We start from the raw sequence: 57,671 nt of genomic DNA on the forward strand, positions 1-57,671 counted from the left end.
GCAGCGCCACCGTGAGCACATCGGAAGGCTGGGCGGCCATGGAAATGATATAGGTGCCGAGCGCCTCGGACTGCTCGCTGGCAATGACCAGGAAGGTATCGAGGACCTCACGAGTCTCGGCCGAGCACTCCCAGCGCCGCGGAATCAACGGCCGGCGCGACTCGAGCTCGGCGAGCAGGAAAGCCTGGCGCTGCTCCTCGCTCCAGTCGCGATAGTGACCGAGCTCCAGCGCCTGGGTCAGCTCCTCCATGACCATGGCATGACGGCTCGCCTCCTGGCGGATGTCGAGCTTGGTCAGGGTCACGCCGAACACCGCCACTCGGCGCAGGGTATCGAGCAAGGCCCCGTTGGCGATGGTGTCGAGACCGACATCGCACAGCGAGCGATAGCAGGTGAGCAGCGGCGCGTAGAGCTGATCGCTGTTCTCGATGACCGGACCACCTTCGTAGCTGCGTCCGTCGAGCTGGGCCTTGGCCCAGTCGCGGGTGGCTTCGACCCGCTGCAGCAGACGCTTGAGCAGCTCACGATAGGGTTCGGCTACGTTGCCGACCTCGGCCCGAAGCGCACTGTTGCACTTCCACATGGAGAGCTCGGCCTTGAGCTGCTCGAGGTCGCGCAGGTAGAGATCCGCCGCCATCCAACGCCCCAGCAGCAAGACCTCACGCGTGACGCGGGAGGTGACGTTGGGGTTGCCGTCGCGATCGCCGCCCATCCACGAGGCGAACACGATCGGCGCGGCATCCAGCGGCAGGCGCTCGCCGGCGGATTCAAGCAGCAGGCTGTCGAGGTCGCGATGGAACGCCGGCACTGCCTGCCACAGCGAGTTCTCGATAACGGCGAAGCCCCACTTTGCCTCATCCACCGGGGTGGGGCGCTCGTGGCGAATCTCGTCGGTATGCCAGGCCTGGCTGATGAGTTCTTCCAGGCGCCCGCGGGCACGGCTGGCCCGCTCGGGATAGTCCAGGGACGATTCGATGACGGTGAGGCACTCGTCGATGGCATCGTACTTCTGGATCAGAGTGCGGCGAATGACCTCGGTGGGATGGGCGGTCAGCACCAGCTCGACACGCATGTTGGCGAGACTCTCGACCAGCTTGCGCGGCGCATGCCCGGCATGGCGAGCCCGCTCGAGCAGTTCGGATAGCACCGGCTGTGAGCCGGGCTTGTAATCCTCGACGCGACGGAAGCGTGCCCGGTAGTGCTGCTCGGCAATGTTGGCCAGGTTGAGAAACTGGTTGAAGGCGCGCGTCACTGGCAGCAGGTCGCGGTCGGGCAACTTGCGCAGATACTCGATCAGCTCGCGGCTGCTCTGGACATCCCCCTGTCGGCCACTCTTGGCCAGGCCGCGGATGGTCTCGATGCGGTCGACGAAACCCTTGCCCAGGTCATCGGCGATGGTGCGACCCAGACTGTCGCCGAGTATGCGTACGTTGTCGCGTAGGGATTCGTGCAGATCGCCGCTCATGGCCGATCTCCTCCTGAAGTCGATTCGGAATGTTCCGCTGGCGTATTGGACGCTTCGGCCTCGAGCCGCTTGGCCTGCTGCCAATAGCCTTCCATGGCCTCGAGACCGACGTCGCGGGTGGTCATGCCACGCTCGGCCAGGGCCGCCTCGACGTGACGAAAGCGGCGCTCGAACTTGGCGTTGGTCTCGCGCAGGCACTGCTCGGGGTCGGCCTTGAGGCTACGCGCCAGGTTGGTAACGGCGAACAGTAGATCGCCCACTTCCTGAGCCGCATGGCGCTGATCGCCCTCGACCAGGGCCTGCTCGACCTCGTCGAGCTCTTCACGGATCTTGGCAATCACCCCAGCGGTGTCGGGCCAGTCGAAGCCCACCCGCGCCGCGCGCTTGGAGAGCTTGGCGGCACGCGACAGCGCCGGCAACGTGCGCGGCACGTCGTCGAGCACCGAAACGCTAGTCTCGGCCTCTGCGCGCTCGACCCGCTCCGCGGCCTTGAGCGACTCCCAGCGACTGTTGACTTGCCGGGCTTCCACCTGCTCGGCGCTGACACCGGGAGGACGACGCGACGCCAGGGTGCCGTCGGGAAAGACGTGCGGATGGCGGCGCACCATCTTGGCGGTGAGGGTATGCACCACGTCGTGGAAGTCGAAGCGCCCCTCCTCACGCGCGAACTGGCTGTAGTAGACCACCTGGAACAGCAGGTCGCCAAGCTCACCCGGCAGTTCGTCGAAGACGCGACGCTCGATGACGTCGGCCACCTCGTAGGCCTCTTCCAAGGTGTGTGGCACGATGCTGTCCCAGTCCTGCTTGAGATCCCACGGGCAACCCTGTTCGGGATCGCGTAGCACGGCCATCAGCATCAGCAGGTCGTCGATGCCGTGTCGGGTCTCGCTCATGTGCCACTCCCCTTGCGTTTCATCCCTTTGGCTCCGGTGCGCAGGCGCTGGACCTCGATCACGTTGGACAGCTGCTGAATGCGCGAGAAAAGCCTGCCCAGCGTCTCCAGCCCGTCGACTTCCACGGTGATGCGCATCCGCGCGATACCGTCGCTGGTGTCGGTCAGGGTATTCACCGAAAGCACGTTGACCTTTTCATTGCCAAGGATGCCCGTGACGTCACGCAGCAGCCCGGAGCGGTCCCAGGCCTGAATCTCGATGTCCACGGGGTATTGGGTGCGGGCACGCTGTCCCCACTCCACCTCGATGACCCGCTGCGGCTCGTCGATGCGCAGCTGCAGTATGTTGGGGCAATCCTGGCGATGCACGGTAACGCCTCGCCCTTGGGTGATGAATCCGACGATCGGCTCGCCGGGCACCGGATGACAGCAGTTGGCCATGCTGGTCTTGAGATTGCCGACGCCCAACACGGTGATGTCGCTGGTCGTGCCTTTTCCCTGGTCGCGCCTCGGCTTGGCCAGCAGGCGGTCGAGCTGCTCCTGGTCGTCGGTCTCGCCGAACAGCTGCTGGGCCTGATGCAGCACCTGGCCGATGCGCAGGTCGCCCGCTCCCAGCGCGGCATACATGTCCTCGGGGGACTGGTAGTTGACCTTGTGCGCCAGGGTGTCGAGGTCCATGTCCTCCACGTCGAGGCGGCGCATCTCGCGCTCGAACAGTGCTTTGCCCTCCTCCACGTTCTGCTCGCGGGCCTGATGCTTGAACCACGACTGAATCTTGGCCCGTGCCCGAGAGGTGCGAACGTAGCCGAGGCTGGGATTGAGCCAGTCGCGGCTGGGGCCCCCCTTGCTGGCAGTAAGAATCTCGACCTGCTGGCCGGTCTTGAGCTTATAGGTGAGCGGTACGATGCGACCGTCGATCTTGGCCCCACGACAGCGATGGCCGACCTCGGTGTGCACGCGATAGGCGAAGTCGATGGGCGTGGCGATTCGCGGCAGGTCGATGACGTGACCGTCGGGGGTGAACACATAGATGCGATCCGGCGCCACATCGCTGGAGAGCCCTTCGCGCAGATCGCTGAAATCGCCGACCTCGTCCTGCCACTCCAGCACTTGGCGCAGCCAGGCGATCTTCTCTTCGTAGCTGGAACTCTTGCCGCTGGTGTCGTGGCCTTTGTAGCGCCAGTGGGCGCAGACACCGAGTTCGGCTTCGTCGTGCATGGCGAAGGTGCGGATCTGGATCTCGAGCACCTTGTTCTCCGGCCCCAGCACAGCAGTGTGCAGCGACTGGTAGCCGTTCTTCTTGGGGTTGGCGATGTAGTCGTCGAACTCGTTGGGCACGTGATGCCAGCGCGAATGGACCAACCCCAGCACGGTGTAGCAGTCGGTCACCTCCGGCACCAGAATGCGGACGGCGCGCACGTCGTTGACCTGGGCAAAGTCGATGCGCTTGCGCTTCATCTTGCGCCAGATCGAGTAGATGTGCTTGGCGCGTCCGTTGACGTCGTAGCGAGTGATGCCCTGCGCTTCGAGCATCTCCTTGAGCACATCCACGACATCGTGGATGTAGCGATCGCGATCGAGACGCTTCTCGGCCAGCTGTCGGGCAATCGTCTTGTAGTCATCCTCGTGCAGGTAGCGAAACGAGAGATCCTCGAGCTCCCACTTGACCTGACCGATACCCAGGCGATGGGCCAGCGGTGCGTAGATGTCGAAGACCTCACGCGCCACCTGCAGGCGCTTCTCGCGCGGTGCATCCTTGACCTGTCGCAGCGCGCAGGTACGCTCGGCGATCTTGATCAGTGCCACGCGCACGTCGTCGATCATGGTGACCAGCATCTTGCGCAGGTTGTCCTGCTGGTCGTGCTGTACCAACCCCTGACTGGGAACCTGGGCGTTGCTGATGGCCGCCATCTGCAGCACGCCCTCGATCAGATGCGCGACCTCCTTACCGAAACGCCGGGCCACGGCGTCGACCGAGATCAGGCCCTCACGCACGGCACGATAGAGGACCGCGGCTTCGAGTGCCGGCTGGTCGAGCTTGAGCAGGGCCAGGATATCGGCCATCTCCAAGCCCATGCGATAGGTCGTGTCGCGGGGCAGCCAGGCCTTGTGCGGGCGGTCGACTTCCTGGGAAAGCCGCTTGGCGAGTTCACACGCCTCGCGCAGTTCCGCGGGGTCGCGTAGCTTGACGTCTTCCTGGAGGCGCTCCAGCCAGTGGCCGATGTCGACGTCACCATCGTCCGTCAGTGGCTGATCGTCGCGAACTTTCACCATCGTTCTAGGCTCCTTGCGATGACGGCTGCGTTGCACCGTGCTCGAGCAACAACAGGGACTCCAGGTGCGAGGTATGCACGAACATGTCGGCCACCGACACCCGGAGGATGCGATAACCGCCATGCACGAGTCGTGCCGCATCGCGCGCCAGCGTGGCTGGGTCACAGGCAATGTAGACCAGCCGCGGCACGGGGCGTTCGATCAGCGCACGGCATACCGCATCGGCACCGTCCCGGGGCGGGTCCAGAACCACCGCCTCGGGCGAAAGGCGTGCAAGAAGTGCCGCCACGGCCGCCTGATCGTTGAGGTCGAGCTGCAAGGCTTCGATGTCGAGCCCGTTGCGGCCCGCATTGTGCTGTAGCCTGGCGACCATGTCAGGGTTGCCCTCCGCCGCCGTGACCGTGGCACCTTCGACTGCCAGCGGCAAGCCGAAATTGCCGATCCCGGCGAACAGATCCAGTACGCGCCGACTGGCAACCGGCGCCAGCCAATGCCGCACCGTGGCCACCAACTCACGATTGACCTGCTCATTGACCTGCACGAAATCGCCCGGCGCGAAGCCAAGTTCGAGCTCACCCTCGCTCCCCGGCAAGCGATAGCCGAGTGCCGGCGTTTTCCCCAGCCATTCGAGGCTGGGTTCCTCGCGCCCCAGCAGGCATGCGAGAGCCACGCCGTGCTCCTCGCCGAACGCACGCCAGCGTTGCAGGTCGGCGCCGTTGTCGCGCAACTGTCGCACCACCACCACCCGGGCCGAGTCGGCAGTGATCAACTCCAGGTGACCCACCAGGCGTGGCGCCTCGAGTTCTGTCAGCAGTTTCCGCAGCGGCCCGATCAGTGCTGCCAGCTCGGGGACCAGCACCTCGCAACCCTGTATATCGACCAGACGGCTGGTGTGGCGAGCGCGAAAGCCGAGATGCACGTTGCCCTCGGCATCCACCTTGACACCCAGCCGGGCACGGCGACGGTAGCCGAGCGGCGCACCCGCCAGCAACCCTGGCGGCTCGGGCAGTTCGATGCCCTCTCGCCGAAGCAGCTCGACGAGTACTGCTCGCTTGTGCTCGCGCTGGGCCTCGACGACGAGATGCTGCAGGTCGCAGCCGCCGCACTGGCCATAGTAGACGCAGGGCGGCACGGTCCGTTCTGCCGCCGGCTCGAACAGCTCGCGGACATGGGCCTCGTCGTAGCGCTTGCGCGTGCGATGCACGGCCACGTCGACGCGCTCACCGGGCAGCGCCCCCTCGACGAACAGGGTCTTGCCGCTGGCGGCATGTGCCACGCCCCGCCCGTCGTGGGCGAGCCGCTCGATGACTACCGACGATTCTACGGCCGGTGTCGCGGCAGCAGGAGCCTCGTTCGCGCGTCGCTGCAGCCCCGAGACACCGGTACGCTGCCGCGCCGGCCGTCGCTTACCAAGCATTGCCACCTCAAGCCTCCGGAGCGAACAACCCAGTCGAGAGATAGCGATCGCCACGGTCGCAGACGATAAAGACGATCACCGCGTTCTCGACTGTCTCGGCAATGCGCAACGCACCTGCCAGGGCACCCCCGGACGAGACACCCGCCAGGATGCCCTCCTCCCGTGCCAGACGACGCATGTGCTCCTCGGCTTCGTGCTGGCCGATGTCGAGCACTTGGTCGACCCGTGTGGCATCGAAGATGCTCGGCAGGTACTCCTTGGGCCAGCGCCGAATGCCGGCAATGCTGGCACCGTCCTCCGGCTGCAGGCCCACGATCTGAATAGCGGGGTTGCGTTCCTTGAGATATGCCGACACGCCCATGATCGTTCCCGTGGTGCCCATGGAACTGACGAAGTGCGTGATCGTGCCTCCGGTCTGCTCCCACAGCTCCGGGCCGGTACCACGATAGTGCGCCAGCGGATTGTCGGGGTTGGCGAACTGATTGAGCGGCTTGCCCTCGCCGCGCGCAATCATGGCTTCGGCCAGGTCGCGCGCTTCTTCCATGCCCCCCTCCTTGCTGACCGTGATCAGCCTGGCGCCATAGGCCGCCATGGCCTGCTTGCGCTCGCTCGAGGCGCTCTCAGGCATGATCAGGATCATGCGGTATCCCTTGATCGTCGCGGCCATGGCCAGCGCGATCCCGGTATTGCCCGAAGTGGCTTCGATCAACGTATCGCCAGGCGAGATGTCATCCCGGGCCTCGGCCTGTTCCAGCATCGACAGCGCCGGACGATCCTTGACCGAGCCGGCGGGATTGTTGCCTTCGAGCTTGGCCAGCAGCGTGTTGTTGCGCCCTGCCGCAATGCGCTTGAGCCGAATCAATGGCGTATGCCCAACGATATCCTCGATGGTAGGGAACTGCATGTAAGCATCCTTAGGGTAAGGTCTTTTCGCTAGTATATCCGTGCCATCAGGCGCTGGACAGGCATGCCTCGACAATGTGGCATACTGGGAAGAAAGGTCGTCACCAAGGAATAACAATGTCGCTCGGAAATCGCCTGACACTCTGGATATTGTGCCTCCCGTTGCTGGTGCTGCTGCTCGTGGCGGCTTTTGTTCTGCACCTGGATACCGAATGGCGCAAGTCGGCCCTCCGCGACCGAGTCATCACCGTCGTCGAACAGCAAGCACCGGAAATGGCCCGTGCCGTCTTCGAGGCCGATCAGTCGCGACTGGAAGGTATGGCCATGCGCCTGCTGAACATCGATGAGGCGCGCGGCGTAGGCATCTATACCGACAGCAACATGGCCCAACTGGAGCTGGGCCGAAACCGCGCTCAGGTGGCGACTGCACCGCCAAGCGAGAGGCAACTCGATACCAGCAGTGATCTTTGGCGCCTGATGGTGCCGCTCGACCCCGCCGAGCGGGAAGGCAGCCAAAGCGGTCGGGCCTGGCTCGAACTCGACATCGACAGCCGCCCGCTCACCCTCGACTACTACCGACGCTTGGCCACTACCGGGCTGGGCCTGTTGATCCTCGGCCTGCTGCTGTTCGTGATCGCCTCGGCCCTTGGCCGCCGCGTCGACACCAGCCTCGATGATGCCGCCGAGGCACTGAGACGACTGCGCAGCGGTGACTTCGAGGCGCAGCTACCTGAGACCGGCGCCCCCGAACTGCGTCGCCTGGCCCGCCATGTTAATGCGCTAGGCGACGAACTGAAGCAGTCCCATGAGAACATCCAGCGCCAGATCGAGCAGACCACTACCGACCTTGAAGAGTCGATGGAGACCATCGAAATCAAGAACATCGAACTCGATCTGGCCCACCGCAGGGCACTCGAGGCCAACCGGATCAAGTCCGAGTTCCTGGCCAGCATGAGCCACGAAATCCGCACGCCGCTCAACGGCATCGTCGGCTTTTGCCGCCTGCTGGGGCGTTCGCGCCTGGAGCCACGTCAGCGCGAATGGCTCGACCAGGTACAGATCGCCTGCGACAACCTGCTTGCCCTGGTCAACGACGTGCTCGATTTCTCGCGCATGGAAGCCGGCCGCCTCGAGCTGGAACGTGCCGAGCTGGACATGGTTTCGCTGGTCGACGAGGCGCTAGGCCAACAGGCCCCTCTGGCCCACCAGAAGGGATTGCATCTGCTGGGTCTGGTCTACGACGACGTACCCTCTGTGCTGCGTGGCGATCCGCTACGCATTCGCCAGGTGCTGACCAACCTGATCCACAACGCACTCAAGTTCACCGAACAGGGCGAAGTCATCGTCCGGGTGATGCTCGAGGAGCAAAATGCCCAAGGGCGCGCACTGCTGCGTGTCAGCATCAGCGACACCGGAATCGGCCTCACGCCGCAGGAGCAGCACAGCCTGTTCCAAGCGTTTCGCCAGGCCGCCGCCAGCCATTCCCGCCATTACGGCGGCTCCGGCCTGGGCCTCGCCATCAGCCGCCAACTGGTCGAGCAGATGGGGGGACAGATCACGGTGGAAAGCGAACCGTCACGCGGCTCGACTTTCTCCTTTACACTGCCGCTGGACGTCATCGACCAGGCGGAGTTTACTCCCGACGCCATTCTCGACAATGAGCGGGTCGCCCTCTACGAGCCCCACTCTCCGACACGCCACGCGCTGAGCCACCTGCTGACGCTCTGGGGAGGCCAGGTGGAGGAGCTTCGCCAGCCGGAACTGACGCCTCCCTACCCTTCGCTGCTGGTCGCGGCGCTGCCGCCCGACATGAATGAAACGCTGCTCGGCGAGTGGCGGACCAGGCTCCAGGCCAGCCCCTGTCCGGTCCTGCTGTTGATCAACGCACCGCCACTCGAAATGCCGGACCTGCATCTCCCCAGCGGCTGCGAGATCCTCAGCAAGCCGGCATCACGCCAGGCCTTGGCGGACGCCCTGCGTCGATGCAGCAAGGCGAAACGCTGCCCCGACACTGGCGAAGAGCGCCAGACACACGTGCTGATCGTCGATGACAATGCCATCAATCGCCGCCTGCTGCGCGAGCTGTTGCAGCGTCCCGGCCTGGAACTGGTCGAAGCCAGCAGCGGCGAGGAGGCGCTGGCACTGGCTGAAGGAACGTCTTTCCAACTGGTCCTGATGGACATACGCATGCCGGGGCTGGACGGTATCGAAACCACCCAGGCGTTACGCCGCCTGGGTGGGCAATGGGCGTCATGCCCGGTCATCGCGGTGACCGCCCATGCCCATGATAGCGAACGCGACCGCCTCAAGGCCGCAGGCATGCAGGAAGTGTTGACCAAACCGGTGGATTCCAACCGACTGGAAGCCGTCCTGCATCGTCATGTCGGCCTGACGGCGTTACCGCCCACACCGGCCCTGCCGGCTGCCCAGGAGTCCGAACCTGCCAGCGAGCTAGACGTGGTCGACATGCAGCTCGGCACGCGTCTCGCCAACGGCAACGAAAGCCTGGCACGCGAACTGCTCGAGGAACTCGTCGCGTCGCTGCCGAAAACCGAGGGGGAGTTGCAAGGCGCTCTCGCCACCGGCGACCCCGAGACGCTGTTGGATGTCGTGCATGCGCTCAACGGCGCCTGCCGCTATTGCGGTGCGCCCGAGCTCGCACTGGTGGCGGAGACCCTGGAGACCCGGCTGCGCTCACGCGGCATGGCTGATATCGAGCCGCTGATCGAGGATTTGTTCCAGGCAATCGAACGCCTGCGGGAGTGGCACGCCACGCATCAGGAGGCATCCAGCAAGGTTACCGCCAGCTCAACCTCATCGTACAAGGATAGATGAAGGATAGCGGCCGTAGCGCGCCATCCCAGGTCAAGACGATGATGCCAATGCTCAGTGGTCGTGTCCGGCGTGGTCGTGATCGTGCTCTTCCAGCGAGGCGATGAACCCCGCCTCCTGTCCGGCGATCATTAGCCGCTTCATCTCGGCCACGGCCTCCTTGAGCCCGACGAACAGTGCTCGAGCGATGATGGCGTGGCCGATATTGAGTTCATGCAACCCCGGTATGGCCGCAATCGCCTCGACGTTGTGATAGTTCAGGCCGTGCCCGGCATTGACCGTGAGGCCCAGCTCGAGCGCCATTTCCGTGGCGGCCGTCAGCCGCGCATGCTCCTCGCGCGCTGTCTGGCCGTTGCACTCGGCATAGGCTCCGGTGTGCAGCTCGATCACCGGCGCACCGGCGCGCTTGGCCGCCTCGATCTGGCTGGGTTCGGGATCGATGAACAGCGACACCTCGCAGCCTGCCGCTGCCAGACGCCGACAGGCCGCAGCAATGGCATCGAAACCGCCAGCCACGTCGAGGCCGCCCTCGGTGGTCAATTCTTCGCGCTTCTCCGGCACCAGGCACACGTGCGCCGGGCGTATCTCCTCGGCCAGCGCCAGCATCTCTTCGGTGACGGCCATCTCCAGGTTCATGCGCGTGTTGAGAACTTCGGCGAGAAGCCGCACATCGCGCTCCTGGATATGCCGCCGATCTTCGCGCAGATGTACGGTGATGCCGTCGGCACCGGCTTCCTCGGCCAGCAGTGCGGCCTGGACCGGATCGGGATAGCGCGTGCCGCGCGCCTGACGCAGAGTGGCAATATGGTCGATGTTGACACCAAGCAGAATACGCGGGGGATGCATGCTGGTCTCCAGCTTCAGATCAAGGACGGGAAGGTCAGTGTGATGGGGAACGGCGCCGCTCGGCAAGCTGGCGCATCAGCTCACGGGAGCGCAGCGGACGCGCACCGAGCAAGGGGGCAAGCGCTGCCCGGGCCACCACCTTGGCCGGACCGGCCAGCCCGGGTGACGCCCAGTCACCTCCCGCCATCAAACGCAGAGTACGACCGTCGAGGCCCGGCTCACCGGGAACGAAGGCACGCGTGACGGAATCGTAGCGGTAGCGTCCCTGGGGGTCGAGCTCGCTGCCATCAGGCGTGGTGTAGCGTGGTGCGGCGTCCAGCGCATCGAGCAAGGCGAATTCAAGACGGCGCAGCGCCACGGCCCGCCCCTCAGGGAGCGGCAACGCTTGCAGCAGGGCCGTATAAAAGGCGAACACCTCGCCAACGGGGAATTCCACCGGCAGCGTTCGCGTCAGCAATTCGTTGGCGTAGAGCCCACAGAGCAGGCCTTCGCCGACCAGCAACGCCGCAGCGCCACGACTCTCCATTAGCCGCAGGCGCTTGAGCTCCCCTTCACCCACCCAGGTGACGTGCAGCGGCGCGAAGGGCTGCAACCGCCCGCGCGAGCGCGACCCCGGACGCTGAACGCCCTGGGCCACCGCGCGCACGCGACCGTGATCGAAGCTGAGCAGTTCGACCAGGGCGCTGGTTTCGCGATAGGGGCGCTTATGAAGGAGAAAGGCCGGCTGCGGCTGCATGATTGGTCGCCTGAACGAAGTAAGGACAAGCGCAGACAAGTTCGGACAAGATCAGTCCAGGTCGTACCCGAGACTCTTCAAGGCTCTCTCATCGTCCGACCAGCCGCGTTTCACCTTGACCCAGAGATTGAGCATTACCTTCGCATCCAGGGCCCGCTCCATGTCGAGCCGTGCCTCGCGGCCAATGCTCTTGATCCGCTCGCCCTTGTCGCCGATGAGGATCTTCTTCTGTCCGGCACGCTCCACCAGGATCAGGGCACTGATGTGCACCACCCTGCCCTCGTCGCGAAACTCCTCGATCTCCACCGTGACCTGATAGGGCAGCTCGTCACCGAGCTGGCGCATGATCTTCTCGCGCACCAGTTCCGCCGCCAGGAAACGCTGACTGCGGTCGGTGATCTGGTCGTCGGGGAAGTGGTGGAGCCCCTCCGGCAGGTGCTTGGCCACTTCCTCTTCCAGCTCCGGTACGTTGGTGCCGTGCTTGGCGGAGATGGGAATGATGGCGGCGAATTCACGCCGCGCTCCGACCTCGGCAAGCCAAGGCAGCAGCGTGCTCTTGTCCTCGAGTCGGTCGACCTTGTTCACGGCCAGGATCACCGGCGCTTCGACGTGCTCGAGACGCGTGAGTACCACCTGGTCCTCTTCGGTCCAACGCGTGCGGTCGACGATGAACACCACACAGTCCACGTCGCGCAGGGCCTGGGTAGCTGCCTGGTTCATGAAGCGGTTGATCGCCTTGTTGCGGTCGCGCCCCAGGATGTGTATGCCCGGCGTATCGACGTAGATGAACTGCGCTTCACCTTCGGTCTTGATGCCCATGACCTGGTGACGCGTCGTCTGGGGGCGTCGCGAGGTGATCGAGACCTTCTGCCCGAGTATGCGGTTCATCAACGTCGATTTGCCGACGTTGGGGCGGCCAACGATGGCCACGAAGCCACAGGTCTCGCTCATGCTTTTTGTCCCCTGCGTTGCTCCAACTGGAGCAGTGCGAGTTCGGCGGCTTGCTGCTCGGCATGACGGCGACTCGAGCCGGTGCCCAGGGTGTGCGAGTCGAGGAGTTCGACATGGCACTCCACGGTGAAGGTCTGGTCGTGGGCCTCGCCCTCCACCGAGACCACCTCGTAGCGAGGCAGCGGCGACTGGCGCGACTGCAAAAACTCTTGCAGCCGGGTCTTGGGATCCTTCTGGGTATCCTGCAGGTCGATCGCCTCCAGGCGCTCGGCATACCAAGCCAGCACCCGGGCACGGGCCACATCCATGCCGGCATCGAGATAGATCGCCCCCAGCACGGCCTCGACCGCATCGGCCAGGATCGAATCGCGACGATGCCCGCCGCTTTTCATCTCGCCGGACCCCAGGCGCAGGCACTCGCCGAAAGCCATCTCGCGCGCCAGCTCAGCCAGAGTCTGGCCACGCACCAGACGTGCGCGGAGACGGGAAAGCTGCCCTTCACGGGCCTGCGGGAAACGCTCGTACAAGGCCTCGGCGATGACGAAGTTGACGATGGAGTCACCCAGAAACTCCAATCGCTCGTTGTTCTGGCCTCCGAAGCTGCGGTGGGTCACGGCCAGCTCCAGCAGCGAGTCATCGCGAAAGCTGTAGCCGATGCGGCGGCTGAAGGCGGTAAGGGATCTACTCACGAAATTCCTGTTATTTCTGTTCCATCAATGGATGCGACGAACCTGGGTGAAGCTCGGCAGGCCGCCGTCCCAGTGCATCCATACGGCGAATGCCCGACCCACGACGTTCTCCTCGGGGACGAAGCCCCAATAGCGGCTGTCGTTGGAGTGGTCACGGTTGTCACCCATGGTGAAATAGTGTCCGTCGGGCACGACGATCTCGCGCACACGAGGCCCCGGGTCACGTGGGTTATTGTAGATACGATGGCTGACCTCGCCCAGTTGCTCCTCGAGGAGCCACTCACCAGGCGCGGCGGAAGGCGCTTGGTCCAGCAAGTGTTTGGGTACGGGCTCACCATTGATGTAGAGCTGCTTGTCCTCGTAGCGCACGATGTCGCCCGGCAGCGCCACAACCCGCTTGATGAAATTCACCGAGGGTTCGCTGGGAAAGCGGAACACCATCACGTCGCCGCGCTCGGGCTCACCCAGTTCGAGGATACGGGTATGCGTAACTGGCAGGCGCAGGCCGTAGGCGTACTTGTTTACGAGGATGAAATCCCCCACCTCGAGGGTCGGACGCATCGACCCGGAAGGAATCTGGAAGGGCTCCACCAGGAAGCTGCGCAGCAGCAGTACCACCAGCAACACCGGAAAGAAGGAGCGGGCATAGTCGATCGGCCAAGGCTCCTTCATTGCCCGCTCACGGGAGGTCTCGTCGAGCCCCTCCGTGGTACCCGCCTCGACGGCGGCCAGCTTCTGGCGCCTTGCGGGACGCAACCAAACGATGTCGAGCAACCAGATCACGCCAGTGATGGCCACGGCCACCACCAACAGAAGTGAAAAATCCATAGTGTCGCCGTTCCTAGTCGTTCACCTTGAGCACGGCCAGGAAGGCGTCCTGGGGAATTTCCACCCGACCGACCTGTTTCATGCGTTTCTTGCCCGCTTTCTGTTTCTCGAGCAGCTTCTTCTTGCGCGTCACGTCACCGCCGTAGCACTTCGCGGTCACGTTCTTGCGCAGCGCCTTGACCGTGGAGCGCGCCACCACCTGGCCGCCGATGGCGGCCTGAATCGCCACGTCGAACATCTGGCGTGGAATCAGCTCCTTCATCTTCTCGACCAGCACGCGACCACGCGAATGCGCGTGGTCGCGGTGAATGATCACCGCCAGCGCGTCGACCCGATCGCCATTGATCAAGACGTCCAGGCGCACCAGCTTGGCCGCTTCGAAGCGCTCGAAGTTGTAGTCCAGCGAGGCATAGCCCTTGGAGATGGACTTGAGACGATCGAAGAAGTCCATCACCACTTCGCTCATGGGCAGCTCATAGGTGAGCTGGATCTGGCTGCCGAGAAACTGCATGTCGAGCTGGTTGCCGCGACGGTTCTCGCACTCCATGATCACGTTGCCGACGAACTCCTGCGGCACCAGGATACTGGCACGCACGATCGGCTCGCGCATCTCCTCCACGTCGGCCATGTCGGGCAGCTTGGAGGGGTTGGAAACGTATTTGATGTCGCCGTTTTTCATGGCCAGCTCATAGACCACGGTGGGCGCCGTGGTGAGCAGGTCCAGGTCGTACTCGCGCTCGAGCCGCTCCTGGATGATTTCCATGTGCAGCGTGCCGAGGAAGCCGACGCGGAAGCCGAAGCCGAGGGCGTCGGAATTCTCGGGTTCGTACTCCAGCGAGGCATCGTTGAGCGCCAGCTTCTCCAGCGCGTCGCGGAAATCCTCGTAATCGTCGGCGCTGACCGGGAACATGCCGGCGTAGACCTGCGGCTTGACCTTCTGAAAACCGGGCAGGCGCGCCACGTCCGGCGTCTTGGCGTGGGTGATGGTATCGCCCACCGGGGCACCATGGATGTCCTTGATCCCGGCCACCACGAACCCCACTTCGCCGGCACGCAGAATATTGGTTTCCTTGCGCAGCGGCGTGAAGATGCCCACTTCGTTGGCCTGCCAGTCGCGGCCCGTGGACTTGATCCGGATCTTCTCGCCCTTCTTCAGGGTGCCATCGAAGAGTCGCACCAGCGACACCACGCCGAGGTAGTTGTCGAACCAGGAGTCGATGATCAGGGCCTGCAACGGCGCCTGTGGATCACCCTTGGGCGGCGGGATGTCGCGTACCAGGCGTTCTAGCAGTGCATCGATGCCCATGCCGCTCTTGGCGGAGACCTGACAGGCGTCGGTGGCGTCGAGGCCGATGATCTCCTCGATCTCGTGCGAGACTTTGTCGGGATCGGCCTGCGGCAGGTCCATCTTGTTGAGGACCGGCAGTACCTCCAACCCCTGCTCGATGGCGGTGTAGCAGTTGGCCACCGACTGCGCCTCGACGCCCTGGGCCGCATCCACCACCAGCAGCGCCCCTTCGCAGGCATAAAGGGAACGCGATACCTCGTAGGAGAAGTCTACGTGGCCGGGCGTGTCGATGAAGTTGAGCTGGTAGGTGTTGCCGTCCTGGGCATGATAGTCCAGCGTGACCGACTGGGCCTTGATGGTGATGCCGCGCTCGCGCTCGAGGTCCATCGAGTCGAGCACCTGCTCCTTCAGCTCGCGCTCGGTCAGACCGCCGCAGCTTTGGATCAGACGATCTGCCAGGGTCGACTTGCCGTGGTCGATATGGGCAATTATCGAGAAATTCCGAATGTGCTTCAGTTTATCGTTGCTTGCTTCGTTGCTCATCTAGCCCAGTCCGGTGTTCGACACGAGCGCGGCAGCGGCAGAGTCATCGGCGCCCGCTAACGTCATGAGAATTCGATGGCCGGTATTGTACCGGCATGACCCAAGGTTGGACAGCACAGCGGCACCGGGCAGTAAAAACACGAACACCTCCCGGCATGGCGGGAGGTGTTCTGCGACTCGTCCGACGCCGGGTCGACTCAGTCGCGACCCAGGCGCAGCGCCACGAACAGGGAGCCGCGCCCTTCGCGATACAACCGCACAGGCACGGGGCGGTCAGTGGGCAGGTCGGCAGCCAGGTCACGCAGCTGCTCGGCGCTCTCCACGGCATGATGATCGAGACTGACGATCACGTCGCCCGGCATGATCTTGGCTTCGGCCGCTGCCCCGCGAGGATCGACATCACGCACCAGCACGCCGCCATCGATACCCAGGCGCTTACGTTCGGCCTCATCGAGTTCGGCCACGGCGATGCCCAGGCGCGCCTGAGCGTCCGAGCCAGCGGCACTCGCCTGTCGAGCCTGCTCGCTCTCCGGCCAGTCACCGATGGTCACTGCGATATCCTGTCGCTCTCCGTCACGCAAAATAGTCAGCTCGGCCTCGTTGCCCGGCGTCACCCGGCCGATCAGGCGCGGCAGGTTACGTGAGCGCTCGACCTCCTCCCCGTCGACTTCCAGCACGATGTCGCCCGCCTGCAGGCCCGCCTGGGCCGCCGGTCCCTCGGGGTCGAGATCGGCAATCAAGGCGCCGCTGGGGCTGTCCATGCCGAACGATTCGGCCAGGTCGCGAGACACCGGCTGGATCATCACGCCGAGCCACCCGCGCTGAACACGTCCGTCGTCGCGGATCTGGCTGGCCACGTCCATGGCCACGTTGATGGGAATGGCGAAAGACAGCCCCATGAAGCCACCGCTGCGGGTGAAGATCTGTGAGTTGATCCCCACCACTTCGCCGTCCAGATTGAACAGCGGGCCACCCGAGTTGCCGGGGTTGATCGCCACATCGGTCTGAATGAAGGGCACGTAGGCGTCACGCGGCAGCGTGCGATTGATCGCGCTGACGATACCGGCAGTCACCGAGTGGTCGAAGCCGAAAGGAGAACCGATGGCGGCTACCCATTCCCCCACACGCAGTTCGTCGGAGTCGCCCATGTTCAGCGTCGGCAGGTCCGAGGCGTCCACCTTGAGCAGGGCCACGTCGGTCTGCGTGTCGGCCCCCACCAGCTCGGCTTGCAGCTCACGGCGGTCGTTGAGACGCACGAGAATCTCGTCGGCCCCCTCGACCACGTGAGCATTGGTCAGGATATAGCCATCTTCACTGATCACGAAGCCGGACCCCAGCGATTGCCGCTCGCCGCCCCGCCCGGGCCCACCGCCTCCTGGCGGCATCGGGAAGCGATCGCCGAAAAAGTGGCGAAATATCTCAGGGATCTCCTGGCCACCGAACCCCTCGAAGCCCTGCGAACGCTCCGGTATGACCCGGGTAGTGGAAATATTGACCACCCCGGGAGCAGCATCCTCGACCAGTTCGGTGAAGTCGGGCAACTCGCGGGCAAAGGCCGACTGCCATGACAGCAGCACGACCAACAGCAGCGCCCAAAAAGAGAACTGTCGCGTCAATGGCATCATAAAAGCTCCTGCATCAGCTTAACGTCGTCTCAGCGGTAACTAGGAAACACATTGTTTTTCAACATGGCGCCGGTTTGCCGCAACGGGACCCGGCACGTGTCGCGTGATCGAGCGATCACTCCGGCACCTCACGCCAAGCCAGGCTCTCGGCCACTTGCACGAGCACCCGCGGAGGCAACTCGCCCATGACAATGACCTGATGGGGTCGATTGTCAGCCACGACATGGCGAACCACGGCGAGAGAGATGCCCAGGCGATGCAACCCGGGAATGAGGCGTTCGCGCCCTTCTTCGATCGGTTCGACGAACAGACTGAGCGTCGAGAGACCATCACTATAGATGCGATGGATCACTCTCCGTTCGCCCCCCTGCTGCTCCGACTCGTCGTCGAGAGGCTGATCGACGAAACCGTCAGGCAGCCAGGCAGGGAACCAAGACGGCCGCGGCGGCTCACGGTAGCGGTCCAGTATCACGCCGCCCTCATGCAAGCGTGGCGACTGGAGCTCGGTGAACTGGAACGTCTCCACGACGCGCCCACGATCATCGATGAGCTCCCGCTTCAGCGGCAATGAGGTCTCGGAATCGAGCCACAGACGCTGGCCAAAGCGCATCCCATCGAGAGGCTCGATGTCCAGTCGCACTGCACTGCGGTTGGCAATGCGCTCGTCGTGCCCCATGGTCAGTCGATAATAACGGTCAACATGCTGTGCGATTCCTGTCGGCGATACCGGCGCCTCCGAATCGGTACCGGACCCACTCATGCGGTTCATGTGACCGCTACGCTCGAAGAGAACCGGCGGCCCATCGAGGAAACGGGCGACTTCACGCTCAACGCCGTCCTGAATGTCTCGTGATAGCGCCAGTGTACGCACTCCGTCGATACCGATGCGTACCGCGCGAGCCTGGAACTCGAGACAATGGTTGGCCCACAGGCTGCGCTCAAACCACTCAAGCGGCGTCTCGGGCTCCGCCCAATCGGCCAGTTGGCGACAGTCGAATCGCTCGGCATCGGGCCGTTCCGCTATGGGTTCGGCCAAGGCAACCGGCATAGGGGCCAGAAGCGCAGCGCTGCTGAGTAGGGCCAGGCGCCTTGCGATACGCCCGCCTACCATCAGCGTTGCCCCAGTGTCTCGTTACCTGAACCACGCAACAGGGGCATCCATACATCACCACTCCGATGGGTCGCGCCTTCGGCATGGCGGTCGAGATAGGATTGCAGCAGCCGCGCCTGCTCCTGGTCGATGCGTTGGGACTGTCGGGGATTGGGCGTCATGAACAAGGGGGAGTCAAAGCTCGCCCCTACCGGCATCAGGCCCGATTGCCCGCTCGCGGCCGACGGCGAAAAGAGCGGCATGCCGACGGGGGTCGCCTGAGCACCGCTGCCCGCCTGAGCGGCAAGGCTTGGCTGTGACTGGGTGGAAGAACGACTCTCCCCGCCGGCCAACTGAGCATTACCGCCCGCACGGGTGAAGTCGTTACCTTGGTAGAACTGAACGCCAGTGATGACCATCAGGGTAACGGCGGCGGCGATGCCCGCACTGCGGGCAAAGGGGTAGGAGCGGCGCGGTGCGATAGGCGGCGCTTCCACGGCCGGAGCCGGTTCGGCTTCCAGTCGTGCCATGATACCGGCCGACAGGTCCGTGCTGACATCGATGTCATGATCCCGCCGCAGCAGGCTGCGCATCAGGTGATAGCGTCGCCATGCCTCCGCCGCATCTGGCTCGCTTTCGAGCGTCTTGAGTACTCGGCGCAGCTCGAGATCATCACCTTCGCTGTCCATCAGGGCAGAAAGCGATTCCCGTGCATTCTGACTCATTCCTTACACCCCCACATCGACAAGGCACCCTGCCTCGCTATCAATGATTCCCGGCATTCCTGACCGCACCCAACCGGAATGCCGACAGCCCATGTTGCCGCTGACATACGGCAGTCAATGCTTCAGACGTCATCGACGCGAGACAGTTCAGCGTCGAAGCGAAAACATTGTCGAAAACTTCACTCCGTTATCGATTCCCGCGTGCGCGACGTGGTCACCAGCGGCTGAATGTGCTGATCCACGGCCTCGCGGGCACGAAAGATACGTGAACGCACCGTGCCCACCGGACACTGCATGATATTGGCGATATCTTCGTAGGAGAGCCCATCGAGTTCACGCAAGGTGATAGCCGTGCGCAGGTCGTCGGGCAGATTCTCGATGGCCTCGAACACGGCCGTCTCGAGCTGGTCCCGGGCCAGCGACGACTCCGGCGTCTCGATGTCAGACAGACGTCCGGTGTGATCGAGGATCTCGGCATCGACGATATCGAGGTCACTACCGGGAGGACGCCTCCCCTTAGATACCAGGTGGTTCTTCGCCGTGTTGATGGCAATACGATACATCCAGGTATAGAAGGCGCTCTCGGCGCGAAACTTGCCGAGCGCCCGATAAGCCTTGATAAAGGCCTCCTGGGCCACATCCTGCACCTCTGCGTGGTCCTGTATATAGCGTCCAATCAGCCCGATGATCTTGTGTTGGTATTTCTTTACCAGCAGATCGAAAGCGCGTGTGTCGCCTTTCTGCGCACGCTCGACGAGCTGCTGATCGGTTTCCCGGTTACCCATTCACGCTCTCCCCGGCAGGGAGATACCCCGAAGCGGGATGAGCGACGAATGCGTCGTTAGGTAGTCTGCATGCATGGTATCAACCTGGACCCCGTTGGCCGCTGTATGTCCCTGGACGTCATCGTCCGATTCGACAAGTGTTCCTTTTTCTTGGCCGCGCATCAAGCCGGCCGCCATGCCGCCGGCGCTGTGACAATCCCGGTGCCGCCGGGTTCCGCTACGATTGCTGATTTCTTTCTCGGCGGGTGTATAGTAGTTCATCCTCTCGCCATCAACGCACCACGACACAGGTAGCAACATGTCAGATCAGCAGGTCAGCAACCTCAACGTCTTGTCGCAGGACGTACTGATCACTCCCGAAGCCCTCAAGAACGAGATCCCCCTCGGCGAAGTCGCCGAGAGAACGGTGATCGAGGGACGCCGAACCATTCAGAACATTCTCGACGGCAGCGACCCACGACTGCTGGTGGTCATCGGCCCTTGCTCGATCCACGACGTCGATGCCGCCCTGGACTACGCGCGCCGCCTTCGACGCCTGGCCGATGAAGTGAAGGACAGTCTGTATGTCGTGATGCGCGTCTACTTCGAGAAGCCCCGCACCACGGTGGGCTGGAAAGGGCTGATCAACGACCCTCACCTCAATGGCTCCTTCGAGATCGAAGAGGGCCTGCACATTGCCCGCAAGTTGCTGGTCGACCTTTCCGAGCTCGGCCTGCCGCTCGCCACCGAGGCGCTGGACCCGATTTCGCCCCAGTATCTGCAGGACTGCATTAGCTGGTCGGCGATCGGCGCCCGCACCACCGAGTCCCAGACCCACCGTGAGATGTCCTCCGGCCTCTCGAGCCCAGTAGGTTTCAAGAACGGTACCGACGGCAGCCTCGACGTGGCGATCAATGCGCTGCAGTCAGTGTCGCATCCGCACAACTTCCTCGGCATCAACCAGAGCGGCCAGGTAGCGATCATTCGCACCCGTGGCAACGCCTACGCTCACGTGGTGCTGCGTGGCGGCAACGGCAAGCCCAACTACGATAGCGTCAGCGTGGCCTTGGCCGAGCAGGAACTGAACAAGGCGGGTATCAAGCCCAATATCATGATCGACTGTTCCCACGCCAACTCCAACAAGGATCCGGCACTGCAGCCGCTGGTACTGGACAACGTCACCAATCAGATCCTGGAAGGCAACACTTCCATCATGGGATTGATGGTCGAATCCAACATCGGCTGGGGCAGCCAGAAGATCCTCGACGACCACAGCCAGATGCAGTATGGCGTCTCCATTACCGATGCCTGCATCGACTGGGCGGCCACAGAGGAAACCCTGACGCGCATGGCAAGTAAGCTGGCTCCGGTGCTGGCCGAACGTCGCCGGGGCTGACCTCGACCGCGCTTCACCAAGGCCCGCACTTGCGGGCCTTTTGCTGCTGGCTGCGGTTGAAATCTAGACGCCGTCGATCTCTCTCACGAATGGGGGTAACGCATCGAGCAATGCCTGACCGTAGCGGCGGGTCAGCACGCGGCGGTCAAGCAGCGTGATGCGCCCCCGATCGGCCTCCTTGCGAATCAGTCGGCCGCAGGCCTGCACCAGCTTGATCGAGGCGTCGGGTACGCTTATGCGCATGAAGGGATTGCCGCCCCGGCTCTCGATCCACTCGGCCAGGGTCGCCCCCACCGGATCGTCGGGCACGGCGAACGGGAGCCGGGTGATGACCACGTGGGTTAGGTAGTCGCCGGGCAGGTCGATGCCTTCGGCGAAGCTCGCCAGGCCGAAGATCACGCTACCCTCCCCGCCATCCACCCGGGCACGATGACGCTCGATCAGCTCGCGCTTGGGCAGTCGATCCTGGGCCAGCACCCGCTCGCGCCACTTCGCCGGCAGCGCCTTCTCCACTGCACGCAATTGGGCGCGCGACGAGAACAGCATCAGCACTGCTTCCTTCTCGCCGAGCCCACTGACGAAATCGACGATGGCCCGCTCGTGGGCGTCGCGGTCGCCGGGATCCACGGCCTCGCGCGGCACGCTGAGTACCGCCCGAGAGTAATCGAAGGGGCTCGGCAAGCGCTGATAGCGGTAGCGATTGGCCAGTCCGGCGCGTTCCTGCAGGCGCTCGAAGCGGCCAAGCGCGGTAAGCGTAGCCGAGGTCACCACGGCACCGAAGCAGCTTCCCCACAGACTCTTGGCCAGGGTCGGCGCCGCCGACACGGGGCTCGCCGAGAAGACCAGCTCAGGATCGCTGCCGAAGCGCTCCAGCGTCAGCCAACGCGCTCTCGGCGCCTCGCCTTCTATATCGGTCTCGGCATAGGCCTCCCACAGCCCATACGCCTCCAGCGCACGGCCATGCAACAGCGCTAGCAGCGGCAGCCAGGCCTCGGCCTGTTCGCGTTCGAGCCCGGTGTGCTTGTCGGGATCGAGGCTCTCCCGCAGGATGTCGCTCATGGTTTCCAGCGTGCGTGAAAGCTCGGCGAAGCCCACCAGCAGGTTGCCGGCATGCTCGCGCAGGGCATCGGGAACGCGCCCCATCTCGAAGCGGTATTGATGGTTCTCCTCGCCCTCTTCCAGTCCATGCTGGCGCCCGGCCAACTGATGGCCAAGGGAAAACGCTTCGCCCAGGCGCGGCTCCAGCGCGGCAATGGTTTCCGGCAGCCCGGACAACAGCCGCGCCAGGGTCGGCTGTATTGCCAGCGCCTGGTTGAGCTCGGTCAGAGACTTCTTCAGGTTGCCCAGCCAGCGCAGCGTGCCGTTGATGCCCACGCGGTGGGCGAAATGATTCAGTGCCTTGTCCGGCAGATGGTGGCCTTCATCGAAGACGTAGATGCAGTCGCCGGGGGGCGGCAGCACCACGCCGCCGCCCAGCGACAGGTCGGCCAGCACGAGGTCGTGGTTGGCGACGATGATATCGGCACTCTCCAGATCGCGGCGCGCACGGAAGAAGGCACAGGCGCCGAAATGGCCGCAGCGGCGGTTGGTACACTGACGATGATCGATGGTCAGGCGCCGCCAGTCGGTATCGTCGATGGATTCCGGCCAACTCTCGCGATCCCCTTCCCAACGACCGCTGCCATAGGCTTCGGCCATCTCCTGCACCAGCGCCTGGAAATGATCGCCGGCGCCCTGGGCCAGGCTCTGCTCGAACAGCGACAAGGTGGGATTGTCCTCGACGCCATCAAGGGCCTGCTCAAGGCGTGTCAGACAGACGTAGCGACCGCGACCCTTGGCCAGGGCATAGTCGAAGTCGAGGCCGCTGTGGGTCTTGAGGGCCGGCAGGTCCTGCAGCAGCACTTGTTCCTGCAAGGCGATGGTGGCGGTGGCCACCACCAGGCGCTTGCCCCTGGCCTTGGCCACCGGCAGTGCCGCCAGCAGGTAGGCCAGGGTCTTGCCGGTGCCGGTGCCCGCCTCGAGCACGCAGACGTGCTCATCGGAGACCCGACGGCCGCTGTCGTCTGCCTCGATGGCGCTGAGCGTGCGAGCGATCTCGGCGATCATCAGCCGCTGGCCGTAGCGTGGCGTCAGCCCCTGGGCCTCCAGCACGCGACGGTAGGCGCCCTGTATCTCGCCCTTGAGGGCCTCGTCGAGCATGGCCTCACTCTCTAGAGAACTTGGGGAAACGGCTTCGAGCAAACCGGAGCTCAACGACTGCCAGGGAGCCCTTGGCGGTGAATCCGGGGCCGTCGACAGGTTTACGAGGAGGCGCTGTGAACCCGTCCCTGGGCGCTACTTTTGCCATCCCTGGCAAAAGACCTCCTCTTCAACCTGTCCCCGGCCCCTGTGCAGCAAGGCAGCAAGCCGTTACAGCAGCCCCTCGGGTGGATGCTCGCAGGGCAGCTTGTCCTGGATGTAGCGCTCGATCTCGGGCAGCGAGAAGGCGTCCTCCTCGCCGACGAAGCTGATCGACACCCCAGTGGCCCCGGCTCGGCCGGTACGACCGATACGGTGGACGTAGTCCTCCGGATCCTCGGGCAGGGTGTAGTTGATCACATGGCTGACATCCTCGATATGGATGCCGCGACCGGCCACATCGGTGGCCACCAACACCTGCACCTCACCCTCGCGGAAGCGCTCCAGGGTCTTGATGCGCTGATTCTGCGGCACGTCGCCGGAGAGCATCGCCACGTTGATGTCGGCCTTCTTGAGCAGCCCTTCGAGCTTGCGCACCAGATCGCGGCGGTTGCCGAACACCATCACCCGGTCGAAGCTCTCCTGCTTGAGGAGATTGATCAGCAGCTTCGGCTTGTCATCGTCGCTGACCATGTAGACGCGCTGATCGATGTTGGCCTTGTTGTCGACCGTAACCTCGATCTCGACGTGGGTCGGCTGGTGGGTCCACTGGCTGGCCAGGTTGAGAATGTCCTGGGAGAACGTCGCCGAGAACAGGAAGGTCTGGCGCTCTTCCTTCTTTGGCATATGGCGGATGATGCGCTTGACGTCGGGAATGAAGCCCATCGACAGCATGCGGTCGGCCTCGTCGAGCACCAGAATCTCGACCTGGGTGAGATCCACGTCGCGCTTCTCGTGAAAGTCGAGCAAGCGCCCTGGCGTGGCCACCAGGATGTCGAGCTTCTTGCCCAGGTGTTCGCGCTGCTTCTGGTAGTCCATGCCGCCGACGACGCTTGCCACGTTGAGGTCGGTGAAACGCGCCAGCGCCTTGGCATCCTTCTCGATCTGCAGCGCCAGCTCACGGGTCGGCGCCACGATCAGGGCCCGCGGCGCGCCCGGCTTCTGCCCGTCCGGTGCTTCCTCCTCGAGGAAGTAGGCCAGTATCGAAATCAGGAAGGCAGCGGTCTTGCCGGTGCCGGTCTGGGCCTTGCCGACCACGTCGCCGCCCAGCAGCGTGTGGGTCAGCGCCTCGGCCTGGATCGGCGTGCAGTACTCGAAGCCCAGAGCATGGATGGCGCGCATCAGCGGCAAGGGCAGATCGAAGTCGTGAAAGCGCCACTTGCCCGCCACAGCAGGCACCTGAAACTGGCGCAGATCCCAGTTCGACTGGCGGCGGCGCGGCTTGCGACGACGACGCTTGGGCTTGCGGTTCTCGGCCGGGGCTGTGGTCTGTTCCGACTCGCTCATAGGCTATGTATCACGTCCGTAGCAATGGATGAACTTTGTACAGCCGCATATTGTACCAGCCTATGGCGTCGAGGGCGCGCCTCTTGCATTGGACTGGTAGAATGGCGCTTTGCTGCCACTCGACACCCATTGGAGCCAGGCCCGATGACACGCCGCAAGAAGACTCGCTCGCTGGCCGACAAGGTGACCATCCGCACCGGCAAGCGCAAGGACTACAAGAAATGGCGCCATGAGAATCCCGACCAGGTGACCTCATCGCGCCGCTTCACCCAGAAGAAACGCCAGCAGCGCAAGCTGCAGGCAGCGCGCAAGCTGGCCCGCCAGGAACAAGGCGCCAGCATCGACATCCATCCGGAAGGTACATCAACATCCAGCGAGGAGCGCGACGAGTGATACGCCTGGTCTCGTTCAACATAAACGGGCTGCGCGCCCGCCTGCACCAGCTCGAGGCGCTAATCGCCGCCCACCAGCCGCTAGTGATCGGGCTGCAGGAAACCAAGGTCCACGACGACGAGTTCCCTCGCGAGGCAGTCGAGGCCATGGGCTACCACGTCCACTATCACGGCCAGAAAGGCCACTACGGCGTGGCCCTGATGTGTCACAAGGCGCTCTGTCCCAGCGGGCCGGAGGAGGTCTTCTTCGGTCTGCCCGACGATGGCGAGGAGTCCCAGCGACGCTTGATCGGGGCGCGCTTGCGCACCGCCGATGGCGAGACGCTGACCGTGTGGAACGGCTACTTTCCCCAGGGCGAAAATGTCGACCACCCGACCAAGTTTCCCAACAAGCGCGAGTTCTACGCCCAGTTGATCCGATTACTGCACGAGCGGCACCGCCCCGACGAGCGGCTGGCGGTGATGGGGGATTTCAATATCTCACCCGAGGATATCGACATCGGCATCGGCGAAGACAACCGCAAGCGCTGGCTACGCGAAGGCAAGACCAGCTTCCAACCCATCGAACGGGAGTGGCTGGGCACACTCAAGGCGTGGGGGCTCACCGACAGCTATCGCGTACGCTACCCCGAGGCGGATGACCGCTTCAGCTGGTTCGACTACCGCTCCCGTGGCTTCGAACGCGAGCCCAGGCGCGGGCTGCGCATCGACTACATCCTGGTGACCGATTCCTTGGCCAAGCAGGTGCGTGACGCCGGCATCGACTACGACTTGCGCGGCATGGAGCGACCTTCTGACCACGCCCCGGTGTGGACCGACTTCGACATCTGAAACCTTGATACCTCGACCCGCAGGGGAAGCCCCTCCCTAACGGGTCGAGAGCCAGCGCGGATCAACTTCAGCTCCATGATGCTGTGCTTGCTGCATGGCCTGTCGGGCCAGCTCGACTTGTCCCCAGGCATGGGCCAGCAGGCCCAGGCGCCGCCAGTCCGAGCCTTCTCCACTGAGCCTGGCCACCTCGCGCCAGGCCCCGAGCGCCCGCTCACGATCGCGGGCTTCCTCCCAGGCCCGGGCCAGCAGGCGGCGGTTGGCCAGGGTGTCGGGTAGTGCCCCGTCTGCCAGCGCCGCCTCCAGGTATTCAGCGGCACGAGCCGGGGTACCGGCTGCCAGATTCAGTTCGATGCGCTTGCGCAGATCCTCCTCGCCGGATAGCACTCCCAGCCGCCAGCCGGCCTCCCAGAGCGCCGCAGCCCGCTGTGCATCGCCAGCTCCATGGGCCAAAGCTGCGGCACGCCGCCAGGCTTCGGGCTCGGCTTGAGCGGTTAACGAAGCTTCCAGCCTTGCCAGCGCCTGCTCGCCGCGTCCGGCTCGCTGGAACACGGTGGCCGCAAGCGCCTGCCGACGCTCGCCCGGGGCCGGGTCGTCGGCCATTGCGCGCTCGACCCACTGCGCCGCTTCCTCCCAGCGCTCCAGCTCCGCCAAGGCACGCGCCAGGCGCCAACGCTCGTCGGGGCTGCCGTCGTGTCGCTCGAGCCAGTCGAGCCACAGCGTCACTGCCTCTTCGGTTTCGCCGACGGCCAAGCGCAGCCTTGCTTCCTCACGCAGCCAGCGATCACGCTGCGTCTGCGGTGCCTCCTGGGTTCTGCGGGCCTGGCGCAGATGGTCGGCAGCCGCCTCGTTGCGCCCTGCCCCGGCTTCGGCGCCGGCCGCCAACTGGTGATAAAGCGCGCTGGCCCAGCGGTCGGCGGCATTGCCCCCCTCGAGCCGCTGCGCCTGGGCACGGGCGTGCTGGCTCACGCTGGCGTGTTCACCCTGCTGCAGCTGTGCATGCAACCGCTCGAGATCGGCAATGATATCGCCGGGAAGCGGCGGGGCTTGAGCCGCCGCCGAAGCGGCTACCAGCAGTCCGGCACAGAGCGCAAGACCGCAGGCCACGAGACGTCGTACGACACGCATTGGCATGGCTTACCTCAACTGAAATTCGAGGCGCTGACGCGCACGGCGTATGCCGCTGGCGGGCTCGAACTGCCAGCGCGCCACGGCCTGCTCGGCGGCCGAATCGAATACGTTGCGCGGTTGCGATTCGACCACACGGATGGAGGAGCGATCGACGCTACCGTCGGGGCGAATCAGAAACTGCAACTCTACGTGTCCCTCCAAGCCACGCCGCTGGGCACGCGAGGGGTACTCCGGCGGTACGCGGTTGGTCGGCGTGATCTGGCCGACATCCACCGGCCCTTGCTCGGCGGGCGCAGGCTCGGCCGAAGCCGCACTGGGTGCCGACGACGGGCTCGGCTGGGGAGACGGCGCGGGTTCGGGCGTCGGCTGCGGAACCGGCTCAGGCGCTGGCCGAGGTGGCGGATCGGGCTCCGGCGGCGGTTCCGGCCGGGCCTCGCTGAGCTCGGGCAGGCTGGTATCGAGCTCAAGCGGCTCCACCGGCTCCGGCGGAAGCTCCGGCTCGGGCATCGCGATCGTGCTCTCCAGCGGGGGTAACGGCTCCGGCTGCGGAGGGGTGGTCGCTTCGACCTGAGGAGGCGGAGGCTCCGCTACGGGCTCGACCACCTCCTCCACAACGTCGGGCGCCTCGACCATCGTCATGGTCAGGTTCTCGTCGATCACGTCGAACTCCTCCTCGGGCGGCGTGACCAACAAGCCCAGCAGCCAGAAGAGCAGCAGTGCGAGCGCCACTCCGCCCAGCGATGAGAACGGTATCCGCGTCACGACCGGCTCCGGCTGGCAGCGACCGCGACCTGTTCCACACCGGCTTCGCGGATGTGATCCATCACCTCGATCAGCAGGCCGGTGGTCGAGTCGCGGTCGGCCTGGATCACCACCGAGCCGTCATCGCTCACCAGACCGGCCACCTCGGCACCGACGCGATGCAGGTCTACTGCGCGGCCGTCGACCCACACCGCCCCTTCCGGCGTAATGGCGACCATTACCTGGGCATCGGGCCTTGGGGAAGCGGCACTCGATTCGGGTCGCTCGATCTCCACCCCGCTCTCCTTGATGAAGCTGGTGGTGACGATGAAGAAGATCAGCATGATGAAGACGACGTCCAGCATCGGCGTCAGGTTGACTTCGCTGGCTTCACCGTCGTCGGCGCCAAGGCGGCGTCTACGCATCGTTATCCTCCACGGCGCGAGCCAAGCGGTCGTGCAGCCGCTGGTCCTCGCGACGAATGATGTGCTCGAGGCGACTGGTGAACAGCAGCCCCACCACCGCCACCGCCATACCGGTCAGAGTGGGCAGAGTGGCACGGGCCACGCCATCGGCCATGGCGCGGGCCTGGCTGGTATCGGCCATCGCCAGGCTATCGAATACGGCGATCATGCCGGTCACGGTACCCAGCAGGCCCAGCAGTGGACACAGCGCCACCAGCAGCCTGAGCCACGGCAGCGGCCGGCGCAGCCGCCCGATCAGTTCCCGCACCCAGGCTTCGCGCAAGGTCAGTGCACTCCAGCTCAAATGGTCCTGGCGCGCCGCCCAGCGCGCGATCAGGGCACGCCTCGCCCGTCGGTAGGTGATGCGGAAATACCACACCCGCTCCAGTGCCAGGCTGAACAGCAGCGTTGCCACCAGGGCGATCACTACCAGAACCGCTCCGCCCGCCTCGACCAGGCGCTGCAGTGGCTCAAGCCAGAGCGGGATCACGGCGCGTGCTCCCGGTGACGCTATCGGGCCCGTGCGGGCGCTGCTCGAGCTGCTCGGCCAGGGCAGCGCTCGCCTGACCCTCGACCAAGCCGGCCAGCTGTCGGCTACGGCCCGCCAGTGCCGTGTGGGCGAACAGCAGCGGCACGGCGGTGATCAGGCCCAGCACGGTGGTGACCAGCGCCTGGCTGATGCCGCCCGCCATCAGCTGTGGATCGCCGGTACCGAACACGGTGATCGCCTGGAAAGTCACAATCATACCGGTCACGGTGCCCAGCAACCCCAGTAACGGTGCCACGGCAGCCAGCAGCTTGACGATCGGCTGACCGCGCTCGAGGCGCGGCAGCTCCGCCAGTACTGCTTCATCGAGGCGTGCTTCCAGCGCTTCCGGCACGGGGTCGTCTCTCAGCGCACGAAAACGCAGCAGCACGCGACCCAGCGGGTTGTCTTCACGCAGGGTGTCGAGATCATGCAATTGGCGCCGCATGGCCAGCGTCACCTTGAGCAAGTAGCCATACTGCAGCAATGCCACCAGCAGGCCGATGGCGCCGAGCCCGACCACCACATAACCCACGGCTCCCCCCTGGTGGAAGCGCTCGAGCAGACTGGGACGCTGCGCCAAGGCTGACATCACCTCGCCCCCTGTCGGGTCCAACGAAAGTGCGCGCGCTTCGCCGGCATGAAATGCCGCCAGGCCGTCGACTACTTCGGACGGCGTACGCTCGACCACCGACAGGGCACCGTCTTCGGCGCCACGTCGCAGCAGATGGCTATCGGTAAAGGCCGCAAAGTCGCCCAGACGTACGATTTCACGGGAAGCGATTTCGCCACTGGCGTCCGCCACCGGTGCCTGGAAACGGACCACCCGGCCGGTATCGGCAGTCAGCGCAATCAGGCTATCGGCAAAGGCCTCCAACTGCTCGAGCTCGAGCACCTCGGTATCGCCCAGGCGCGGCGGCAGTTCGGGACCACCCACGACGAGCCAGCTATCCGCCAGGCTGTCGCGCAGCTCGCCGCTATGCTGCTTCAGTGAAGCCAGAATCGCCTCGAGGTCATCCCCCTGCTCATCCTGGCGGGCTGCCAACGCTTCGGCTCGCTCGGCCTGCTCAGCCTCTCTCTGGCGTAACTCTGCGTTACGCTCCTCGGCTTCCGCGTGGGCGGCACGGGCCTCTTGAAGGGCGGCTTCGAGCGCTCCGCGATCTTCCACCAGCTCGGCCAGGCGCGCACGGTCGCGAGCTTCGGCAGCTTCGCGCTCGGCACGCAGGCTTTCTAGCGGGTCCGATTGGGCTTGCGCCTGTGCCTGGCCCAGGCAGACGCTTAGCGTGAGTGTTGCCAACAGGGTCGCGGCAAACCGTGTCGCTTTCATGTGTCGTCCTCCACTGACTCAAGCGGCTGCGATAGCGGCACATTGAGCAGTTCCGGGGCGCGGCGGTCACGCGCGATGCGCAGCCCGTTGCGAACCTCACGCCGCTGCGCCTCATCGAGCGCCGCCCAGCTTCCCGCATCGGCCTGCCAGAACCGCCCGGCACGGCCATCCGGCGTAAGGTAATAGAAACCCACGCGCCCCAGGCGCAGGTAATCCACCTCGCGGCGCGACTCGCCCTCGCCGAGGTAGCCGCGCCAGGCATCGACGTCACGCCCGTAGTCCAGCTCGGCACGCCAGGCTTCGATGATCCGTTCCCAGCGCTCGGCGACGGACAGCTCACCGGCTTGGCTTTGGCTGCGCAAGCTGGCAACCCGCGCCAGGCGCTCCTGACGCAGGAACGGCATGTCGCTCTCGATCCACTGCTCGAGTCGATCGACCAAGCGCGCCTCCAGCGCCGGCAAGGCGTCGCGCGTCTCTTCCAGGGTATCCAGGGCCTGCTCACGACGGTTCAGTGACTCCGCCTGGCGCTCGATTCGCGGGGCGAGCTCGGCGTTCTCGCGTGCCAGGCGGCGTTCGGCGCGCTCCAGCTCGCGCAGCTCCTCGAGCATCGCCCGCGATGCATCGTCGGCGGCATCGATGCGCGCCTGCAGTTCAGCCTGGCTGCGCTGAGCCTGCCTGGCCTCTTCATGGATTTCGGGTTCGGCATTGGCCGCAGTGGCAAGCCCCAGCCAGAGCAAACAGACGAGGCAGGGTTGGCGAAACGATCTCACTGGCTACTCCCGAGACGTGAAATGGCGAACGGTCGCCTTGGGTTAGGCGGTGTCAGATGATGCCACTAATGATAATTGTTATCAATCCAGCAAACCACAACACCGCGATACCACTCCCCTCCTTTTCAGCGCCCGACGCAGCAAAATCAGCTTAGGAATTGCGCCAAGAAATGTGCGCTTTTCATCCCAAGCGAAATGAAACGGAGCGATATATTTGTACCGTCCTGCCCGTTAGAACGATGCCAGGGACGACAATGGGCGAATGACTGCCCGGCCAGGCGACCGCAATCCCTTGTGCTCGCAGGTGCTTGTCTTCTACCGCAGCCGACACTCTGCCCGCCCCCGGCGGCCTGCTTCATTACTAGCAATGGCGGTAGCTCCATGCGTCCCTTCATCGATGCCTCTCTCAGCAGCCAATGGAACGGCGGCTTCGTGATGGAGATCTTCATCTCCAACCAGGGAACCCAACCGATCGTCGACTACCAGGTCAGCTTCACGCTGGACGGCACCATAACTGATATCTGGGGTGGCGTGATCGACGCCTACAGCGACGACCGCTATGCCATCGTCGACGACGATACCGACAACGACATCGCCCCGGGCGAGACAGTTCGCTTCAAGTTCAAGGTACTGACCGAAAGCGGCCTGATGCCCTCCGACGTGACCGTGAACGGGGTAACACCGGAATTTTCGGCCGAGGCGGAGACACTGCTGGCCAGCGAGCCGCTCGAGACGCAGGCGGTCGAATCCAGCCTGTTCGATGCTAACGGAGAGGCCACCGTCGGTCCCGGCATCACCGCTGCCGAACTGCAGGCGCTGGTCGACGCTGCACCGGAAGGCGCTGTCCTGCACCTGGCTGCCGGCGACTATCGCTTCGACACCATGATCAGCGTCTCTCGCTCCGACATCAGCCTCGTCGGGGCTGGACGCGGCGAGACGCGCATCACGTTCACCGACGAGGCCCTTGCCACGGGCGCCTCCCATGGCTTCCTGGCTGAGAGCAAGACGACCCAGTTCGCCGGCTACCTCAAGCAGAACGCCGCCATGGGCGAAGATACCCTGTCGCTCAAGACCGACCATGGCTTGCAGGCCGGTGATACCGTGCGTATCTGGCAGGACAACACGCAGGAGTATTTCGACGAGATCGGCGACACCTCCTGGCAGCAGCTCAACGCTCCGTTGCGCACCAGCATGGCCAAGGTGATGGCTGTCGATGGCGGCACAGTCACCCTCGATCGTGGTGTGCACTTCGATTTCGACAGCGGCGCCGCCAAGGTCCAGCGCTACGATGCGCTGGAGAACGTGACCCTCAAGGGGTTCTCGGTGGGCTTCGAGCTAGGAGTGCCGAACAAGGCCGACTTCAGCAACACGCTTACCCACCTGACCGACTATCAGGCGATCAAACTCAACGGCACCGTGGGTGCCCATATCAGCGACATCGAAGTGCTCAACGGGCCTTTCACCGCCTTCGAGTTCGCGCTCTCTCTCGACCTGCAGGCCGATTCACTTGGCGCCCATGGGGCCTTCAACAAGGGCAGCGGCGGTAACGGCTATGCCTTCGAGCTACGCGAAAGCTATGACGGCGTTTACACGCAGCTCGAGGACACAGGCATGCGCCATAGCGTACTGTTCTCCTCGTGGCGCTCATCGGTCGGCAACGACATCCACGTGACGTCCACGGATCGCGACATCAACTTCCACGGTGGCCAGGATCACGGCAATACCGTGCACGTCGAGCAATCGATTCGTGACGCGGATGCCGATGGTCTTTCTCCCGTGGTCTGGTACAACGAAGGCGGGCACAGCTTCGGGTCCATCACCGAGGCCGGCGCCAACCAGATCACCTTCGACTACGTCATCGGCTCGCGCCGTGACGACATCATTCAAGGGACCGACAATGGCGTCTATCTCGATGGCGCTCTGGGCCATGACACTCTGTTCGGCGGTACCGGGAACGATATCCTGCGAGGCGGTCTCGGCAACGACCTTCTTGACGGCGGCGCCGGCTTCGACATTGCCCACATGGAGCAGAACCACGACGCCTACACCGTTCAGTTCAATGAGGACGGCAGCGTCCAACTGGCAGGGGGCAGCAGCGACGCCGATACCTTGATCGGTATCGAAAGGGTGCTATTCGCCGATGGCATCGAGCTCGATGTCCCCAGCCGGACCTTCGCCCAGGGAGAGCAACCGAACGTCCCCACACCGGATGAGATTCTCTCTGACTCGGCTCAGGACACCAGCGACACCACCGTGTCGTCACCTACCTCGAGCATCATCGAGCCCGAACCGGCGCTTGCCGAAGAGCCAGTAGACGAACCGATTATCATCGCCAGCGCAATGGAGGTCGGGCTGAGCGTGGTCAGCCGCTGGCTCGGCGGCTACGTGATGCGCGTGGAGATCGCCAACCGCTCGAGCAGCGATGTGGCCAGCCCCGAGATCACCTTCACGCTGCCAGCGGACGTCACCACCTTTTACGGTGCCACCTTGCTGGAACGTGACGGCGATACATATCGGATCGCCTATGATGGCAGCGACACGCTCCAGGCGGACAGCATCATGCGCTTCTCCTTCAAGGCGTATGCACCGGTGAGCGAGGCGCCGGCTTCACTCGCCCTGAACGGAACGGAGCTATCGCTCTATCCGCAGGCTCTGATTGCCGGCGAGGCGGCAGATTCCGAACTGATGGACGTTCTCTACCCCGCCCCAACGGCAGCTGACTTTCTGGCCCTTACCAGCAATATCACCAAGACCTGGTCGGGCGGCTACATGACCGAGGTGCTGGTAACCAATACCTCCGATGTGACCATCGACCAGCCTTCGTTGAGCTTCAGCCTGCCCGGAACCATTACCGACATGTGGAATGGCGAGTTTCTTGCCACTGACGAAGGCTATGTCGTCAGCGCCATCAATGGCGGAGCGGTACTGGATCCCGGCGAGACATGGCGCGTTTCCTACAAGGTCCGCGACGACAGCTACGCCCTGCCTGACAATCTCAATGCCGAAGGCGAGCTGTTAGGCGTGCCCACCATGGAAGACGATGGCCTGATCGGCACCGAGGGCGAAGACACCCTGCAAGGCACGGCGGCTAGCGATTCTCTCTACGGTGGCCTGGGGAGCGACAGACTGACCGGCGGTGCAGGCGGCGATCACTTCGTCTATCTCTCGACCTTCGAGTCCACGGCATTCGACAGCGATATCATTGTCGATTTTGATCGCAGCGAAGGTGACCTGATCGACCTCTCAGGCATCGATGCCGACCTCGCCACCGAAGGCGAACAGGCGTTCTCTTGGGTCGGCAACGCGGCCTTCAGTGGGACGGCGGGCGAGCTACGCAGCGAAGGCGGTCAGGTCCAGGGCGACGTCAACGGCGACGGCGTCGTTGATATACAGGTCGACGTGCTGGGCGTCGACAGCCTGCGCGCCGACGACTTCATGCTCTAGGCATCGCGAGCTGCAGGACTCTCTCGGAACTACGCCCGGCCATGCGCCGGGCGTTCTTGCCCACTGCCTTTGCTCAAGGGGCCTAACGCATAAGGCCCATCCCACGATCGGATGGGCCTTGAAGCTTCCACTAGTCTCGAATCAGTATCGCCAGGTGAGGTTAGCCATGACACTGCGCGGCGCACCGGAAAAGGCCTGATCCCACTTGAGACTCGTCAGGTACTCCTCGTCGGTCACGTTGTTGACGTTCAAGGAAGCCGTAAGGCTCTCGTTGATGTCATAGCTGGCCATCAGATCGACCAGTGTATAGGCGTCCTGATGCGTCTCGCCAGCGATATAGTCACGCTCGCGGTGGATGTCGTCCTGCCAGCGCACCCTGGCCCCAACCTTGAGCTGTGGCATGAACGGCAGGCGATAGCTGGTCATTGCACGCAGCATATTGCGAGGGATATAGGTATTGGTGGCCTCCCCTTCGGCGTCCTCGATCTCCAGATAGGTATAGCCGACGCTGGCCTGCCAACCCTCGGCCAGTTCACCTGCCAGTGTCACTTCAACGCCCTCGCTGGTGATGCCGTCGCCGCCCATGTAGATCGATGTGCCATCGGGCAAGGTACCAGCCGGCTGAGCCACATTGTTCTGCTCAATGCGGAACAGTGCGAAGGAGGCATCAGCCCCGCCGTCGAACAGATCGGCCTTGATTCCGATTTCCTGGGCGACCCCGTCGATGGGATCGAGATAGTCGCCGTTTCGGTCGATCTCGGTCTGTGGTTGGAAGATTTCAGTATAGCTAGCGTAGACCGACGCCTGATCGGTAACATCGAAGATCAGTCCGGCATAGGGCGTCAAAACGCTGTTGTAAGACGTATCCTGCGAACTGCCGTATTGTTCGCCGACAGTATCCAGCCAGCTCAGCCGCGTACCCACGACACCCGTCCAGCGATCGGCAAGGTCCAGCTTGGCAGCACTGTAGAAACTTCTCTCTTTGATAGTCGCATCGTTACCAAACGATGGCTCACCAAAACTGGGCTGAGGGTAACTGCCATTCCATTCGTCCAGTGGAGGCAAACCTTGAGTTGCTGCGTCGTACAAAGAACTCTGCTGGTTGCGACTCTGGCTCCAGTCACTTCCAAGCACCAGTTGATGGGTACGGCCTAGCAAGTCGATGTTGCCCTTGGCATGAAGGTCGGCAATCCACTGTTCTAAGTGGCGGTCATACTTGCTGATGTAGAGCTGGCTGGCATCTACACGGCCTGTTGCGGCATCCGGCACCCCATAGATATAGAGCAGTTGGGTATCCGAGAGCATGTCCAGGTGCGTCACGGTACCCTTGAGGGTCCAGTTGTCGCTTAGATCCTGAGCCAGTTCCAGAAAGCTACGCCGTGTTTCCACATCCCAATACGACCAGTCGGGTGCCGATGAAGTGGAAACCCCATAGTTGGTTGGATTACCTGCCGAGTCATAAAGCGGCAGTGAACCCCACATGTTGCCGTCGGTATCGTTCTGCTGCCAGGTGTGCCCCACGGTAAGCTGAGTGGTGTCGGTGACATCCGCTTCCAACACGCCATATAGCAGCCCGCGCTCGCGGCTCAAGCGATCCAGGTAGGAATCGCTCTGTAGACCCGAGGCCACAAGGCGCCCCCTCACCTTTCCATGGCTGTCGAGCGGCCCTGCCACGTCTACGTCCAAACGCCGATGTTCCCATGAGCCCACGCTGGCCGTGACGCTGGCATGAGGCAGATCCGTTGGTCGTTTACGGACGAAATTTATGGTCGCGCCAGGGTTTCCCGAGCCAGACATCAGCCCCGTCGCACCGCGCACAACTTCGACACGATCATAGATGACGGTGTCCATGTCGCCGTGGACGTTGTTGTACGGCATCGGTACCCGCAGGCCATCAACCTGAAAGTTCGATACCTCGAACCCGCGAGCGGTGTAATAGGTGCGATCGGTCTCTAGCCGCTCGACCGTCACTCCCGGGGAGCTCTCGAGAACGTCATTTACAGTATCGAGCTGGAAATCATCCATTTGCGCTCGAGTCACGGTGGATACCGACTGCGGGGTCTCGCGAGGCGTCAGATCGAGGCGTGTGGCAGTACTGGTACGCGGAACGCGATAGCTGTCGGAGCCCTCCGTGACAAGCGAAAGCGCCTCGGCCTCAACGGTGATCGTCTCGAGTTCACCGGCAGAAGCGGATGTCTGCCCAGTTTCCTGCGCCAGCAGCGCTGGAGAAACCACCATCATGACACTGACGGTAGCCAGGCCCAAGGCCTGCCGAACAGCCTTGGCAAGTGGATCGAGATCAGTTGAGAGGGGGACGGGGCGTAACATGTGGGACAGGCCTCAAGATGATGTGTATAGCAAATGATAATGAATGTGATTTAATTTTATCAAGCAAAATCCATAATTGACTTCGGCATGAGCGGGCGAGGCAAGCCGGTAGCGCGGAGAAACAGATGCATCGGGTTTGAATTATCAAATAGCAAGTATTATCATTCACGCGCTTCGTCGCGGATCCTCTGCCTCGCGCAGTGCGAAGCGATAGCCCACATCAAGCAAGGGAACGACATCCGATGACTCAAAAGACGCACATCGCCTGGCTGGCACCGGTAATGCTCGGCACTACCCTGCCGGGCTTGGCCTTCGCCCAGGCCGAGACCGAAGGGACCGATGCTTTGCGCGACCTCTCCCCGCTGGTCGTCACCGCCACCCGCAATCGCAGCCAGGCCGGCGAGACGCCCCAGAAGATCACTGTCATAACTCGTGAGCAGATAGAGCAGCAACTGGCCATCACACAGGACCCTGGCCAGGTGCTCAGCAACCTGATTCCCTCTTATTCGCCCAGCCGCCAGAAGCTCTCCAATACCGGTGAGACGTTTCGTGGTCGAGCGCCACTGTTTCTGATCGATGGCGTGCCCCAGACCAATCCGTTGCGTGACAGCGCTCGGGACAGTTACACCATCGACCTGAGCATGGTCGAGCGCATCGAGGTGATCCATGGCGCCAGTGCCGAGCACGGCCTGGGTGCCACCGGCGGCCTTATCAACTTCGTCACCAAGCGTGCCGAAGGAGGTGGCATCAGCCACCAGGTTTCCACTCAGCTCACCTTCGACGACGATTTCGAATCCGAGGGCTTCGGTAACAAGCTGGGCTACCAGCTCAGTGCTCAGAATGGCGACTGGGACTTCCTGGGCGCCGTCACACGCCAGGAGCGCGGGGTCTTTTATGACGGTAACGACGAGATCGTAGGTATCGCCTACCCCGGCGAGCTGCAGAACTCCACCAGCTATGACCTCTTCGGCAAGCTGGGTTACTGGATCGATGAGGACCAGAACGTTGAGCTTTCACTCAACCACTTCGATCTGGAAGAGGGTGACGATTACGTTCCGGAGACAGGCAATCGTGACGCCAGCATCCCGACCACGGCCCGCCGAGGCAGTCGCGATGGAGCCCCCGGCTTCAACGAAGTCACGACGGCAAGGCTGGCCTACTCGCATGACGACTGGCTCGGTAATGAACTCGATGCACAGATCTATCGCCAGCGCTTCCGCGCCCGATTTGCCACCACCCCTTTCTTCCCCTATCTGGACGCATCGGGTAATACCCAGTACGACCAGTCGCGCAATGAGTCGGACAAGCTGGGGGGCAAGTTCTCACTCAGCCGCGCAGGCCTGCTCGATGATCGCTTGAGATTGACCACTGGCATCGACGTACTGCAAGACGAGACCCGGCAAATGCTGGTCGACACTGAACGTACCTATGTGCCCGAGACCCAGTTTCGCAACTATGCGCTCTTTTTGCAGGGTGACTTCAGCCTGACCGACTCACTTAGCCTGCATGCCGGCGTTCGCCATGAACAGGCTGAGCTCGAAGTCGATACCTTCTCAACCATCGACCGCAGTGACGTTACCCAGGACAACGTCACCGTCGACGGCGGCAAGCCGGACTTCGACGAGACCCTTTACAACTTGGGTCTGGTCTATCAAGCCACCGACTGGGCACAGCTCTACGCCAATTATTCCGAGGGCTTCGGTATGCCCGATGTGGGTCGCGTATTGCGCGGCATCGATGTACCCGGACAGGACATCGATACTCTGCTGCAACTCCAGCCGATCGTGACCGACAATCGCGAGATCGGGGCTCGTTTCGACTGGGATCGCTATGGCCTCGAGCTGAGCTATTACGAATCCGACTCCGATTACGGCGAGCGCCTCGCTGAGGAAAATGGTGTCTTCGTCGGGAATCGCGAGAAGACCGAGATTCAGGGCGTCGAGGTGACAGGTGAAATGCGTATCGGCGATGCGCATGATCTGCGCCTCACCTACACTCACGCCGAAGGCGAGTCGGACCAGGATGGTGACGGCAGCGTCGATACCGAGCTGACCGGCATCAATATCGCACCGGATACGCTGCGACTGGGCTGGAGCGCCGCCTGGAACGACACCCTCTCCTCTCACCTGCAGGCCAGCCACTACTTCGATCGCAGCGTCGAAGACCCCGAACTGGAGTTCGATGGCTATACGCTATTCGACGCTTCCCTGGCCTACCGCCTGCCCGTGGGACAACTCTCCTTCGGCATCGAGAACCTGACCGACGAGCAGTACATCACCTACTACTCCCAGGCGGCTCGAATCAGTGACGAATACTATTTCGCCGGCCGCGGTCGCACTTTCACCCTCGGCTATCAGTTGGACTTCTGATTCCTCGGTCTGAAACGGACCTGGCTTACTGTTTGGCGGCGCCTTGAGCGCCGCCTTTTTCGTTGCAGGCCCTTCTCCATTCCCCCTTTACCTCAGCGCCACCACTCGGGATGCGCCGCCATGAGTTCTCGCCGGCGCTCTGCTTCCCGGGCCTGCTTATCGAGGGCGGGTACCAGCAGCGCCTCGGCACGTGCCGGAGAGAGCGCGAAGAGGCCGTCGTCGTCGCCGATGATCAAATCGCCCGGCGAGATCGCCACGCCGTCGATGGCCACCGGCACGTTGACCTCGCCTTCGAGGTTCACGGCGCGAGTGGTGAGCGGACTCGTGCCACGGGAGTATACCGGCAGGTTCAACTGCGCCAGCTCGGCCGCGTCGGTGACCCGCCCCGAAGTGACCACCCCGGCAAGCCCCTTGCGCAGCGCCGCGTAGCTGCGCAGCTCGCCCCAGCAGGCACGGCGCTCGTCGCCGGAGACGTCGATCACCAGCACCTCTCCCGGCTCGGCCATTTCCAGCGCACGGCGAATCACACTTCCGTCGAGATGTGGGATACGCACCGTCAGAGCCCTGCCCAGCAGCCGTACCGGGTGACGCAGCGGCGTGAGACCGACGATGGCACCAAAGTCGGTAAGATGGCCAAGGGTGGACGTAGCGACGTCACGATAGCGCGCCAACAGCTCCGGTGAGGCGGCCGTCGTGCGGGGGTTGATGTCGAACATGGCATGTTTCCTTGCCGTCTGCCGCTGACGGTCAGGTGCGCCAGCGATGGAGTAGATAGACGAAGAACGGTGCGCCGATCCCGGCGACGAAGACGCCTGCCGGCAGGTCACGGGGCAGAAAGGCGATCCGCCCCAGCAGGTCGGCGTGCAGCACGATCAGCGCACCGATGAGCGCGGTGGCCGGCACCAGGCCGGCGTGGCCGCGCGCTACCAGCCGCCGGGCGATGTGGGGCGCCAGCAGGCCGACGAAACTCAACCCGCCGGCGAAGGCCACCGCCGACCCGGCAAGCGCCACCGCCAGCAACAGCAGCGCGAGGCGAGTGCCCCGCACCGCCGTACCCAGTCCGGTAGCCAGCTCATCGCCCAGCGCCAGCACGTCCAGGCGACGAGACAGTGCCAGCGCCAGGGGCAGCCCCACGAGTGCCCAAGGGGCGAGCCCGGCCACTTCCCGCCACTGGGCGGCATAGAGGCTGCCGGTCAGCCACACATAGGCCTGCATTGCCGTGGTATCGGCGGCAAGCACTAGCACCAAGGTAGTCCCCGCGCCCAGCGCGGCGGCAAGGCCGATACCGATCAGCACAAGTCGTGCCGGGGTCACGCCGCGCCCGCTCAGGGAGAGAATGAGCAGCGCCACCGACAGCGCGCCGGCCAACGCCGCCAACGCCGCCAGCGGCAGCCAGGCCTCGCCCAGCGCCGCCCCGCCCAGTGCCAGGAAGCAGACCGCCGCCAGCGAGGCGCCACCGGTGATGCCGATCACGTCGGGTGAAGCCAGCGGATTGCGCACCAGTCCCTGCAACAGCAGCCCGGCGACGCCCAGACAGGCGCCGACGAGAATCGCCAGCACGATGCGCGGCAGACGGATTTCATGAACGATCAAGGCGATGTCGCTTCGCGCGGGATGAAATAGTGCCTCGAGTACCGCTGTCGGGGGGGTGGCCTGGCTGCCCAGGCTCAGCGAGATCATGGCGCTAGCGGCGAGCGCCAGCGACAGCAGCAGCGTCACCGCCAGAGTGCGATGCTCGAGGCGCAGCGACAGCCGACCATTAGCGACACGCAAGACCACGGAGCGACTCATGGTGTCAGGCTCCGGCGCCGGGCAAGATGGAGAAAGAACGGCGTGCCTAGCAGCGCCGTCATCACCCCCACCGGCACCTCCTGAGGCGGCATCAAAAAGCGCGCCAGGGTGTCGGCGGCAAGCAGCAGGCCAGCTCCCAACAGGGCGCAGCCGGGCAGCACCCAGCGATGATCACGACCGAACATCGCCCGCACCATGTGCGGCACGATCAGCCCCACGAAGCCGATCATGCCGGCCAGCGCCACCGAACAGCCGGCCAGCACGATCACTACCAGACCGGCCAGCAGCCGGACCCGGCCGGTACGCTGCCCGAGCCCCTTGACCACCTCGTCGTCCAGGATCAGCAGATTGAGCTGGCGTACCAGCAGCGCGCAAAGCGCCGCGGCGCCGAGAAAGAATGGCAGCAGCGGCGTCACAATCTCCAAGCCACGCCCCGCCACCGAGCCGGCGAGCCACAGCAGCAGGCTCTCGAAGCCCTCCTGGTCGATGATCAACAATCCTTGAGCCAGCGAGACGAACAGCGCGGTGACCGCCACACCACCCAGCACCACCCGCATCGGCGAGAGACCGCCGCCCCGCTCGCGCCCCAGCAGCGCGACCAGCAACGCCGCCGTCAGGGCCCCGAGAAAAGCCACCCAGACCAATTCCAGTGGCGAGCGCAGTGCGAAAAAACTGCTCGCCACCACAACGAAGCACATGGCCCCGGCGTTGATACCGAGAACGCTTGGTGCGGCCAGGGCATTGCGCGTCAGGGTCTGCATCAGGGCGCCGGCCACCGCCAGGCTAGCACCCACCACGGCGGCGATCACCGCGCGGGGCAGGCGCTCGGTGCGCAGGATCAGATGCGACATCGAGCCCGGGTCGGGCGTGATGAAGGCCTTAAACAGGCTGGCCGGAGCGATCTCGGTGGCGCCGAGCGCCAGGCTGGCCACACCGGCAGTGAGCGCCAGCATCGCACCCAATAGCAGGCCAAGCCCCTTGGCCATGGGAGTGATCAGCATGCCATGTACTCCGCGGCGCTGGCACCGTCGTGCAGGCCATAGTGGACGTAGAGTTCGTCCAGTAGCCGGTTGGCCGCCAAGATACCTGACCCCATGCTCCAGAGGATGGGGTCGACACGATAGACTTGTCCCTGCTCCACCGCCTCGAGGCGCTGCCACAGCGGGTGCGTGGTCCACTCGCGATGGAGTTCTACCACCGCCGGGTCGTCGCGCATGAAGACGAAGATGGCATCGGCATCCAGGGCAGGCAGGCTCTCCCGACTGATCAACTTGACGCCCCAGCCCGCGCCCTCCTGGCCCTCGGGGCGCTGGAAGCCGAGCTGATCGAGGATGTGCCGGGCGAAGCCATCGTAATAGAGACGCACGTGATCGCCGCGAAAGCTGACCACCGAAACCCGCTGCGGCCAGGCATCGCCCAACCGGGCCGCGGCACGGCAGCGGAAGTCGGCGACCCGCTCATGCCAGTCGGCGAGCAGTTCCCGGGCCTCCGCCTCGCGCCCGGTGGCCTCCCCCAGCAGCATGAGCATGGCTTCGAAGTCATAGGCGGTGCCGGCGATCACCGTGGGCGCGATGCGTGCGAGCAAGGGGTAGACGTCGGCGTGACGATAGCGGGCACCGACGATCAGGTCAGGCGCGAGCCCCGCCACCGCCTCGAGATCCGGCTGGGTTTCCAGCCCCAGATAGCGCACCTCTGCGGGCAGCTCATCGCGCAGGTAGCGATACATGGGACGCTCGAGCCAGGACTCGACCACGCCCACGGGGCCGAGCCCCAAGGCCAGGGCGCTGTCGGTGGCGCCCTGGTAGAGGGTCACGATGCGGCGCGGCTCGCCCTCGATGCGAGCTTCGCCCAGGGCGTGCTCGACGCGGCGCAGCGTCTCGGCATGTGCCGTCATGGTCAGACACCCCGACAGCAGCATCAGGGCGACGAGGCGGCAGCAGGTTCGCGAGAGAGGCATGAGAATCATTCGCCATTCGATGAGACGTGCCCTTTATACAGGTTCGGCACCGACAACGCACGCCCCTTCCAGCTCGCGGCTCACCAGGCCCTCCGCGCGGAAGGGATTGGGTTGGCAGGTCTTTCCCGACGGCATGCTGCCGGGCACACCCTGCTGCTCGAACAGCGGGCGCAGCACGCACTTCAACGGCCAGCGCGATGCCGCAAACAGCACCTCGTGCAGAATGCATCGCTGTGCGTGATCGAACGGTAGGGTCTCGATCACCATTGCCAAGCGTTCGCGCACCACCTGCCAAAGTTCAACCTCCGAGAGGCTCTGGTGGACATGAAGCAACGTCAGGCTTTCGATGATCGCACCCAGGTTGACCTGTACGCCCAAGGTCTGGAGATAGAAGAGCAGGTCCTGCGGCGTCTCGTTGTAGAGGCTGTTCGAGTAGCCCGGGCGAATCCGGTATTGCGGGTCATCAATGGCGTGGCGATCGAGCCACGGCCGATGCAGCCGCACCGAGTCGTGATCGCGTAGCAGCAGGCCCTCCAGGCGCCCATCACGCCACACCAGCACGGCGTTTTGACCGTGGATCTCGGGCATCAGTCCCAGACGATAGAGGCGCAGAGAGATTTCGAAGAAGAGATCGCACAGCTCGCCGAACAGCGTGACCGTCGCCGCCGGCCCCTCGTTCAGCCCGCGGTGACGACGCCACGCCTCGAAGGGATGCTCTCCCGCGCATGTCGCTTGCGCATCGGAAACCCCCAGCGCCGCCATGGGCAGCAGGCGCACCGCGGGGTCGGTTAGCAGAGCCCGAGGATATTCTCGGGTCAACGCCCCCAGGTGGCGCGGCGGATCGTCGAACAGCCCGCTGCCTTGTGGCAGGTAGGACCACCAGCGGCGTTCGTCGCACAAGTGAAGGCGTTCGGCCAGGACGACGTCGCGCTCGCGGGCCTGCTCGAGCAGGGTCTGGCCACGTTCGCCGTTGATCAGCTTGACGGCGGGCAGGTAGCGCGCAGCTCCCAGGGAGAACACCGCCATTGGTAGCTTCAGGTGAAAACGCCCGTCGTTCAGCGGCGCCAGCGAGCGCAGCGACGAGGTCGCACCGAAGTCGCCGACGGCGGTCTCCAGTGCCACCCCCTCCCCTGCCGCCAGCATGTCGCCGAGATGCCGCGGCAGCCCATGCTCGAACTGCCAGGGATGCACCGGCAGTGCCAGGTAGGCCTCCCGAACCAGGCCGCGCTGTATCATCTCCGCTTCGAGTTCGGCGCGCTGGGTCTCATCCAGTAGCAGCACTGCCGGCTCCGGCGCGCCGGGTGCCGCCCCGCTGCCCGTCGCCAGACACTCGCGGCGCATTGCCAGCCAACGTAACCGGATGGGCTGGTCGAACTCCGCCGCATAGCGGCGATGGCCCTCTTCATCGAGCCCCTCCTTGGCCTTGGCCAGCGGATGGAAAGGACGGTCGCGCAACGCGGCACGGCGTTCCAGGCTACGCAGGCCGGCCGCGGCGGAGCCCCCCGAAGAGGACGTCAGCATTGGCGCTTCGGCGATCGACTGACGGGTCTGCCACAGGGTGGTGGCCAGCAAGCGCCGTACGTTGGCCACTCCCGGCTGCTGCCGCTGGGCCTCGTCCAGGCAGTAGGTCTCCACTCGCTCGAGCAGCTCGGTCGGTGTCAGGCGACGCCATTCGGCGATGCCGCCGTCGGCTCGAAAGCTCACCGAAAAGACTCCGGCGGCACTGACGTGCCGGCGCGGCGGCAGCACGGCGCTACGCAGCGGAAACAGCAGCGCATGTCCGCTCTCGCGTTCGATCCACCAACGCAGGCAATCCGCTCCCGGTGGCCAGTCCAGTGCGTCGGGCAACGTCTCGGGCGCCGGCCAGTCGCTCGACTGATCGTCGAGAAAGCCTTCGGCCAGCAGCGTGTCGACGAAATCGCCGAACAGGCGCGCCTCGGCGAGACTTGCGGCTTCCTGCCGTGACGGGGTGGCAGCAAATGTTGAGTCATTCGGTATCACGGACAAGCTCCTTGTCATCGAAAGGGCCATCGAGGTAAAGGTGTCGAGGATGGGCGTGGCCCAGAAAGTCGTGATGCGAGATGGTCCAGCCGTAGGCACCGGCGCGGTGAAACAACACCACGTCGCCGATCCGCAGCCGCGCCACCGGCACGTCACTGGCCAGAACGTCCTTGGGCGTGCACAGCTCACCGACCAGGGTCACCCGCTGGCCCTCGAGCACAGGGCGCGGAAAGGGATAGGGCCAGTGGCATCTTGGCAGCACCTCGAAGGGGTGATCGTGACGCCACGAGGCGGGCAGGCGGAAGTGATGAGTGCCACCGCGCAGAACGGCGAATTGACGGCCATGGCTCTGCTTGAGATCGATGACCTCGGCGGCGTAGTAGCCGCAGAAGGCAACGAGGTAGCGACCGGGCTCGAACAGCAGCGCTGCTCCGGGCAGTGGTTCGTCGTCGAGCAGCGAGCGCAGCGTGTCGAGGAAGAGCGCCCAGTCGAAATCCGGGCGTTCGTCATAGGAAACGCCGAAGCCGCCGCCGGCATCGACGCAACGGATCTCCAGCTCGAAGCGCTCGGCCCATGCCCGCACCCGTGCCAGGTACGTGGCTACCAGCCGGGCATGCAGGCACGCATCGAGATTGTTGGAGATCGAGTGCAGGTGAAAGCCGTCGAGCTGCAGCGCTGGGCTGCGGCGGGCCTCCTCGATCGCTTCCTCCACCTGCGGCTCGTCGATGCCGAACTGGGTGGCGCGTCCCGCCATGGTGACGGTGGCCTCGGGCAATGCGTCGTGCAGGTTAACGCGCAGCAGGATCGGCACCACCTGGCCGCGCCGCTCGGCAATCAGATTCAACCGTCGCAGTTCGTGCAGGCTCTCGACGTGTATCCGCGTCACGCCAAGGTCAAGCGCCTCCTCCAGCTCGGCATCCTTCTTGCCAGGGCCGCCGAAGATGATCGAGGCCGAGTCGCTCACCTCGCGGATGCGCCTAATCTCGCCGATCGAGGCGGCTTCGAAGCCCGCCACCAAGGGCGCCAGGGTCGCGATCAGCCGCCGATCCGGGTTGGCCTTGACGGCATAGTAGAGTTGGCATCGCTCGGGCAGCCCTTGCAGCATGACGCCGACATGATCGCGCAGCGCCGCAAGGTCGTAGAGGAAAGCACAGACCGGCTCGTGGGTCCCGTCGGGCGCCGGCTCGCCGAGTGCCGCCAGGCAGTGTCCCACCGCCGCCGATGGCGGGCACCACGGCGCCGGATAACGAATGGTGGCCGCACTGGTCATGCATCGCCCCCCTCACGGTAAGGAGCCAACTTCGCCTGCAGGGCACGAAAGGTGATGCCGCGCTCGTCGCCCAGCACGAAGGCGCGCACACCCCGCTCGCACCAATAGCTGCGGCGCTCCTCGCTACGGGGAATGGCGCAGAACGGCACCTCGGCGCGCCGGCACTCGGCGTGGATTCGGTCAAGCGACTCGACCACCGCCGGGGCTTCGGTCTGCCAGGGAAGGCCCATGGATTGCGACAGATCCGCCGCCCCCTCCAGCACCATGTCCACCCCGGGTACGCGCAGGATGGCCGGTAGATTCTCGACTCCTTCCCGGCTCTCGATCATGGGTATCAGCATGAGTTCATCGTTGGCACGGCTCAGGTACTCCAGCAGATCGTCGGCGCCGAAACGCGCCGGGCGTCCACCGTTCATGCTGCGCTGACCCAGCGGCCGGAAGCGCAGGCATTCATTGAGCGCCTGCAGGGATTCGGCGCTGCGCACGTCGGCCAGTACGATGCCCCGCGCGCCGCCATCAAGCAGCGGCACCACGATGGCCGGGTCGGGCCGTGACACTCGCACCAGAGCGGTGAGCCCGACGAGTTCAGCAGCACGCAGCATGTGTTCCAGCGTCTCAGGATTCACCAGGGTGTGCTCGGTATCCAGGATGACGAAGTCGAAGCCGGCCTGGCCGATCATCTCGACGGTCACCGCCGTGGGAATCGAAGCGAACAGACCGAGCACCGTCTCGCCTCGTGCCAGCCGGCGCTTGAGAGCATTGGGCGTCAACATGGTTTCTCCTCAGGCACCGGGACGATAGGGATACAGGGGGTTATCGCGGGTAGCGAAGCGCTTCTCGCCGTCGCCGAACAGTCGGCGCTTGGTCAGTTCCTCGATGTTCACCGTCGGCGCGAAGAGATCGAACAACGCGAAACGCGCCGCCAGCTCTGGGCGGGTCGCCTGGTAGTTTCGGATGATCTCGGCGGTCATCATCCAGAAGTTGGCCTCCGGCAGGTCGTAGTGCTGCTCTAGACACAGGCAGAGCTCAGTCAAGGCGATGAAGACGAAAGCGTCGTAGGTGAAGTCGCGCACCTCGTCGGGATCGTCGGTCTGAATGTATGAGTTGCGGTTGACCGCCGCATGGCTGGCCGGCTCGGGCACCAGTTCGGGAGCCCGCTCGGGTTCGGCCAACAGCGCCGGACCGTAGCGCACGCCGTCGTGGAAATCCTTCAGCGCGATGCGCTCCGGCCAGCCGTCACGCTGGATCAGCAGGATGTTCTGCCCGTGCGACTCCAGCCCGATGCCGTGGGCATAGAGCAGATGGATCAGTGGCGTCACCGTGACCTCCAGCAGCCGTCGCGTCCAGGCCGCGACGCCGTGGCGCCGTACCCAGCCGTCGAGCATCGGTGCCCCCGAAGTGGCCAGTTGCGTCAGTCCATTGAAGGACAGCGCACGCTCCCCCGGACGCAGGTGGCGATGCAAGCTCTCCCGCCACACGGCGCCCAGGGTGCCGTAGGCCAGGCTGCTCCGCGGCTCGTCCAGCCGCGAGACGTCATGAGCCGCACCCAGCACTTCACGCAAGATGACCACACCGTCCTGCATCGAGGCGTCACGGGACACCAAGTCGTGGAGCCAGTCGCTGATGCGCGCGCTGTTCTCCACCGTATGCGCGGCCAGGATGCGACTGGTTGAGGTATTGACGATACTCAGCGAGAGCTTGAGGTTGGCCCGCCGGGGTCGGGTAGCATTGGCCAGGGTGCGGATCGACTGCTGGGCACGATAGGTGTCATCAGCCGTGCCCAGGTAGCACAGCCGACCGGCGGCCAGCTCGGTCTGGAAGGTGGGCAGCACGACTTGGTTCCACTGCCAGGGGTGCACCGGCAGCATCATGTAGTCCTGAGGTCGCCGTCCCTGCGACGTCAACTGGCGGCGAAAGCGAGCCAGTGTCGTCTCCCCAAGCTCCTCGCGCAGGAAGGCACCGAGCCTAAGCGAGCCGGAAACCGAAACGCGGCAGTCGTCGCGCAGCACGGCGAGCCAGACGGGCCGGAGCTCCTGGCGGAACTCAGGACCGTAGACGGCGTTGTCAGTCAGCGAGAAGCCCAGGCGCGACTTGTAGCTGGGATGATAGGGGTGACCCTCCTGCAACCAGCCCTCCCAGGCGTCATGATCCCACTCCAGGTCGGGAGCGGTGGGCATACCGCTCGCAACGAGCGATTGAGTGTCCTTGAGCAGGGTCTGCTGCAGCTCTTGCATGAGCGGAGGCAGACGCTCGGCAGGGACGATGAGTGCCATCACCTCGGCCATGAAGTCGACCAAGGTGGCGTCGCGCTGGCGCCCATCCGCTGCCTGTCGCTGCGCCGGGCGCAGCGACAGGCGTACCCGGCCGAAGCTCTGCTTACGCGTGCCCCAGGCGGTATAGCGCACCTCATTGCCATGGGCATCGCGTCCGCTAAACGAAAAGGCTCGCAAGGCTCCTGCGTCGGTCACCTCCTCGACGCACGGCAGGACATTCTCGAACAGCAGGCCCTGAATGAATTGACGCAGTACGCGCTGCTGGGCACGTGCGTATTCCGGTGTGGTGGGCAGCAGCCCGGGCTCGACGCTCGCTTGCGGTGTAGGCAGGATCGCTTCCATGTCGCTCATTCGGCTCGCTTGATCGGGTTGACGATATCGATGAACAGCGGCGTGGCGCCGCGCTGGCGGAAACAGCTCAGCAGGTTGGCCTTGGCCGGCCAGTGGTCGGCCTGTAGCAATGCTTCGGCCAAGGCCGCAAGGCGCTCGTCCTCCTCTTCGCGCAAGCGCGCCAGACGAACCCCCACCCGGCGCCAGAGGCGGCTCTCGTCCACGCCGAGGTGATCGGCCAGAGCGTTGACCACACCGCCCAGGTGATTCACGCAGAAATAATATTGGGTCCGCCGCCAGGCGGTCTCCGGCGGATAAAGCAGCGGGCTGTCCGCGGCGATGCCGAGTGTCGGCCAGGCGGCCAGCTCGGCGATACGCTCACGGTCGAGGCTGACGCCTTCCAGGTCGCGCACGTAGAGGGTGCGTGGCCAGCCCCCTTCCAGGCGCAGCAGGCTGTTTTGCAGATGCGCCTCGAAGCTGACCCCGGTACGCGCCAAAATCTGCAGAATCGGCACCAGGGAAATCTCCAGGTAGGCTTCGAACCAACGCTGCAGGTCCACTTCGCCGCCCGCCCCCTGGCGGATCGCCGCGATCAGCTTGGGTTCGGTCTCGCCCGGGTAGGGCTCGAGCAGCGATGCCAGCACGCAAGCGTGCTGGGCGTCGGCCGGCATGGGTCGGTATATCGTGGTGAACGCGGCAACCCGGTGGGCCGCCAGCGCTGGATGCGCAGGGTCCAAGGTGCGATAGCCGGTCTCCATCACCACCTGAAAGCCATCGCTTTCCAGCTCATCACGCAGGCGGTGGATGACCCGCGCAGCGTCGAGGGTACGGCGTGACTGCTCCAAGGTGTTTTCGCGGATGAGATTGGTGATGCGCACCTGCAGCGGCAGCTTGTACCCCTGGCCGGTCTCGGGCAACCACACCGAGCGCACCGAAGAGGTCGGATAGGCCCACGGACCCAAGGTTCCCAGGTCGACGATCTCGCCCGTCTCAAGCAGCGGTCGGATGTCGGGCTGCGGCAACAGATAGTCCGCCTGCCAGGGATGCATGGGCAGGATGGCGTAGCCGGCCCTACGTTCGCCGAGCCGCTGACGGGCAGCTTCCAACACTGTACCGGCCAGACCGGTGTCGGATCCCTCGAGCCACTCCTCAACCAGCAGCTCGCGACGAACGGCCACATAGCGCAGCCGAAAGCGGGCGCCGCGTTCCGGGCTGTAGTCCTCGAACGGGCGCCGTTCTACGCCTTGGGAACACTTCGGAAACGGATGGAACGGATGCCCAAGGTACAGCGACTGCTCGGCGGCAATGAAGCCAGGCACCCCGGACGGCGCGCCACCGTGACGTCGCTGGAAGTCGTCGAGATGCGCCGCCATGCGGGCAAAGCTGTTGTTGATCTTGTCGCGCATGTCCCACAGCCGCAGCTCGTGGGTGTTGTCGCTCGCTGCTGCGCCCAGCGATTCCAACAGGCACTGGATGATGTCCTGCATATCCAGCGGCGCCATTCTCCCTCGGGCATCGCACAGGTAGAAGGCTGCGCCATAGCGATGCTGTCCCGAGGACGAGAAAGCACGCAGCGTGCCGATCAGCTCACCCGCCGGGAGCGTCACCCGGAAAGGTTCGCCGGCATCGAGCAGCGGCGCCACCATGTCGGACGCGTCATGGCGTGGATCGTGGCACCCCGTCTCGCGCAGGTAGCTGTTGAGCAGCGCGCGCAGCGTCGCCTCCTTGGCCAGCAAATGACTGGCATAGGAAGGACAGCGCACATGCGGCACGGGAGGCGAAGACAGTTCCGTACTCGGGTCTTCTGTGGAAAATCTAGGTAGCTCGATGTGAGTCATGGGCTGGCGTTTCCTCACAGCGGTGGGAGGGAAGCGACAACGCCAGGGGCGTCGCCAGGAGAACCAGAACGGCCAGGGCGAGGAAGGCCTCACTCAATGCCGCGAGCGCAGCCGCCTCGCTCGCAGCACCTTGGGCAACGAGTTGTGACGTGCGCAGATCGTGATGCAGGGCCAGTGCCGCGACCCCCAGTGCCGAGGCAAGCCGGCGGCCCAGGTTGTTCAACGCCGAGGCCTGGGCGACACGGTCATCATGCAGGGCATTGAGGCCGACGGTAGTCACCGGCAAGTAGCCGAAGCCAAGGCCGATTCCACGCGACGCCATCAACAAGCCGATCAGCCAGAGCGGTGCCTCGGCCCCTAATACCGCAAGCCCCACCAAGGCACACGCCGTCACCAGCAGACCGAAGCACACCGCCTGGCGTGACGAGCGCTTGTCGATCAGGCGCCCTGCCAAAGGCGAACAGGCGGCTGCCACCAGGGCGGTAGGCAGGAATATCATTCCGGTAGTCAGTGCGTCATAGCCTTGCACCCGCTGCATCCACAGCGGAATCAGCAGCAGGCAGCCAAAGGTGGCGACAGCCTGGGCGCAGGCGATAAGCACACTGACGCGATAGAGGCGAACGGTGAAGAGCCGGAGTTCGAGCAGCGGCTGTGGCGTCCGCCACTCGAACCGCACGAAGACAACGAGCAGCAACAGTCCGACTGCGAGCGGCGCCCAGCTTCGAAACGTCAGCAGGTCACTCGGCATGGCCAGGGCAACCAGAACCCCGCCGACGCCCAGGGTCACCATGAGGAAGCCAGGCAAATCGAAAGAACGCTCGTGATCTCGCGGGCGCTCCTCCAGGTAGCGATGACCGCTTGCCAGCGCCAGGATCGCCACCGGCAGGTTCATCAGAAACAGGGCCCGCCAGGTGCTGACCTCGAGCAGCAGGCCGCCGGCACTGGGACCGAGCGCCGGGGCAATCATCACCGCGAAGCCCCAGAGGCCGGTCACCCGCCCGCGTCGCTCGACGGGCCAGGCAGCAAAGATCAGCGGCAGCGACAGCGGGATCATAAGACCCGCGGCGATGCCCTGAAGCCCACGGGCCAGGAGCACCCACACCAGCCCCGTCGACAAGGCACCGAGCAAGGAAGCCAGCAGAAACAGCCACAGGCCCAGCAGGTAAAGGCGCCGCGTGCCGAAGCGCCCGGCCAGGAATCCGGTCAGCGGCATGGTCATGCCCATGGCCACCAGAAACAGTGTCATCACCCAGCCGACGCTGGCCGCCCCCGCTTCGAACACGAGCATCAACTCGGGGATCGCCAGATTCAGCGCGCTGTTGTTGAGACTGACGGTGAAGGTCCCCAGCAGCACGGTGACCAGCGTTCGGTAAGCGACGACATCCCTTGATCTCATGAGGCTCCATCCTCGACTCCAAAAGCCCCGGCGATAGCCGACCGGGACCCGACAACGAGGGAGAGGCTGCCACAGCAATTCTTGATATGCAAACAATTCTCAAAATCATTCGTAATCGTATGTAAGCTTCGCATTGGGAATGAGAAATGCTTATACTGAGCGCTAGTTTCTACGAGCCAGTGTCCATGCGAAGGTTGCGATGATCCCCTCTCACCCTGTACACGCGCGTCTTCAAGGCGTAGATCTCGCCGTTGGCTATACCGGCCGTCGCGTTCTCGATGGCGTGGATTTTCGTGTCGAAGAGGGCCGGCTCACGGCACTGCTGGGTCCCAACGGCAGCGGCAAGTCGACGCTACTGAAGACACTGGCGCGGACACTGTCGCCGGACCGGGGCCGAGTGTTGCTCGATGGCCACGACATCCACCGCTATCGCACCCGCGACGTGGCCCACCGGCTCGGCATCCTGCCCCAAAGCCCCGGCGCGCCCGAGGGCCTCAAGGTGCGGGAGTTGGTCGGCATGGGGCGCTTTCCCCATCAGCGGCTATGGCGACAGTGGTCGAAAGAGGACGAGCGGGCAGTCGACGAGGCCATGACCGTCGCCCGGGTCGCCGATTTTGCCGAGCGCCCGGTGGATGCCCTCTCCGGCGGCCAGCGCCAGCGCTGCTGGATCGCCATGGTGCTGGCCCAGAAGACCGACCTCATCCTGCTCGACGAACCGACGACCTTCCTCGACCTCAAGGTACAGGTGGATCTGCTGGAAATGCTGGCACGACTAGCCCACGAGCGCGGTCGCACTCTGCTGGTGGTACTGCATGATCTCAACCTGGCCGCCGCCTATGCGGACGTACTGGTGATGATGCGCGAGGGTCGCATCGAGCATAGCGGTGCACCGGAGACGGTATTCACCGCGGCCAACCTGAAGCAGGTATTCGATCTCGACGCCGACGTCATGCAAGCCCCGAACACCGGAAGACCGGTCTGCGTGCCGGCCATGAGCAGAGCCTCTTCGTTGGGGATCGCGCGACAGGGTGTGCCAGCATGAGCATGATCCAGCGCTTCTGTGCCCGCGAGAGTCTGGCGCAGGGCGACCCGTTGGCAGGCAGCGCCGCTCACGCCGAGCGTAACTTGCTGCTCAGTTGGCCGCGGGCAAAATGGCAGCGCAGTTTGCGCCAGGCCAGTGACATGACCGACGCAGTCGCGACGCGGCTCGAAGCCATCGCCGAGGCGGGACGGCGCGTGAACCTGATCCATCGGCGCGAACAGCCCGGCGAACGGCACTGCCTCTACCTGATGCCGGAGAATCGCCGCTACGAGGTGACGCGTGCGGAGCTGGCCGCCTTCCTGGATGCACTGCGACGTGACGCGCCGCTCACACGCTGGGAGGCCTCATCGCCTGCTGGCCCGCTGTTGCTCTGCTGTACCCACGGCAAGAAGGACAAGTGCTGCGCCAAGTTCGGCTATGCCGCCTACAAGGCCCTGGACGCAGCGGTAGCGACGCACGCCCTGCCCTTCGACGTATGGGAAAGCACCCATCTTGGCGGCTGCCGGCTGGCCGCCAGCGCCGTGGTCTTTCCTGCGCTGCGCAAGTACGGCCGCATCGACACCGCAGACGTGTTGCCACTGCTAGAAGCCGAAATGGCGGATCGTCCCTATCTGCCCTGCTATCGCGGCGACTCCCGGCTCAGCCCGGTGCAGCAGTGCGCGCAGGTAGCCGCGCTGGAGTGGCTGGCCGAACGCAGTCTCCACCCCAGCGTCTCGGTTTCCACGCCATCCGATCCCGAAGCGTCGCGTACCAGTCTGATCGTGAAATGGCAAACGGGCTCTGACCAGGGCGCCGTGGCCGTTGAGTGCATCCAGCGCGCCCTCCAGCGCTTCGACACCTGCGCCGATCTCGATGCCCCGGCCAAGAACACCTGGGTTTGGCAAGCTGTCTCTCTGCGCCAACTCGAACCTCACCTACACCTGCAAAAGAAGTCTTGTCCGCACCATGCCTGACATCTCCTCCCGCTACTCGCGCCGCCTAAAGCGGGGGCTTGCTCTGCTCCTCACAGGACTGGCCCTGGATGCCTCCGCCCAAGGTATCGCCAGCATCGACTGGACCCTGGCCGAGACCTTGAGCGCCTTGGGTGACCCGCCTGATGCTGTCGCTCAGGTGGGCGACTACCACAGCTGGGTCGGCAAGCCGCACCTGCCGGAAGGCACCAGCGACCTGGGATTGCGTACGCAGCCCAACCTGGAGCAACTTGCACAACATCCTCCCGAGCGCATTCTGATCTCTCCCATGTTCGCCTCCCTGGCTCCCCGTCTCGAGCGAGTCGCCCCGGTCGAGACCCTGGCACTCTATACTCCGGACGACGACACCTGGACACGGATGCTTGCCCTGACGCGCGACCTCGGCGGCCTGGTGGGCCGCCCTCAGGCGGCCGAGACACTGATCGCCTCCACAGCGACTCGGCTGGAAGAACTACGCAACCGGCTACCAAGAGACCCCTCGCCCCTGCTGGTAGTCCAGTTCATGGATGAACGTCACGTTCGTGTCTTCGGCGGAAACGGGCTCTTTCAAGTCGCCATGGATCGTCTTGGGCTTGAAAACGCCTGGCAGGAGACGACCAATTATTGGGGCTTCTCACTGGTTGGCGTGGAGGCACTGCTCGAACAGGAGGCCCGCTTGGTGGTGATCGAGCCCTATCCGATCGGCGTCGAAGAGACGCTGGCAAACAGCGCTCTCTGGCAACATCACCCCAGCGTCCGAGAGGGTAGCGTGATTACGCTGCCTCCGGTCTGGAGTTTCGGCGCCCTACCTTCGCTGAGACGCTTTGCCGAACTCCTCGTCGATGCGTTGGCAGAAGCTCCCGAAACTTGAATGCCCCAGCGTCAGCCAGAGGCACTCACATTCGGCGCAGCCCCCACAGGAAATAGGCGCCACCGATCAACGACGCCACCAGCCCGGCCGGCATCTCGTAGGGAAAGATGACCTGACGACCCACCCAATCGGCTAGCACCATCAGCAGCATGCCCACCAGGGCAGCCCCCAGCAGATGCTGATGCGCCCGTGACAGGCCTAGCAGCCTGGCCATATGTGGCGCCAGTAAGCCGATGAAAGAGAGCGGTCCCACCACCAGGGTGGCGCAGGCGGTCAGCAGCGCCACCAGCAGCAGCAGCACCAAGCGCGCGCGATCCAGGCCGATGCCCAAAGCGCGCGAGGTCGCCGCTCCGAGCGGCAGGATATCCAGCCATCGGGACATGGGCAGGGTGCAAAGCGTCAGCAAGACCGCAAGGCCACCCACCATAAGGGCGCTGGAAAGATCGACGTAATAAGTCGAACCCGCCAGCCAGGCGATCACCTGCTGCCCACGCGGGTCCCCTCCGGCAAGCATTACGCTGCGCACGGCATCGAACAACGCGCTGACCGCCACCCCAGTCAACAGCAAGCGCTCGGGCTGGAAGCCACTGCGGCGGTTGAGCGCCACCAGGATCACCAGGGTGACGAAAGCTCCCAGCGTGCCGACACTCACCAGCAGGCCACTCGTAGGCGACGGAAGCAGGAAGATGGCGAGGATCAACGCGATGGCACAGCCTCCGCTGACGCCAAGTACTTCAGGGCTGGCCATAGGATTGGCGGAGAGACGCTGCAGCAGCGTGCCTGCCGCGGCCAGCATCAGCCCGCTGGCTGCAGCCGCCACTACCCGGGGCACGCGCCACTGCATGACGTCCCAGCTATTTAGCGACAACCAGTACCAACCGCTTCCTCCCTGACCCAGCAGCAGCCCCAATGCGACTGCCAACAGCAAAGCGAGGGCCAGGCCGCCGATCAAGCGCCCTGGAGCAGGATGACGGCCCGCCAATACACTAGACGACTGTGGTGCTCGATTGCCCTGCAGCTTCAGACGCGGCATCAGCCACAGCAGCAGCGGCGCCCCAAGAGCACCGGTCACTGCGCCGGTGGGGATCAGCGTCGGCAGCAAAGCCGTGAAGTGCTGCAGCAGCAAGTCGGTAGTGGCCAACAGCACCGCGCCGAGCAGGGTGCCCCACAGCAGGCGTTCCCAGAGGTGTCGCGCCCCGGCCAGGCGCACGATATTGGGGGCCGCCAGCCCGATGAAACCGATAATTCCGACCACGCTGACAACGCTGCCGGTGATGAACACCGCCAGGCCCAACCCGGCAAAACGCAAGTATTTCAGCGAGACCCCGAGACTCTTGGCACTGGCGTCGTCCAACTCCAGCACGGTCAGCGGACGCAGCAGGAACCAGGCCGCCACCGCCCCCACGGCCAACCGTGGCCAAAGGACCTGCACGCCGTCCCAGCCGTTCTGGGCCAGCGATCCGGCGCCCCAGATCAACAAGCCCGACAGTGCCTCATGGTTGAGCAGCAATAATGCCATGGCCAGCGCGCCAAGATAGAGATTGACCACCAGCCCCGCCAGCACGACTACGATGGGTGCCATTCCCCGACGCCAGGCCAGCATGAATACCAGCCCCATCGCCAGCCCACCACCGGCCAGTGCCACCCATTCACGACCAATGGCCAACAAACCCGGCGCCATCAGCGTCGTGGCCATCAGCGCCAGGTTGGCCCCCGAGGCCACACCCAGCGTCGTGGGCGAAGCCAGCGGATTGCGCAGCACCTGCTGCATCAGCACCCCGGCCAGGGCCAGCCCAGCACCGGCAAGTAGCGCAACCGAGAGCCGTGGCCACCAAGCATAGTGCAGCAACAACTGATCGGTATCCGCGAGCGAGGGCGACACCAGGGCCTTCAAACCCAGCGCCATGCCCCCTTGGACCTCCAGACCCAGCCAGAACAGCATCATCAGTGGCAGGCTCAGCAGCAATAGGGCTAGCGCGGGTGCCCTCCGGTACGAAGCCGCCCCCATCATGCCTGCCTGCCTTGGGTCGCGACCGTCATCGTGTCCTGTCGCCCTCCACTGTCGCTCATTGCATCCAACCTGTTGCCTCGTGAAAAGAGGGAGATTTTAAATGAAAATGATTATTGATGGAATCAAGAGTGTGTGTCAGCCCCACCCTCGCAGCGGCATTGACATACCTTCATTCTTCACTCAGAATGCAAATCAATCTCATTGAGATCCTTTATGGTGCCCCATGAACGCAGAGCGCTCCCAGCTGTATTACACCTGCGTGTTTCTGCATGTCTCCTTCCAGGCCATTCAACACTCAGTGGCGATCTCTCCCAGTGGTGACGAAACACCGTGCTGGCTTGACTCACAAATGCTGCGCATGCTGCTCGGCGAGTTGCAGCGTTGCCGGCGGGAGGCCGCAACGTACAAGGACGTCCAGCCCTCACTGGAGGCCGCCACCTATCACTGTGGCCTGCTGATGGCCCAATGCCCCGCTGCCGTCAATCGCAAGCTGTGCCTGCACCATCTCGAAGCCATTGTCGCTCCGCTTAAGGAAGCCACCGCTCAACTCTCAGGCAAGACAAGCCGAGTCGCCCGAAGCCGTGCGTCATCACCCCGGCAACGGCTGCTCAGCTGGCTGGGGTGGTAGCCATACAGGTAATCGCTGGATAGAAGCAACGATTCTCGTTTACCC

At 64.3% G+C, this 57,671-nt stretch carries 45 protein-coding genes (1 of these 45 cut by a window edge); 10 read left to right on the plus strand and 35 right to left on the minus strand.

All coding sequences use genetic code 11. From position 1 onward, the window contains the following. The 5 genes in view from ppc to cysM are tightly spaced (at most 4 nt apart) and all read right to left on the minus strand, a layout consistent with a single transcriptional unit that may run on beyond the window. On the minus strand, positions 1 to 1,465 hold the 5' portion of the coding sequence (gene ppc, locus KPL81_RS13390; protein WP_219792609.1) for a phosphoenolpyruvate carboxylase. Its footprint begins 1,184 nt before the window's first position; 1,465 of the gene's 2,649 nt are visible here — the first part of the coding sequence; the start codon lies at positions 1,463 to 1,465; its stop codon lies beyond the left edge, outside the window. Next, positions 1,462 to 2,358: a nucleoside triphosphate pyrophosphohydrolase gene (mazG, locus tag KPL81_RS13395; RefSeq protein WP_219792610.1), complete on the minus strand. Its 897-nt coding sequence runs from the start codon at positions 2,356 to 2,358 to the stop codon at positions 1,462 to 1,464. The genes ppc and mazG overlap by 4 nt, the downstream gene beginning before the upstream one ends. Beyond that, positions 2,355 to 4,631, minus strand: a complete 2,277-nt coding sequence (gene relA / locus KPL81_RS13400) for a GTP diphosphokinase (protein WP_209477827.1) — start codon at positions 4,629 to 4,631, stop codon at positions 2,355 to 2,357. Before relA ends, mazG begins: the two co-directional genes overlap by 4 nt. A 4-nt stretch (positions 4,632 to 4,635) precedes the next feature. Beyond that, positions 4,636 to 6,054: a TRAM domain-containing protein gene (locus tag KPL81_RS13405; RefSeq protein ID WP_209477825.1), complete on the minus strand. Its 1,419-nt coding sequence runs from the start codon at positions 6,052 to 6,054 to the stop codon at positions 4,636 to 4,638. Between the two features lies 1 nt (position 6,055). Continuing rightward, on the minus strand, positions 6,056 to 6,952 hold the full coding sequence (gene cysM, locus KPL81_RS13410) for a cysteine synthase CysM (RefSeq protein ID WP_219792611.1): 897 nt from the start codon (positions 6,950 to 6,952) through the stop codon (positions 6,056 to 6,058). Between the two features lie 116 nt (positions 6,953 to 7,068). On the opposite strand from cysM, the gene KPL81_RS13415 reads away from it, so the two are divergent. Further along, entirely contained in the window at positions 7,069 to 9,786 is a 2,718-nt protein-coding gene (locus KPL81_RS13415; protein ID WP_209477821.1) for a HAMP domain-containing sensor histidine kinase, read from the plus strand. A gap of 51 nt (positions 9,787 to 9,837) precedes the next feature. Here the strand turns inward: KPL81_RS13415 and pdxJ are convergent, their stop codons facing one another. From pdxJ to rpoE, 10 genes are all read right to left on the minus strand, one after another. After that, positions 9,838 to 10,629, minus strand: coding sequence for a pyridoxine 5'-phosphate synthase (gene pdxJ / locus KPL81_RS13420; protein WP_209477819.1), 792 nt, complete (start codon positions 10,627 to 10,629; stop codon positions 9,838 to 9,840). A gap of 34 nt (positions 10,630 to 10,663) precedes the next feature. Next, positions 10,664 to 11,365, minus strand: a complete 702-nt coding sequence (gene recO, locus KPL81_RS13425) for a DNA repair protein RecO (protein WP_209477817.1) — start codon at positions 11,363 to 11,365, stop codon at positions 10,664 to 10,666. A 51-nt stretch (positions 11,366 to 11,416) separates the two neighbouring features. After that, the gene (gene era / locus KPL81_RS13430; protein WP_209477815.1) at positions 11,417 to 12,316 is read right to left on the minus strand and encodes a GTPase Era; all 900 of its coding nucleotides are present in this window, start codon (positions 12,314 to 12,316) and stop codon (positions 11,417 to 11,419) included. Beyond that, complete coding sequence (gene rnc / locus KPL81_RS13435) at positions 12,313 to 13,005, minus strand: ribonuclease III (protein ID WP_209477813.1); 693 nt, start codon at positions 13,003 to 13,005, stop codon at positions 12,313 to 12,315. Before rnc ends, era begins: the two co-directional genes overlap by 4 nt. A 24-nt stretch (positions 13,006 to 13,029) precedes the next feature. After that, on the minus strand, positions 13,030 to 13,833 hold the full coding sequence (gene lepB, locus KPL81_RS13440; protein WP_219792612.1) for a signal peptidase I: 804 nt from the start codon (positions 13,831 to 13,833) through the stop codon (positions 13,030 to 13,032). Positions 13,834 to 13,846: 13 nt separating this feature from the next. Then, the gene (gene lepA / locus KPL81_RS13445) at positions 13,847 to 15,664 is read right to left on the minus strand and encodes a translation elongation factor 4 (RefSeq protein WP_209477809.1); all 1,818 of its coding nucleotides are present in this window, start codon (positions 15,662 to 15,664) and stop codon (positions 13,847 to 13,849) included. A gap of 197 nt (positions 15,665 to 15,861) precedes the next feature. Continuing rightward, positions 15,862 to 17,289 (minus strand): DegQ family serine endoprotease, encoded by a 1,428-nt coding sequence (locus KPL81_RS13450; protein ID WP_219792613.1) that lies wholly within the window; start codon positions 17,287 to 17,289, stop codon positions 15,862 to 15,864. 115 nt (positions 17,290 to 17,404) lie between these two features. Beyond that, positions 17,405 to 18,325, minus strand: a complete 921-nt coding sequence (locus KPL81_RS13455) for a MucB/RseB C-terminal domain-containing protein (RefSeq protein WP_240549245.1) — start codon at positions 18,323 to 18,325, stop codon at positions 17,405 to 17,407. Between the two features lie 74 nt (positions 18,326 to 18,399). Continuing rightward, positions 18,400 to 19,104, minus strand: a complete 705-nt coding sequence (locus tag KPL81_RS13460; protein WP_219792615.1) for a sigma-E factor negative regulatory protein — start codon at positions 19,102 to 19,104, stop codon at positions 18,400 to 18,402. A 179-nt stretch (positions 19,105 to 19,283) separates the two neighbouring features. Beyond that, positions 19,284 to 19,889 (minus strand): RNA polymerase sigma factor RpoE, encoded by a 606-nt coding sequence (gene rpoE / locus KPL81_RS13465; protein ID WP_197450503.1) that lies wholly within the window; start codon positions 19,887 to 19,889, stop codon positions 19,284 to 19,286. 298 nt (positions 19,890 to 20,187) lie between these two features. Between rpoE and KPL81_RS13470 the strand changes: the two genes are divergently transcribed. Next, the gene (locus KPL81_RS13470) at positions 20,188 to 21,264 is read left to right on the plus strand and encodes a 3-deoxy-7-phosphoheptulonate synthase (RefSeq protein ID WP_219792616.1); all 1,077 of its coding nucleotides are present in this window, start codon (positions 20,188 to 20,190) and stop codon (positions 21,262 to 21,264) included. 63 nt (positions 21,265 to 21,327) lie between these two features. Here the strand turns inward: KPL81_RS13470 and dinG are convergent, their stop codons facing one another. After that, positions 21,328 to 23,463: an ATP-dependent DNA helicase DinG gene (gene dinG, locus KPL81_RS13475; RefSeq protein WP_219792617.1), complete on the minus strand. Its 2,136-nt coding sequence runs from the start codon at positions 23,461 to 23,463 to the stop codon at positions 21,328 to 21,330. 210 nt (positions 23,464 to 23,673) lie between these two features. After that, a complete protein-coding gene (gene rhlB, locus KPL81_RS13480) occupies positions 23,674 to 24,948 on the minus strand; it encodes an ATP-dependent RNA helicase RhlB (protein WP_219792618.1) in 1,275 nt (424 codons plus the stop codon). A 144-nt stretch (positions 24,949 to 25,092) separates the two neighbouring features. On the opposite strand from rhlB, the gene KPL81_RS13485 reads away from it, so the two are divergent. After that, the gene (locus tag KPL81_RS13485) at positions 25,093 to 25,341 is read left to right on the plus strand and encodes a hypothetical protein (protein ID WP_209477796.1); all 249 of its coding nucleotides are present in this window, start codon (positions 25,093 to 25,095) and stop codon (positions 25,339 to 25,341) included. After that, positions 25,341 to 26,171, plus strand: a complete 831-nt coding sequence (gene xthA, locus KPL81_RS13490; RefSeq protein WP_219792666.1) for an exodeoxyribonuclease III — start codon at positions 25,341 to 25,343, stop codon at positions 26,169 to 26,171. Before KPL81_RS13485 ends, xthA begins: the two co-directional genes overlap by 1 nt. Positions 26,172 to 26,207: 36 nt before the next feature. On the opposite strand, the gene KPL81_RS13495 is transcribed toward xthA, so the two are convergent. The 6 genes from KPL81_RS13495 to KPL81_RS13520 are packed head-to-tail and all read right to left on the minus strand — an operon-like array spanning position 26,208 to position 31,127. Beyond that, positions 26,208 to 27,296, minus strand: coding sequence for a tetratricopeptide repeat protein (locus KPL81_RS13495; protein WP_219792619.1), 1,089 nt, complete (start codon positions 27,294 to 27,296; stop codon positions 26,208 to 26,210). Between the two features lie 9 nt (positions 27,297 to 27,305). After that, positions 27,306 to 28,061, minus strand: coding sequence for an energy transducer TonB (locus KPL81_RS13500; RefSeq protein WP_209477794.1), 756 nt, complete (start codon positions 28,059 to 28,061; stop codon positions 27,306 to 27,308). After that, positions 28,058 to 28,465, minus strand: coding sequence for an ExbD/TolR family protein (locus KPL81_RS13505; protein ID WP_209477793.1), 408 nt, complete (start codon positions 28,463 to 28,465; stop codon positions 28,058 to 28,060). The genes KPL81_RS13500 and KPL81_RS13505 overlap by 4 nt, the downstream gene beginning before the upstream one ends. After that, positions 28,458 to 28,991, minus strand: coding sequence for a MotA/TolQ/ExbB proton channel family protein (locus tag KPL81_RS13510; RefSeq protein ID WP_209478575.1), 534 nt, complete (start codon positions 28,989 to 28,991; stop codon positions 28,458 to 28,460). Before KPL81_RS13510 ends, KPL81_RS13505 begins: the two co-directional genes overlap by 8 nt. Beyond that, on the minus strand, positions 28,975 to 30,357 hold the full coding sequence (locus KPL81_RS13515) for a MotA/TolQ/ExbB proton channel family protein (protein ID WP_219792620.1): 1,383 nt from the start codon (positions 30,355 to 30,357) through the stop codon (positions 28,975 to 28,977). Before KPL81_RS13515 ends, KPL81_RS13510 begins: the two co-directional genes overlap by 17 nt. Beyond that, positions 30,354 to 31,127, minus strand: coding sequence for a DUF3450 domain-containing protein (locus KPL81_RS13520; protein ID WP_209477789.1), 774 nt, complete (start codon positions 31,125 to 31,127; stop codon positions 30,354 to 30,356). The genes KPL81_RS13515 and KPL81_RS13520 overlap by 4 nt, the downstream gene beginning before the upstream one ends. A 381-nt stretch (positions 31,128 to 31,508) precedes the next feature. Between KPL81_RS13520 and KPL81_RS13525 the strand changes: the two genes are divergently transcribed. Further along, positions 31,509 to 34,571, plus strand: coding sequence for a cellulose binding domain-containing protein (locus KPL81_RS13525; RefSeq protein ID WP_219792621.1), 3,063 nt, complete (start codon positions 31,509 to 31,511; stop codon positions 34,569 to 34,571). 141 nt (positions 34,572 to 34,712) lie between these two features. Here the strand turns inward: KPL81_RS13525 and KPL81_RS13530 are convergent, their stop codons facing one another. Beyond that, the gene (locus KPL81_RS13530; protein ID WP_219792622.1) at positions 34,713 to 36,899 is read right to left on the minus strand and encodes a TonB-dependent siderophore receptor; all 2,187 of its coding nucleotides are present in this window, start codon (positions 36,897 to 36,899) and stop codon (positions 34,713 to 34,715) included. 242 nt (positions 36,900 to 37,141) lie between these two features. Here KPL81_RS13530 and KPL81_RS13535 point away from each other — a divergent pair, with 242 nt between their 5' ends. Next, complete coding sequence (locus KPL81_RS13535; RefSeq protein WP_219792623.1) at positions 37,142 to 39,268, plus strand: TonB-dependent receptor; 2,127 nt, start codon at positions 37,142 to 37,144, stop codon at positions 39,266 to 39,268. A gap of 92 nt (positions 39,269 to 39,360) precedes the next feature. Here KPL81_RS13535 and KPL81_RS13540 read toward each other — a convergent pair whose 3' ends face one another. From KPL81_RS13540 to KPL81_RS13585, 10 genes are read right to left on the minus strand one after another with little or no spacing between them, the layout of a single operon-like run. Beyond that, complete coding sequence (locus tag KPL81_RS13540) at positions 39,361 to 39,984, minus strand: RraA family protein (protein WP_219792624.1); 624 nt, start codon at positions 39,982 to 39,984, stop codon at positions 39,361 to 39,363. A gap of 31 nt (positions 39,985 to 40,015) precedes the next feature. Continuing rightward, positions 40,016 to 41,059, minus strand: coding sequence for a FecCD family ABC transporter permease (locus tag KPL81_RS13545; protein WP_219792625.1), 1,044 nt, complete (start codon positions 41,057 to 41,059; stop codon positions 40,016 to 40,018). After that, a complete protein-coding gene (locus KPL81_RS13550; RefSeq protein WP_219792626.1) occupies positions 41,056 to 42,060 on the minus strand; it encodes a FecCD family ABC transporter permease in 1,005 nt (334 codons plus the stop codon). Before KPL81_RS13550 ends, KPL81_RS13545 begins: the two co-directional genes overlap by 4 nt. Then, on the minus strand, positions 42,054 to 43,016 hold the full coding sequence (locus tag KPL81_RS13555) for an ABC transporter substrate-binding protein (RefSeq protein WP_219792627.1): 963 nt from the start codon (positions 43,014 to 43,016) through the stop codon (positions 42,054 to 42,056). The genes KPL81_RS13550 and KPL81_RS13555 overlap by 7 nt, the downstream gene beginning before the upstream one ends. Before the next feature lie 33 nt (positions 43,017 to 43,049). After that, the gene (locus KPL81_RS13560) at positions 43,050 to 45,017 is read right to left on the minus strand and encodes an IucA/IucC family protein (protein WP_219792628.1); all 1,968 of its coding nucleotides are present in this window, start codon (positions 45,015 to 45,017) and stop codon (positions 43,050 to 43,052) included. Next, positions 45,004 to 46,287: a type III PLP-dependent enzyme gene (locus KPL81_RS13565; RefSeq protein WP_219792629.1), complete on the minus strand. Its 1,284-nt coding sequence runs from the start codon at positions 46,285 to 46,287 to the stop codon at positions 45,004 to 45,006. Before KPL81_RS13565 ends, KPL81_RS13560 begins: the two co-directional genes overlap by 14 nt. After that, positions 46,284 to 47,060: an HpcH/HpaI aldolase family protein gene (locus KPL81_RS13570; RefSeq protein WP_219792630.1), complete on the minus strand. Its 777-nt coding sequence runs from the start codon at positions 47,058 to 47,060 to the stop codon at positions 46,284 to 46,286. The genes KPL81_RS13565 and KPL81_RS13570 overlap by 4 nt, the downstream gene beginning before the upstream one ends. A 9-nt stretch (positions 47,061 to 47,069) precedes the next feature. Then, complete coding sequence (locus tag KPL81_RS13575; protein WP_219792631.1) at positions 47,070 to 48,911, minus strand: IucA/IucC family protein; 1,842 nt, start codon at positions 48,909 to 48,911, stop codon at positions 47,070 to 47,072. After that, positions 48,908 to 50,653 carry an IucA/IucC family protein gene (locus tag KPL81_RS13580; RefSeq protein WP_219792632.1) on the minus strand — a complete coding sequence of 582 codons (1,746 nt, stop codon included), beginning with the start codon at positions 50,651 to 50,653 and terminating at the stop codon, positions 48,908 to 48,910. The genes KPL81_RS13575 and KPL81_RS13580 overlap by 4 nt, the downstream gene beginning before the upstream one ends. A gap of 52 nt (positions 50,654 to 50,705) precedes the next feature. Beyond that, complete coding sequence (locus KPL81_RS13585; RefSeq protein ID WP_219792633.1) at positions 50,706 to 52,124, minus strand: DHA2 family efflux MFS transporter permease subunit; 1,419 nt, start codon at positions 52,122 to 52,124, stop codon at positions 50,706 to 50,708. Between the two features lie 199 nt (positions 52,125 to 52,323). Here KPL81_RS13585 and KPL81_RS13590 point away from each other — a divergent pair, with 199 nt between their 5' ends. From KPL81_RS13590 to KPL81_RS13600, 3 genes are read left to right on the plus strand one after another with little or no spacing between them, the layout of a single operon-like run. Next, a complete protein-coding gene (locus tag KPL81_RS13590) occupies positions 52,324 to 53,166 on the plus strand; it encodes an ABC transporter ATP-binding protein (protein ID WP_219792634.1) in 843 nt (280 codons plus the stop codon). Then, positions 53,163 to 54,119, plus strand: coding sequence for a sucrase ferredoxin (locus tag KPL81_RS13595; RefSeq protein ID WP_338035624.1), 957 nt, complete (start codon positions 53,163 to 53,165; stop codon positions 54,117 to 54,119). The genes KPL81_RS13590 and KPL81_RS13595 overlap by 4 nt, the downstream gene beginning before the upstream one ends. Then, the gene (locus KPL81_RS13600) at positions 54,112 to 54,987 is read left to right on the plus strand and encodes an ABC transporter substrate-binding protein (protein WP_219792635.1); all 876 of its coding nucleotides are present in this window, start codon (positions 54,112 to 54,114) and stop codon (positions 54,985 to 54,987) included. Before KPL81_RS13595 ends, KPL81_RS13600 begins: the two co-directional genes overlap by 8 nt. Before the next feature lie 25 nt (positions 54,988 to 55,012). On the opposite strand, the gene fhuB is transcribed toward KPL81_RS13600, so the two are convergent. Next, a complete protein-coding gene (fhuB, locus tag KPL81_RS13605; RefSeq protein WP_219792636.1) occupies positions 55,013 to 56,998 on the minus strand; it encodes a Fe(3+)-hydroxamate ABC transporter permease FhuB in 1,986 nt (661 codons plus the stop codon). 223 nt (positions 56,999 to 57,221) lie between these two features. On the opposite strand from fhuB, the gene KPL81_RS13610 reads away from it, so the two are divergent. Next, positions 57,222 to 57,626 carry a hypothetical protein gene (locus KPL81_RS13610; protein WP_219792637.1) on the plus strand — a complete coding sequence of 135 codons (405 nt, stop codon included), beginning with the start codon at positions 57,222 to 57,224 and terminating at the stop codon, positions 57,624 to 57,626. Positions 57,627 to 57,671 lie beyond the last annotated feature (45 nt).

The sequence above is a fragment of the Billgrantia antri genome (genome assembly GCF_019430905.1).
In the GTDB taxonomy this organism is placed as follows: Bacteria; Pseudomonadota; Gammaproteobacteria; order Pseudomonadales; family Halomonadaceae; genus Halomonas; species Halomonas antri.

Coding starts and splice junctions, on each gene's coding strand:
- KPL81_RS13530 (WP_219792622.1), bottom strand. CDS start 36,899: ATGTTACGCCCCGTCCCCCTCTCAACTGATCTCGATCCACTTGCCAAG.
- KPL81_RS13565 (WP_219792629.1), bottom strand. CDS start 46,287: ATGACCAGTGCGGCCACCATTCGTTATCCGGCGCCGTGGTGCCCGCCA.
- era (WP_209477815.1), bottom strand. CDS start 12,316: ATGAGCGAGACCTGTGGCTTCGTGGCCATCGTTGGCCGCCCCAACGTC.
- KPL81_RS13460 (WP_219792615.1), bottom strand. CDS start 19,104: ATGAGTCAGAATGCACGGGAATCGCTTTCTGCCCTGATGGACAGCGAA.
- KPL81_RS13535 (WP_219792623.1), top strand. CDS start 37,142: ATGACTCAAAAGACGCACATCGCCTGGCTGGCACCGGTAATGCTCGGC.
- relA (WP_209477827.1), bottom strand. CDS start 4,631: ATGGTGAAAGTTCGCGACGATCAGCCACTGACGGACGATGGTGACGTC.
- KPL81_RS13545 (WP_219792625.1), bottom strand. CDS start 41,059: ATGAGTCGCTCCGTGGTCTTGCGTGTCGCTAATGGTCGGCTGTCGCTG.
- KPL81_RS13470 (WP_219792616.1), top strand. CDS start 20,188: ATGTCAGATCAGCAGGTCAGCAACCTCAACGTCTTGTCGCAGGACGTA.
- mazG (WP_219792610.1), bottom strand. CDS start 2,358: ATGAGCGAGACCCGACACGGCATCGACGACCTGCTGATGCTGATGGCC.
- KPL81_RS13450 (WP_219792613.1), bottom strand. CDS start 17,289: ATGATGCCATTGACGCGACAGTTCTCTTTTTGGGCGCTGCTGTTGGTC.
- cysM (WP_219792611.1), bottom strand. CDS start 6,952: ATGCAGTTCCCTACCATCGAGGATATCGTTGGGCATACGCCATTGATT.
- KPL81_RS13495 (WP_219792619.1), bottom strand. CDS start 27,296: ATGCGTGTCGTACGACGTCTCGTGGCCTGCGGTCTTGCGCTCTGTGCC.
- KPL81_RS13540 (WP_219792624.1), bottom strand. CDS start 39,984: ATGTTCGACATCAACCCCCGCACGACGGCCGCCTCACCGGAGCTGTTG.
- KPL81_RS13570 (WP_219792630.1), bottom strand. CDS start 47,060: ATGTTGACGCCCAATGCTCTCAAGCGCCGGCTGGCACGAGGCGAGACG.
- KPL81_RS13590 (WP_219792634.1), top strand. CDS start 52,324: ATGATCCCCTCTCACCCTGTACACGCGCGTCTTCAAGGCGTAGATCTC.
- KPL81_RS13595 (WP_338035624.1), top strand. CDS start 53,163: ATGAGCATGATCCAGCGCTTCTGTGCCCGCGAGAGTCTGGCGCAGGGC.
- rhlB (WP_219792618.1), bottom strand. CDS start 24,948: ATGAGCGAGTCGGAACAGACCACAGCCCCGGCCGAGAACCGCAAGCCC.
- KPL81_RS13525 (WP_219792621.1), top strand. CDS start 31,509: ATGCGTCCCTTCATCGATGCCTCTCTCAGCAGCCAATGGAACGGCGGC.
- KPL81_RS13610 (WP_219792637.1), top strand. CDS start 57,222: ATGAACGCAGAGCGCTCCCAGCTGTATTACACCTGCGTGTTTCTGCAT.
- lepA (WP_209477809.1), bottom strand. CDS start 15,664: ATGAGCAACGAAGCAAGCAACGATAAACTGAAGCACATTCGGAATTTC.
- KPL81_RS13505 (WP_209477793.1), bottom strand. CDS start 28,465: ATGCGTAGACGCCGCCTTGGCGCCGACGACGGTGAAGCCAGCGAAGTC.
- recO (WP_209477817.1), bottom strand. CDS start 11,365: ATGCAGCCGCAGCCGGCCTTTCTCCTTCATAAGCGCCCCTATCGCGAA.
- rpoE (WP_197450503.1), bottom strand. CDS start 19,889: ATGGGTAACCGGGAAACCGATCAGCAGCTCGTCGAGCGTGCGCAGAAA.
- fhuB (WP_219792636.1), bottom strand. CDS start 56,998: ATGATGGGGGCGGCTTCGTACCGGAGGGCACCCGCGCTAGCCCTATTG.
- KPL81_RS13550 (WP_219792626.1), bottom strand. CDS start 42,060: ATGCTGATCACTCCCATGGCCAAGGGGCTTGGCCTGCTATTGGGTGCG.
- KPL81_RS13575 (WP_219792631.1), bottom strand. CDS start 48,911: ATGAGCGACATGGAAGCGATCCTGCCTACACCGCAAGCGAGCGTCGAG.
- KPL81_RS13600 (WP_219792635.1), top strand. CDS start 54,112: ATGCCTGACATCTCCTCCCGCTACTCGCGCCGCCTAAAGCGGGGGCTT.
- KPL81_RS13485 (WP_209477796.1), top strand. CDS start 25,093: ATGACACGCCGCAAGAAGACTCGCTCGCTGGCCGACAAGGTGACCATC.
- KPL81_RS13415 (WP_209477821.1), top strand. CDS start 7,069: ATGTCGCTCGGAAATCGCCTGACACTCTGGATATTGTGCCTCCCGTTG.
- lepB (WP_219792612.1), bottom strand. CDS start 13,833: ATGGATTTTTCACTTCTGTTGGTGGTGGCCGTGGCCATCACTGGCGTG.
- KPL81_RS13555 (WP_219792627.1), bottom strand. CDS start 43,016: ATGCCTCTCTCGCGAACCTGCTGCCGCCTCGTCGCCCTGATGCTGCTG.
- KPL81_RS13585 (WP_219792633.1), bottom strand. CDS start 52,124: ATGAGATCAAGGGATGTCGTCGCTTACCGAACGCTGGTCACCGTGCTG.
- KPL81_RS13515 (WP_219792620.1), bottom strand. CDS start 30,357: ATGAAAGCGACACGGTTTGCCGCGACCCTGTTGGCAACACTCACGCTA.
- pdxJ (WP_209477819.1), bottom strand. CDS start 10,629: ATGCATCCCCCGCGTATTCTGCTTGGTGTCAACATCGACCATATTGCC.
- dinG (WP_219792617.1), bottom strand. CDS start 23,463: ATGCTCGACGAGGCCCTCAAGGGCGAGATACAGGGCGCCTACCGTCGC.